The sequence below is a fragment of the Bradyrhizobium sp. genome (assembly GCF_047605465.1).
GTDB lineage: Bacteria > Pseudomonadota > Alphaproteobacteria > Rhizobiales > Xanthobacteraceae > Bradyrhizobium.
Genome location: NZ_JASGFS010000017.1, coordinates 57,672 through 106,445, shown reverse-complemented (window position 1 = coordinate 106,445; position 48,774 = coordinate 57,672). Strand labels below are relative to the sequence as shown.

The window sequence follows — 48,774 nt, the reverse complement described above, 5'->3', positions numbered from 1 at the left end:
AACGATTCCGGCGGCGGCCAGCCCGGCCGCATCCTGAAGTGCAAGGGCTGGGAGACCGATCCCAACGCCTACATCTACTTCATCACCCAGGCCCCGGTCTGGGAGAAGATCTGCGACGTCATCGGCGAGCCGACCTGGAAGACCGATGCGAACTACGCCAAGCCCGCGGCCCGCCTGCCGCGACTGAACGAGATCTTCGCCCGCATCGAGCAGTGGACGATGACGAAGACCAAGTTCGAGGCGATGGAGATCCTCAACAAGGACGACATCCCCTGCGGCCCGATCCTGTCGATGAAGGAGCTCGCCGAAGACGAGTCGCTGCGTGCCACCGGCACCGTGGTCGAGGTCGATCACCCCGCCCGCGGCAAGTATCTTTCGGTCGGCAACCCGATCAAGCTGTCGGACTCGCCGAGCGACGTGCAGCGCTCCCCGCTCCTCGGCGAGCACACCGACGAGATCCTGCGCACCGTGCTCGGCTTCAGCGATCACCAGGTCGCCGATATCCACAAGTCCGGCGCGCTCGATCCGCCGCAGAAGCAGGCCGCCGAGTAGGCGCAGCGCGCAGCAAACGACGAAAGGCCGCCGGATCCGGCGGCCTTTTTGTTGTCGGAACCCATGTGGTCGCGCCGATCCCTACTTCTTGACCAGCGAACACCGCGACTGGGCCAGCGGCTGGAACGCCTGCTCGGCCGGGATCGTGGCGAGCAGCTTGTAGTAATCCCAGCGTCCCTTGGACTCCTCGGGCTTCTTCACCTCGAACAGATACATGTCGTGAACCATGCGGCCGTCCTCGCGGATCTTGCCGTTCTTGTAGAAGATGTCGTTGACCGGCAGCTCGCGCATCTTCTGCATCACGTCTTCGGTGCGATCCGTGCCTGCGGCCTGAACGGCCTTGAGATAATGCAGGACCGATGAATATGTGCCGGTCTGAAGCATGTTCGGCATGGCGTTCATCGTTGCGTAGAAGCGCTCCGACCATTTGCGGGTGTCGTCGTTCATGTCCCAGTACGAGGCTTCGGTGATGGTCAGGCCCTTGGCCTCCTTCAGACCGAGCCCGTGGACATCGTTGATGAAGCCGGCTAGGGCCGCGAGCTTCTGGCCGCCGGAGGTCAGGCCGAACTCCGAGGCCTGCTTGATCGAGTTGATGGTATCACCGCCGGCATTGGCGAGCGCGACGACCTTCGCCTTCGAGCCCTGCGCCGTGAGCAGGACGGAGGCGAAGTCGGCCGTGCCGACCGGATGCTTGGTGCTGCCCACGACCTTGCCGCCGAGCGACGTGACGACCTCGCCCGTATCCTTTTCGAGACCCTGACCGAAGGCATAGTCGGCCGTCACGAAATACCAGGTGTCGAAGCCCTGGCTGACCAGTGCCTTGCCGGTGCTGTTGGCGATCGCGAAGGTGTCGTAGGCCCAGTGCACGACATAGGGTCCGCAGACCTCGTTGGTGATCCTGGTCGATCCCGGCGAGCTCAGCGTGATGATCTTCTTCTTTTCCTTTGCGATCTCGAGAACCGCCAGGGCCGGCGAGGACGAGGCGACGTCGAGGATCGCGTCGACCTTCTCGGTGTCGAACCATTTGCGCGCGACGTTGGCGCCGATGTCGGGCTTGTTCTGGTGGTCCGCCGACACGATCTCGATCGGCATGCCCAGAACCTTGCCGCCGAACTCGTCGACGGCCATCTGCGCCGCCGTGACCGCGCCCTTGCCGGTGATGTCGGCATAGACGCCCGACATGTCCTCGATCAGCCCGATGCGGACGACGCCGTCCGAAATCTTCTCGCTCTGTGCAGCGGCCGGAGCCGCACAAAGCAGCACACCGGCAGCCGCGCTTGCCAGCCAACGCAGGCCGAATTCCGATCGTCTCATATCCCTACCCCTTTCAAATGAAGTCTTCTTGTTGCCGCGGCCCACGAAACGGCCGAGGCATCATCGCTTTTCGTCAGCCCTGTTCGCGAAGGCGGCGAGGCCACGCTTGGCATCCGCGCTCGTGAAAGTGCGCTGACCGAGCCCGGCTTCGAGACGAAACGCCTCGGCGAGCGGGAGGTCCTGCAGCGTCAGCGCCGCTTCCTTGATGGTCTGGATCGCGACCGGACTGAGCGCTGCGATCTTCGCGGCGAACTCGAAGGCCAGCGGCTCGACCTTGTCAGCGTCGACGACGTGGTTGACGACGCCCTTCGCCAGCATGTCGCCCGCGGAGAAGCGCTGCGCCGTCAGCATAATCTCCATGGCATGCGCGTAGCCGATCTGCCGGACGAGGCGCACCAGCGTGCCGCCGGCCGGCACGAAGCCGTGTTTCGGCTCGGGCAACTGGAATACGGCATCGCGCGCCGCGATCCGGATATCAGTCGCCAGCATGATCTCGAAGCCGCCGCCCATGCACATGCCGCGGACGGCGCTGACGACCGGCTTGAAGAAGCCCGGAAACTTGATGTGGGCCGGGTCCCACTCCGAGATGTCGAACCTGTCGGAGGCAAGCGCGGGAATGGATTCGGTGAGATCGGCACCGACGCAGAAGGCCCGCTCCCCCGCGCCCGTCAGGACGACCGCGCGAATGGCGTCATCGTCCTTGATCTCGAAGAAGGCGCGGCCGAGATCGTCATACATGGCGAGCGTCAGCGCGTTGAGCTTGTCCGGGCGGTTGATGCGGATCGTCGCGATGTGGCCGTCCCGGGTGAAATCGATCGACATCAGACCGCTCCCGACGCCTTGAGGCGTTCCAGTTCCTCCGGCGTCACGTCCGCGAGGCGCGAGAGAACCTGCGCATTGTGCTCGCCCGGCAACGGAGCCTTCTCGAACGAGGTCTGCTCCGCCCCGGACAGCTTGATCGGCAGGCCGAACATGCCGATCAGCTTGCCCGCGATCGGGACGTTGACGATCATATTGCGCGCGGCGATGTGCGGATCCTCGACGACCTCGGCGATGGTCTTGATGGCGCTGAGCGGAATCTTGTCACCCGCCATCTCCTCGAGCTCGGCCTTGGTGTAGCGGCTGAACCAACGCTCCAGCAGCGGCTTGACCCTGGTCTCCGCCACGACCCGGTCGAACCGCTTCTCCATCGTGTCGATGTCGGGATCCTTGGCGCGCTCGGGTTCGCCGAACAGCGCGCAAGTGATCGCCCAGAATTTGTCGGTGTAGCCTCCGAAGAAGACGTAGCCGTCCTTGCACGGAAACTGCCCGTAGGGCCGCACGAAGGGATGATCGTTGCCGAGCGGCGATGCCACTTCCTTCTGGGCGGTGTAACGGACCACCGCGTTCTCCGTCAGCGTCAGGACGGAGTCCTGCTGCGAGACGTCGACCACCTGGCCGATACCGGTGGTCTCGGCCTCCCGCAGCGCCGCCAGCGTGCCGATGGCCGCATAGAGCGAGGCGGCGAGATCGCCGATGATGGTGCCGACGCGAACCGGCGGCATGTCGGCATAGCCGTTCATGGACCACAATCCGCCGGCCGCCTGCCCCGTATTGTCATAGGCGGGTTTGGACGAGTTGGGCCCGGTGCGGCCGAAGCCGCTGATGGCGGTGTAGATCAGCCTCGGATTCTCGGCGCGCAGCACCTCGTAGCCGAGCCCGAGCTTGTCCATCGTGCCCGGCCGGAAATTCTCGACGAGGATGTCGGCCTTGCGGACCAGCTTCTTCAGCAGGGCCTTGCCGTCGTCCGACTTGAGATTGAGCGTGACGCCGAGCTTGTTGCGGTTGAACTGCGTGAAGAAGGCGCTGAGCTGCTCGTCGTCCTCCCCGACGAAGGGCGGGAATGTCCGGGCATAATCGGGATCGCCCGGGTGCTCCACCTTGATCACGGTCGCGCCGAGATCGGCGAGCAGCATCGAGCAGAACGGGCCCGCGACGACACGCGTGATGTCGAGAACGGTCACGTTCGCGAGAGGGCCGCTGCGGGCGGCCAGTCCGCCCAAATTGTCTTTGTTCACGTCATCCTCCCATCCCCTCTTTCGAATGCGCGCCGGCATGGCATGCGATTGTCGCCGAAGGGTGTGAGCACCGAAGATACAGTTTCATGTCCGCTCGTCGAGGCGACGAAATGCCTGCACGGCATGCAGGCACCGACACCTCACGAACGCAGCTTTTCGAGAACCTCCTTGGCGCGATCGACGCGCACGTCGTGGTCGGCGGCGAGCGCCGCGGCGACCTTCTCGATCTCGTCGCCGGACGCCCCCGCGACGATCGCGATATTCCTGGCGTGAAGCGCCATGTGCCCCTTCTGGATTCCTTCCGTCGCGAGCGCCCGGAGCGCTCCCATGTTCTGGGCCAGCCCGACGGCGACGGTGACTTCCGCCAATTCCTGGGCACTCCGAACGTCCAGAATCTTCAATGCGGCGCGCGCGGCCGGATGAGTCTTGGTGGCGCCGCCGACGAGGCCGAGCGCCATCGGCATTTCGAGCGTGCCGACGAGATTGCCCTTGCCGTCGATCTCCCAGTTGGACAGCGACGTGTAGCGGCCGGACCGCGACGCCCAGACATGGGCACCGGCCTCGATCGCGCGCCAGTCGTTGCCCGTCGCCACGACGACGGGATCGACGCCGTTCATGATACCCTTGTTGTGGGTTGCGGCCCGATAAGGATCCACGATCGCGAACGCGCAGGCCTCGACGATGCCGCGCGCGACGCGTTCGCCGCCGTACTCGTCGGTGCTCAACGCCTCGGGCGTCACCGACACCATGGCGCGGGCAATGCGCAGGTCCGCGTAGTTCGAGAGGATGCGCAGGCGCACCGTGCCGCCGGTGATCCTTTCCACGATCGGCGCGACCGTCTCCGCCATCGTGTTGACGGTGTTGGCGCCCATCGCGTCGCGGACATCGACGATGAGGTGCACGGCGAGCATCGGCCCGACCGGCGTCTGCTCGAAGATGTGGACTTCGATGTCCCGGCATCCGCCGCCGAGCGAGATCAGCACCTTGTCCTTGGCGTTGGCGGCCTCGATGATGGCCGAGCGCTCCTTCAGCACCCGAGCGCGGGCGCCATGCACGTCGGTCACACCCAGCACCTGCACCTGCGCCCGCATGATGGGCCCGGTGCTCGAAGTGTGGAAGCCGCCGCATTTGCGGACGATGCGAGCCATGTAGGACGCCGCAGCGACGACCGAGGGCTCCTCGATCGCCATCGGGACCAGATAGTCGCGGCCGTTGACGGTGAAGTTGGTGGCGATGCCGACCGGCAGTTCGAAGGTGCCGATGACGTTCTCGATCATGCCGTTGGCAAGCTCGACCGGCAGCGTGCCGGCGCCGAAGGCCGACCGCTCGGCCTCGCCGAGCGATGTCGCATCGGCCACGCGCCCCATCCGCTCGGCGGGCGCAAGGTTGCGCAGGTTTTCCAAGCGCGAGTTGATGTTCTTGGGCTGTCGAGCCGACTCGGGTCCGGCCATTGCCGCGCCTCCCACAGAGAATTTTTCAATTGGCGGGACGTTAGGCGGCGGCGCCACACGATCAAAAGGGACAATTTCAAAATACTGTCCGCAACTGTACCCTTTGCTGCGGATAACAATTCATCCGAAGGTCAACGAAAAAGTTGCCGGAAGTGGCTGCCGGCATGCGCCCTCGCCGCCACATGGTTCCCATTGAGCCGCCGGCAGCCTTCCTGCTATCGTCAAACGAGGGTACGCTTTTGTGAATTGTCCGGAACTGTATCTCTCGAGGATCTTGCTTGCCGCCTGCCGATGACCAACGCGATCACGCAGTGACGCTGGCCGGCGGGCTGGCAAATCGATTGCGCACGCGCATTCTCTCCGGCGCCTTGCCGGAGGGTGGCCGCCTGCCCTCGATCCGGAAGGCCGCTGCGGAATTCGGCGTCTCGAAGAACACCGTCGTCGAGGCCTATGACCGGCTGGTGCTCGATAACCTCGTAACGGCGAAGGCCGGATCAGGCTTCGTCATTACATTTCGGGGCGACGAAGGCGGACGGCCACGGCATGTCACCGAAGCGGTCGACATCGCTTCGCTGCTGAATGCGCAGCTCTCGCAGAATTTCGAGATTCGCGTCGGCGACGGGCGGCCGCCTGCATCATGGACGGAGCACTCCGAGATCAAGCGCTATCTGAGCAGCAACGGACGGATGCTGCCGGCCGACGCCGACGCGTACGGATCCGCGCTCGGCTTCCTGCCGCTGAGGCAGCAGATCGCGCTGCGGCTGCAGGCCCAGCAGGTCGCCGTCAAGGAGGACAGCCTCCTGCTGACGTTCGGCGCCAATCACGCGCTCGATCTGATCATCCGGGCGATGCTCTCGCCGGGTGATACCGTTCTGGTCGACGAACCCGGCTACTATCCCCTGTTCGCGAAGCTGACGCTTGCCCAGGTCCGCATCGTGGGCGTCCGGCGCCTGCCCGACGGCCCCGATGTCGACGACCTCACGGCCAAGATTCAATCGGAACGCCCGAAACTGTTCTTCACGCAGTCGCTCGGGCACAATCCGACCGGAGGTTCGATCACCCTTCCGGTCGCGCACGCCGTCCTCAAGGCGGCGACGCGCTCCAACCTCGTCATCGTCGAGGACGATCCGTTCGCCGATCTTCCCATGACGGCCAACAACCGGCTGGCCACGCTCGACCAGCTCAACAACGTCATCTCGGTTGGAACATTCTCGAAGACGCTTTCGGCGAGTTTGAGATCCGGATTCATTGCGGCCCGCAGCGATCGAATCGCAACGCTTGCGGAGCTCAAGATGCTCACGACCGTCAACAGCTCCGGACATGTCGAGCGACTGCTCCATCGGTTGCTCGTGGACGGCCATTACGACAGGCATTTGAGGAAACTCGGGCAACGCACCGACGCCGCGTTGAAAAGAGTTCAGGCCGAGCTGACGCGAGCGGGTCACCAGATCTATTCCGCGACCATGGCCGGATACTACCTCTACCTTGTGCTTCCGGAGGGGCTGGACGACATGAAGCTGGCGCGGGAAGGCGCGAAGGAAAGCATCTTCATCGCACCCGGCAGCTTGTTCTGTCTCGACAAGACCAGCCCACTGGCCAGAGCGATCAGGATCAATGTTTCGCGCGCCGACGATCCGAAATTCTACGAGTTCCTGCTGCGCCGGACGCGATAGCCGCGTTCTTCGCTTTCAGGCAGTCGCCATCCATCACGCCCTGTTGCCCCAGGTGCCGACATTGCCGGCGTTCAGCAGCGGCGACGCGCTTCCCACCAGCGCGAGCTCGTCGGCAATCCGCAGCAGCCTCGGCCCGAATTTGAGCATCTGCGCCTCGGTGAATCGCGACGACGGCCCGGCGACGATGACGGCACCGGTCGCGGGCTCGCCCTTGCGCTTGATCACGGCGGCCATCGAACTCATGCCCGGCGCGTAGACGTCGTTGATCATGCTGAAGCCGCGCTTGCGATGCTCGGCGAGCATCTTCAGCAATCCTTTCACGGTCGTCGGCGCATGCGGACCATGATGGACGGGCTCGCCAAGTCCCTGCCGCATCACGGCGGCCGTCGCCTCCTCGTCGGACAATGTCGCGAGCCAGGCGTGTCCTGCGGCGCTGCATGACAGGCGCAGGTCGATTCCCATGTCAGGGTCGTAGAGCAGTCCGACCTTCGCGCCTTGTGCTTTCGCGACCAATGTCAGGCGATCGCCGTCGAGAATGGCGAGGCGCACCAGCTCTTCGGTTTCGCGCGCGAGCCGGTTCATCACGGGCTGGGCGATGTCGATGATGCCCGACTTGCTGAGAAAGCTCATCCCCATCGAGGCGAGTTTCGTCGTCAGCGCGTAATCGCCGCGCTGCGGCATGGCGCGCACATAGCCGTATTTGATGAGCTCGTTGAGCGTGCGGTGACAGCCGCTGCGGATCTGGTTGAGATCGGTCGAGATCGCGGCCAGCGAAGCACCGTTCGGGCGCACGGCCAGATATTCGAGGATGGCCAGCGCTTTCTCCATCGAGCCGCTCATGGGCCGAGTTCCTCCTTCAATCCGATTTTCGACCTTATCTTTCAAAATTTGAAAGATAAACAAAAAATGTGGATTCCCCCATTCACCGTTGTTAATGGCCGGATGTCGCCTGGGGCGGCCAACAGCGAGAGAACAGCGAGGGAGAGGATTGACGGCCATGAGGAAGACACTGGTTCAACGCAGACAAGTGCTCACCGCGCTCGCGGCCATGCCGCTGGTGACGGCGCCGTTCGTCCGCCGCGCGCATGCCGCCGAGTTCAACTTCAAGATCGCGCATCCCCTTGCCGCCACGCACCCGACCAATCTTCGGCTCCAGGAAGCGGCGGACAAGATCAGGAAGGACACCGACGGCAAGGTCGAGCTGCGCATCTTCCCGAACGGACAACTCGGCGGCGAGGTCGATCTTCTGAACCAGGTTCGCGCCGGCGCGGTCGAAGGCTACGTCATCGGCGGTCTCGTCGTCTCCAGCGTGGTTCCCGCTGCCGCGCTCGACGGGACCGGATTTGCCTTCAGCGACGCCTCGAAGGTGTGGCCCGCGGTCGACGGCAAGCTCGGCGATTACATCCGCAGCGCACTGATGAGCGCCAATCTCTACGCCACCCGCACCGTCTGGGATCTCGGCTTCCGGGAGATCACGACGTCGGTGAAGCCGATCAAGACCGTCGATGACGTCAGCGGGCTCAAGATCCGAGTCCCCGGGGCCGCCGCCTATACCGGCCTGTTCAAGGCCCTCGGCGCCGCGCCGACCAGCATCCAGTTCAACGAGGTCTATCCGGCGCTCCAGACCAAGGTCGTCGACGCGCAGGAAAATCCGCTCGGCTTGATCGTCACCTCGAAATTCTACGAGGTGCAGAAATACTGCTCGCTCAGCAACCACATCTGGCAGGGCAATTGGGTTCTGTTCAACGGCCGGGTCTGGAAGAGCCTGCCCGCGAACCTCCAGGAGATCGTCGAGACCCGGCTGAACGACGCCGGACGCGCGCAGCGCAAGGACCTCGCCGATCTTGACCAGAGCTTCCGCGACACCATGACCAAGGGCGGGATCCAGTTCAACGACAGCGACGCGGCCTCCTTCCGCTCCAAATTGAAGACGGCGGGATACTATGCCGACGTACGCAAGGCTTTCGGCGATCAGGCCTTTGCCCTGCTCGAAGACGCCGCCGGCAGCAGTCTCGGATAAGCGGTGTCGGACCTGATCGAAAACGCGCGCTGTCACCCGGTCGCCCTCGCCGACCGGGTGGAACGCATGATCGGGACAGCGGTCGAGGGCATCGCGGCCGCGCTGCTCGTCGCCGAGACCGGGCTGCTGTTTGCGGGCGTCGTCGCACGCTACGCCTTTCACAGCCCCATCGTCTGGTCCGACGAACTCGCCGGCGCGATCTTCCTGTGGCTCAGCATGCTCGGCGCGGTGGTCGCCCTGCGCCGCGGCGAACACATGTGCTTTGCGGCACTGGCCGAGCGCGCCGGCCCGCAGGTGCGCGCGACGGTGCAGGCGCTCGTGCTGACGGCGATCGGCGTCACGCTGGTCCTGCTGTTGCGGCCGGCCTTCGACTACGTCGAGGACGAATCCTTCGCGACCATGCCCAATCTCGGCGTTCCCTCGAGCTGGCGCGTGCTCGGCATCGCCGTTGGCCTGGCGCTCATGCTGGCCGTCACGACCGTGCAATTTCTCAGGAGAACCCGGCTTCCCCACGCCCTCATTGCCTTCGCGATCGCTGGCATCGTCGGCGCCGGGCTGATCCTTGCATCGCCATTCCTGCTTGCGATCGGCAATCTCAACCTCATCGTCTTCTTCGTGGTTCTGGTCGCCGTCTCGATCGCCGTCGGCATTCCCATCGCATTCGCGTTCGCGATCGCGACCGTCGCCTATCTCGGCCTGATGACGCATGTCCCGCTCAGCCTCGTCGTCAACCGGCTCGATCAGGGCATGTCGCAACCGCTGCTGCTCGCGATCCCCATGTTCATCTTCCTCGGCCTCCTGATCGAGCTGGCCGGGTTGGCGCGCGCCATGATCGCGCTGCTGTCGCTGCTGCTCGGCTCGGTGCGCGGCGGCATGTACTACGTGCTTCTCGCGGCGATGATCCTGATCTCCGGCATTTCAGGCTCCAAGGCCGCCGACATGGCCGCCGTCGCCCCCGGCCTGTTTCCCGAGATGAAGCGCCGCGGAGCCAACGATGGCGATCTCGTCGCCCTGCTCGCGGCATCCGCCGCCATGGCCGATACGATCCCGCCGAGCCTCGTGCTGATCACGCTTGGCTCGGTCACCGGCATCTCGATCGCGAGCTTGTTCACGGCCGGCCTGATTCCGGCGCTGGTTCTGGCAGCGGCGCTGGCGCTCCTCGTCTTCTTCCGCTCGCGCAACGACCGTCCCGTGCAAGCGGCGCCGCGCGAGAAGGGCGTGCTGGTGAAAGCCTTCGCCCTGGCGCTGCCCGCATTGATCCTGCCCTTCGTGATCCGCACCGCGGTCGTCGAGGGCGTCGCGACTGCGACCGAGGTCTCGACCATCGGCATCGTCTACACGCTGCTGGCCGGCATCACGATCTATCGTCCGTTCCGGTGGCGGCGCTGTTATCCGCTGCTGGTCGAAACCGCGGCGCTGTCGGCCTCGATCCTGTTCGTGATCGGCGCCGCCAACGGAATGGCCTGGGCGCTGACGCAATCCGGCTTCTCGTCGGGCCTGACCGCGACGATGCAGGAGATCGCCGGCGGCCGCTACGGCTTCCTCGCCATCACCATCGTCGTGTTCGTGCTGCTCGGCAACATCCTCGAGGGCATCCCGGCGATCCTGCTGTTCGCGCCGCTGCTGCTGCCGGTCTCGCACAGTTTCGGCATCGACGGCGTGCACTACGCGATGGTCGTGGTGATCGCCATGAGCATCGGCCTGTTCGCACCGCCCTTCGGCGTCGGGTTTTACGCCGCCTGCGCGATCGGTCGGGTGGCACCGAACGCGGCCGCGTCGCACGTCTGGCGCTACCTGGCCGTACTGATGCTGGCGTTGGTGCTGGTCGCGGCGGTTCCGTGGTTCTCGACGGCGCTACTCTGAGCAAACTGCCGAAGGAAGATTGAGGTCAGCATGGCATTGTTGGGCAAGGCCGCCGTCGCGATGTGGTGGAATGTCCGCTCCGAGCAGCGCGCGGAGTTCGGCGACTGGCATTCGCACGAGCATTTTCCGGAGCGCATGAGCATTCCGGGGTTCCGGCGCGGATCGCGCTGGACCGACGCCGCAAGCGCCGAAGGATTCTTCGTGCTCTACGAGCTGGAAGAATATGAGGTGCTCACGTCGAAGGGATACCTCGATCGGCTCAACGCGCCCACGCCATGGTCGACCAAGATGATGCCGCATCATCTCGGCATGGTCCGCAGCCAGTGCCGGGTTGCCGCGAGCTTCGGCGGCGGCGTGGCGGCGGCTCTCGCCACCTTCCGGCTTTCGCCGGAGACCGGGCGCGAGGCCGCGTTGCAGACGCATCTTGAGCGGACGCTCGGCGCGCTGGCATCGCTGCCGGGACTGACCGGCGCCCACCTCCTGCTGACCGACACGCCCAAGACCAGCGTGCCCACCACGGAGCAGCAGATCCGCGGCAAGGACGGCGCGGCCGACTGGATCGTGCTGCTCTGCGGTTACGATCCTGACGTGGTCGAGCGAGTCATCGGCGACCAGCTCTCGTCATCGGCGCTTCGCGGTGCCGGCGCCATGGACGATCCGGCCATCGGCCGTTACAGGATCGCGTTCACGATGACGCCGCAGGACGTGCCGGCGTCCTAGGCGGACGGGGTCCCGAGCCGTCGGCCCTGTTCTCAACAAGATGCGCCAGGAAAATCGCAGAGGCCGTGTCGGATCGACAATGCCTCGTTCGTCCTCGGGGCATGGATCGGCATAGACCCGTATGCCGGCATCATGGCCACCAGTTTACAGGGATTAACGAGCATGCCCAGCACCGTACGCCTGCACCGCGTTCTGACGACCAGCCCGGAGAAGATCTACCGCGCCTTCCTGGAAGCGGACGCGCTGGCGAAATGGCTTCCGCCGAATGGTTTCACCTGCACCGTCGACCACCTCGAACCCAAGGTCGGCGGCACCTTCAAGATGTCCTTCCGCAATTTCACGACGGGCCACAGCCACGCATTCGGCGGCGAATATCTCGAGCTCGTTCCCGGCGAACGGCTCCGCTACACCGACAAGTTCGACGATCCCAACCTGCCCGGCGAAATCCAGGTGACGGTGACATTGAAGAAGGTCTCGGTCGGCACCGAGCTGGACGTCACGCAGGCCGGCATTCCCGACGTCATCCCGCCCGAGGCCTGCTATCTCGGCTGGCAGGAATCGCTGCGCAACCTGGCAAAGCTCGTCGAGCCCGAGATCAAGCAGTAGCCGTTATCGCACTTCGCGGGTTGATCTGCCCGATCGACTGCGCCGATCTCGCCACCTCGTCGTTGCGCGCGCGGCGAAGCACTCCAGCGTCCCTCCGCGGAACGATCCTGGATTGCTTCGCGACGCTCGCAATGGCGGAAAACGGCGAAGTTCGACCCATCGCGAACGATGGCTACGCGCCCGCCTTCGACGTGACTCCCCCGGCCGCGGTCCAGCGGTCCGGATCGGGGCTGTGCCCGATCAGCGCGAGGCCGTAGGCGATCGACTCGAACTGGTCGCCCGACATCAGCCGTTCGTTGCCGAAGCGGTCGGCGAACAGCCGCCGGACGGCGGGCACGAACGACGTGCCGCCGGTCAGGAACACCTTCTCCACCTCGCGCGCGGTGATGCCGGCTTCGGCCAGCACCTTGTCGACGGTGGCGCCGAGCCGGGCGATGTCGTCGGCGATCCAGGCTTCGAAATTCTTCCGCGTGATGGTCGAGCCGATATCGACCCCGCCGCCCTTGAAGCGGAAGTCGACCTGATCCTGCCCGGACAGCGCGACCTTGGCGTCGGACACCGCGCGGTACAGCGAAAAGCCGAGATCGAGATCGACGATGGTGATGAAATCCTCGAGCTGGGACGGCTTCAGCGCGGTGCGCGCAAGCTCCCGCAGTTCGCGCAGGTCGCCGTTGCTCTTCATCATCGCGAGCTGATGCCAGCGCGCGAGGTTGGTGTAATGGCCGCTCGGGATCGGCAGGACCTTGTCGAACGAGCGGAAGCTCGAACCCTTGCCCAGCCGCGGCGAGACGACGTGGTCGACGATGCGATAGTCGAACGTGTCGCCCGCGATCCCGATACCGGCATGGCCGAGCGGCTCGGCGCGCAGATTGCCGCCCGAGCGCGAGAAGCGCATCACCGAGAAATCGCTGGTGCCGCCGCCGAAATCCGCGACCAGCACGGTGGCGTCCCGCTCCAGCCGCCGGGCGAAGGAGAAGGCGGCTCCGACGGGCTCGTAGACATAGCGCGCATGCCCGGCACCAAGGCGCTCGAACGCGGCCCGGTAGCGCTGCATCGCCAGGTCCTCGTCGGGATTGCCGCCGGCGAAGCGAACGGGACGGCCCACCGTGATGGTCGAGGTCTCGAAGCCGAATCTGTCGCCGCCATGGCGCGCCAGCGTGCGGAGGAACGCGGCCAGGATGTCCTCGAACTTATAGCGCTGCCGGAACACCTGGGTGGTGTTGAAGCTGCTGCTCGCGGCAAAGGTCTTGAACGACTGCAGGAACCGATAGACGTGACGTCCTTCGAGAAACTGCTCGATCGCCCAGGGGCCGCCTTCGGCCTGGGCCCCGGCGCCCGGCCGGTCTTCCCAGAAGCACAGGGCCGAGACGTAGACGCTATGCCGCTGTCCGCCGTGATCGAAGCGGATGGCTTCGACCCGGCGGTCGTCCGCCGCGAGCGCCACGACCGTGTTGCTGGTTCCAAAATCGATGCCGATCGAGACGGCGGGCGAGGCGCTCGACATGAACCACTCTGACAGTTGATGGAAAAAGGGGGCAGACCACTAACGGCTTTGCACTGCCGTGCCAAGACCCGCCCGGTTGAGCCAAGGTCGAGGTTAGCGCCCGCTTCTCGCCCGCTCGGGAGGGCTTTTTTGGCTCCAGACGCCCTCTTTCGCGGCCATTTGCCTGCATTGCACCGGATCCGGCGCCGACATCGCCATGCTGCAATGCGACAGAACGCATGCTGCCATGCAAACAAGTCAATTGTATTTGGCATCTGGTATACATACCTTGCCCTTCGAAATGAGACAGCAATACTGACCGTCTCAGAAAAGGGATTACCGATGTCCAAGACCGCTTCCGTCGCGCTCGCCCCTTCGGCCTCGCTGTTCGCCCGCTTCATGGCCGCGGTCGACCGTCTCCTGATGACGAGCGCGGAGATTTCCAATCGCAACGGCGACCTTCCCCGCTTCGGTCTGTAAGCGCACGGCGTCTCGCCTGGCGCGGCCTGCCGCGCAGATCGCAACCATCAACATGCGACTATTGATGAATGGCCCCGCACGACGGGGCCATTTCTATTTGTGCGTCCCGAGTCACGCCGCAGCCCGCGAAGGTTCTGCGACATTTGCGCACGGTGACCGGACCGGCGCTTGAACCTTGGCATATTGAATACAAGAATGCCGCCCCAGCGCTCGCATAAAAAAGAGAAGCGCGACGGGAGGCTTTATGACGGACATGGTGCAGGCAACGGCCCCTACAGCCGCGCGCGTCAGCGACACGTATCGCTGGACGCAACTGGCGATCGGTGTAGCGGCCATGGTGATGATCGCCAATTACCAATATGGCTGGACGTTCTTCGTCCCCGACATCCAGAAGAAGTTCGGTTGGGATCGCGCCTCGATCCAGTGGGCCTTCACCCTGTTTGTCTTGTTCGAGACCTGGCTGGTGCCGGTCGAAGGATGGTTCGTCGATAAATACGGCCCGCGTCTCGTCGTGCTGATCGGCGGCGTGCTGTGCGCGATCGGCTGGGCGATCAACGCGCAGGCCACGACGCTCAACGGTTACTACCTCGGCATGATCGTCGCGGGCATCGGCGCGGGTGGTGTTTACGGCACCTGCGTCGGCAACGCGCTGAAATGGTTTCCGGACAAGCGCGGTCTTGCCGCGGGCATCACGGCGGCAGGCTTCGGCGCAGGATCGGCACTCACCGTCGCCCCGATCCAGGCCATGATCAAGGACAGCGGTTTCCAGGCCACGTTCCTCTATTTCGGCCTCGGCCAGGGCATCATCATCTGCATCCTCGCCTTCTTCCTGCTCGCGCCGAAACCCGGCCAGGTGCCGAGCGTGGTGGCGAACGCGGCGCTGCTCCAGACCCGTCGCAACTACCAGCCGACCGAAGTGCTGCGCCAGCCGATCTTCTGGCTGATGTACTTCATGTTCGTGATCGTCGGCGCCGGCGGCCTGATGGTGACCGCGAACCTCAAGCCGATCGCGGTCGACTGGAAGGTCGATGCCATTCCGGTCACGCTGATCGGCATGACCATGACGGCGGTGACGTTCGCGGCGACGATCGACCGCGTGCTCAACGGCCTGACGCGTCCGTTCTTCGGCTGGATCTCCGACATGATCGGCCGCGAGAACACCATGTTCATCGCCTTCGGCATGGAAGGCTTCGGCATCTGGATGCTCTATCTCTGGGGCCACGATCCGATCTGGTTCGTGATCCTGTCGGGCTTCGTGTTCTTCGCCTGGGGCGAGATCTACTCGCTGTTTCCCTCGACCTGCACGGACACGTTCGGCGCGAAATTCGCGACCACCAATGCCGGCCTGCTCTACACCGCCAAGGGCACCGCCGCGCTGCTGGTGCCGCTCGCGAACTACGTGCAGCAGAGTTCCGGCCATTGGGACGCCGTGTTCATCATCGCGGCCGGCGCCAACATCCTGGCCTCGCTGCTCGCGCTCCTGGTGCTGAAACCCTGGCGCAAGACGGTGGTCGCGAAGTCGGCCGCCTGACAGCCTCCACCACCTCCCTCTCGCACGTGACGCCCGGCCCGACGGCCGGGCGTTTTCGTTTTATGCGAAGCCCCCTCGCTTCACGGAATCCGAACCGGGCCGTGCGTTTTTCCCTCATTGCGCTCGAAGATAGGGCTTGCATTCTGGAATATGGTATACCAATTTGCCCACTGCGCTTGCGACGATAAGCCACAATATTTGCGACATCAGGTCACCTTGGCTGCCGGTGTCGCGACAAGACAGGCGCGTTGGGAGGTTGTTGATGATTTCCAGCACGGACGGCGCCGTCACCGCTGCGCCCCTTCGAACCGGTTTCCGTTGGTTCCAGCTCGCCATGGGCATCGTCTGCATGGCGATGATCGCCAACCTTCAATATGGCTGGACGCTGTTCGTGGATCCAATCGATGCGGCGCATCATTGGGGACGCGCCGCGATCCAGCTCGCTTTCACCATCTTCGTCGTCACCGAGACCTGGCTGGTGCCGATCGAGGCCTGGTTCGTCGATAAATACGGTCCGCGCCTCGTCATCATGTTCGGCGGCGTGATGATCGCGCTGTCCTGGGTGCTCAACTCCTACGCCGACAGCCTTCCCGTGCTCTATGCGGCGGCGGTCATCGGCGGCATGGGCGCCGGCGCGGTGTACGGCACCTGCGTCGGCAACGCGCTGAAATGGTTTCCGGACCGCCGCGGCCTTGCCGCCGGCGCAACGGCCGCGGGCTTCGGCGCGGGTGCCGCCCTCACCGTCGTGCCGATCGCCAGCATGATCGCATCGAGCGGCTACCAGCACGCGTTCCTGACCTTCGGGATCGGCCAAGGCCTGATCGTGTTCGTGCTCGCCTTCTTCATTCAGCCGCCGCGGATCTCGATCCCGCCGAAGAAGAAGCAGCTCAACCTGCCGCAGACCAAGATCGACTTCACGCCTCCGCAGGTCCTGCGCAGCCCTATTTTCTGGGTGATGTATCTCGTCTTCGTCATGGTCGCCTCCGGCGGCCTGATGACCGCGGCGCAGATCGCGCCGATCGCCCACGACTTCAAGATCGCCAACACGCCCGTCGCTCTCGCCGGATTCCAGATGGCGGCGCTGACCTTCGCGATCTCGCTCGACCGCATCTTCGACGGCTTCGGCCGGCCCTTCTTCGGCTGGATCTCCGACACGATCGGGCGCGAACACACCATGTTCATCGCGTTCGGCACGGCGGCATTGATGCTGCTGACACTGTCGGCCTATGGACACGTTCCGATCGTGTTCGTGCTCGCGACGGCGGTCTATTTCGGCGTGTTCGGCGAGATTTACTCGCTATTCCCCGCGACCTGCGGCGACACCTTCGGCTCGAAATACGCAACGACCAACAACGGCATGCTCTACACCGCGAAGGGCACCGCCTCCCTCCTCGTCCCGCTCGCGAGCGTGATCTCGGCCTCCTATGGCTGGAAGGCCGTGTTCGTGGTCGCGGTGGCCCTGAACGCGACCGCCGCGCTGATGGCGCTGTTCGTGATCAAGCCGCTCCGTCGCTCCTTCATCCTCGGCAATGAAGCCGAACGCGCGAACACCGCGACCGGCAGCGCCAAGACCGAGACGGCGTAGCGACCAGTCACGTTTGGATCAGCCGAAAAGAGGGACGCAGCGCTGCGCCCCTTTTTTGTTGGCCGACAAACAAATGTCAGCATCCCTGCCGCAAGATTTTCGGGATCGCCCGAACCAGCGCTTGACAATTGGTATAATGTATACCAATCTCACTCCATCATTCACCCAGGGAGGTCGCCATGCTGGTCGGAGACATTCTGCGCAAGAAGACGCCGCGCGTTGTCACGGTGCGAATGAACGAGACGGTGAGCATTGCCGCCAAGCTGATGCGCGCCAACAACATCAGCGCATTGGTGGTCAAGGACGTGGTCCGCTCGGAAGGCAACACCGCGGTCGGCATGTTCACAGAGCGCGACGTGGTGCGCGCCGTCGCCGAACACGGCACCAACGCGGTCAACGTGAAAGTTTCGCAGCTCATCTCGGTGCAGCAACTCGTCTCCTGCACCTCGACCGACACGATCGCGCACGTCCGCCATCTGATGAACCGGCACCACATCCGGCACCTGCCGGTGATCGACAATTACAGCCTCGTCTCCGTCATCAGCATGCGTGACATCGCGGCCGCCGTCGACGAGGCGACCAACACCACGCCGCAAGCCGCCTAGCGCAGCGACGCTCGTCCCGCGACACACCGAGGCGAGGCCTGAGCTGCGCAGCCGTGCATCTCGGGCCCCTCGAACGGCAGTGCCGCAGGCGTGGACTCCCGGGCTCGACGCTTTCGCGCCGCCCGCAATGACGACTGTCGGTTACGCCGACTTCGGGAAAACCCGGCACCCCACGCAACGTCATCCGTCAGCCGGCCGGCGTCATCATCGGTGGATCGCGCGGTTGAACGCATCCGGCACACCGGACGCCCCTTGATCTCGGTTCCGCTCTCCAATAGCAACTATGGCGATATTGTGCCGGCGTGAGGAATTCACGATGTGGCTGCTTTTCCTGTTTGCCTGGTTTGCCCTGCTGGCCGCCGTCGCGATCCTCGCTCAGCAGGCGTTTGGTTTTGACATCGGCCACCTGCCCGCCCTGTTTGCGGGCCTGTCCGTGCCGCAACGCGTTGCCAGCGGTGCGATCGTCGTGGGTGGGCTGGCGCTTGTCGGCGCCTCCGCCTGGCGGCTCTCGCGCCAGGACCGGCGCCTCGACAAGCTGCGCGATCGCCTCAAGCGGACGCGTGAGGACGTGGTCGTCGCCCATGCCCTGCAAAACCATCTCGATGCGACCGTCCAGCATCTGATCGAGAGCGATCCCCGCGAGGCGGTCTCCGCGCTCCACGAGAAGCTGGGCGAGACCGAGCAGCGCGCGTTGCTTCAGCAGGGTCGCAACGAATCCACCGACATGCACGACCAGCTCGCCGAGATCCGCCGCCGCCAGCAGGGGCTGCGCGACATGGTCGGCAAGGTCGCCGAGCAGCGACGGGCGGTCGAGCCGGTCTTCACCGAGATCCGCGACCGCCAGAACCAGCTCGAGCGATCGTTGCTGGACCTCGAGACCGACGATCGCAAGAACAACCTCGCCGACCGCCTGAAGGATATCGCGCGCGACGTAGGGGTCCTGCTGTCGCGGGTCAATGCGGTGCAGGACACCTTCACCACCCTGAACCAGCACAAGGAGGATCTGGCGAAATCGCACGCCGAGCTGGCGCCGCTGCGCTCACCCGAGGCCGGCATCAATGCGCTGATCGGCGAACTCAGCCTCAGCCATGACCGTCTCGCCAAGACCATCGACGAGCTCGAGTCCGGCGGCGAGGCGCCGCTCGGCACCCGCGTCGAGACGCTCTCGAACAACAAGATCGAGATCGAGCAGCGCCTTGCCCGGATCGACGACAGCTTCAACATCCTGAAGACGATCCGGCTCGATTTCGAGGAGCTCGGTCATCGTCAGGCCCAGCTCGAACGCGCGCTCGCCGATGTCGAGACCGATGCCGACGGCAGAACGCTGGTCGACCGCCAGAACGCTCTGAACGATTTTGTCATCCAGTCGCGCCGCCGTCTCGGCGGCTTGCAGGAGACGCTGGCGACGCTGAATTCCTTCAAGGCCGAGCTGTCGAAGTCGCAGGCCGACCTCGTCCCGCTCAAGGCCCCCGTGTTCGGCATCGACGCCCTGATCGCCGATGTCGACACCACTCGCGACCTCCTTGCCAGGACCGTCAGCGAGATCGAGACCAATGGCGGCGTCACTCTCGCCGCGCGCGTCGATGCGCTGACGAGCAGCAAGCGCGAAGTCGAGGACCGGCTTGCCCGCATCTTCGACAATTTCAACGCGCTCGACGCGCTGCGCAAGGACATCGGCGGGATCTTCTCGACGATCCGGGGCAGCCTGAACCGGATTGGGTGAGGATACCTGTCGCAAATTGCCGGGATTTCGCGGCGAAATATCGCGAAACATCACTCTGCAGAGCGCCCGACATATGCCGCCAACATGTCCCGCGGCCGCCGTACTGTGGACGCATTCCGCCGCCCATCTGTGGGGCGTGTCTGGGGGCACGGCACTGCCGTGTTTGGACCAAACCTTCAGGGGTGAGACTGTGAAGAAGATTGTATTTGTTGTGGGTGCTACGCTTGCTCTGGTGACGGCTGCGAACGCTGCGGATCTGCCGCGCCGCCAGCCCGTGCCCGTCTATCCGGCCGAGCAGGCCCCGATCGGGAAGATGCCGATTGGCAAGAGCCCGGTTGGAAAGGCCCCGATCGGCAAGGCGCCCGGCCCGGTCGCGGCGCGCTACTGAGGCGCTCCGCAGAACCAGGGTCGCCGACAGTCGAGGGGCAAAGCGTGACAGACAGAACTGACCGATCGGGATCCCGCGCACTGGCGGGGTTCGCGCTTGCGGCCATGACCGCATGGACGATTGCCTCCGCCTCGGCCCACGAAACGAACAAGCGCATTGCCGATGCAAATGCGCTTGTCTCGGCCGATACCTCATCGCGACCGGCCGCGCCGTCGACGCGGCGCCCCGTCGCGCGTGCGGAGAAGGGCCCCTATTACGTCGACTTCCGGGCCCGAACCGCCGCGAGCTGGGGGCACGCCTTCGTCTGGTACGGCAAGACCAGCGAGCGTGCCGTCGAAGTTGCCGGACTGACGCCCGCCGGAGACACCTGGGCCTACGTGCTCGGTCATCTGACCTGGGTCCCGTCCGAAACCGGCGCGAGCTACGGCGATCTCGATCCGGAATACCTGACCGCGAGCTATCGCGTCTATTTGAACGAAGCCGACGCCAAGCGCGTGTTCGCCTACATCAAGAGGCTGCAGGCGAGTTCGCCGGTCTGGAACGCCGAGACCACCAACTGCACCGGCTTCATCGGCGACATCGCGGAGTTCATGGGACTGCGGGTCCCCTATCGCTGGCAGCGCCCGGAGAACTTCGTCAACCGCCTCAAGGAAATGAACGGCGGCCGACAAGTGGTGCGGCTGTCCGCGGAGTAGCGGTCCGCGCTGTACTCGCCGCGATTGCCGCGAAAGGCGGCCGATCCAGCATTCCAGCGCGGCGATACGCCGAGGCCGCAGCGCACTGCGTGCCTCAGTCAAGGCCTGGGCTTTTGTATATGACTGTCGAGAAGGCTCGGCCCGCATCGTTCGCGCGGCGATGCGAGGCATCGTCCGCTAAGCTCGCTTCGGCGGGCTCCTCACCATCAAGGTTCGATGTCTCGCCGCGAAACGCGACCGCATCCTGAGGCCCGCCGGAGGCGAGCGTCTCGAAGGATGGCCGCAGGCGGGCTTCCGCCACCTCTCCTACGCGATAGCCCTGCGGCCAAGCCGGGGCACGAGCCCTGAGCGCACTTGCCACCCGCCCCGTCGGGCAAAACACCCCAACCAGATCGGCCGCCCCTGCTGTCAATCCTCACCTCCGCAAATATTCCTCTTTACCGAAATTCGGATTTATCGTAGACAAACGGCACCCGGGCCCGAGACAAGGGGCGGATCGCGATCGTCACGAACCGCGGGCTGGGCAGCAATGGACGCGACGGCGTCGGGCGTGACAAGTATCGCAGGGCGGCCTTGCCGTGAGCGATGGCCATCGCGCCGACGACACGGCGCCGACAGCGTCTTCGCATGGCTTCGGGCGTGAGCACACGCCAGCTCCCGAAGTCCCAGCGAGGACGTGCGCGGACGGTCAAGTCGTGTGGTCCTGACGCCCGGAGTCTGTGCGTCAAGTCCTGTGGTGATGTCCGCCGCCCGACCGGGCGCGCGCATCAGCCATCCGCAGGGCGACGGGGGCAATAGTGCATCGCTCCCCGGGGAGAGCGCGAAGTACGCCGTAAACCATTGCGCAGGGAAGGCCGGGCGATTGGCTGACCTGTGGTCCACCCCGTGTGCATTCCTTCGCGCACGGACCTGCGGGCGCCAGCCGCGCCCGGCCTTTCCTGCGCCCTTGTTCATGAGGGTGATGCGATCCGGCAGACCTCGGGTGGAACGCACCGCGAGAGGGCGAAGGTGTGCCTCAAAGCCAAACCATCTCCAACGCCATCCCGCGAAGGTCAGCGCCCATGATCCCGCTCAGCGTTGTCGAAGCGCGCCGTGGCCGCCGTCACGCAATCGCCGCAAGCCGCCGATTATCCGCCTCACGGAATCCCCTCGCTCCCCGCATGCCACCCCGCCCTCACCGCACGCCCGCGCTGATAGACATTTCCCGACCCCGGCGGCATCCTCCGGCCATCAATCGACAACAGAGCGCCACCTAGGCGGGGGAAACAGATCATGCTGCAGACACGGTTCACCAGGCTCGTCGGCGTCGAGCACCCGATCGTCCAGGGCGGCATGCAGTGGGTCGGGCGCGCCGAGCTGGTCGCGGCCGTGGCCAATGCCGGCGCGCTCGGCTTCATCACGGCATTGACCCAGCCGACGCCCGAGGACCTGACCAGGGAGATCGCACGCTGCCGCGATCTCACCGACAAGCCCTTTGGCGTCAACCTCACCATCCTGCCCGCGATCAAGCCGCCGCCTTATGCCGAATACCGTGCCGCCATCATCGAGAGCGGCATCAAGGTGGTCGAGACCGCCGGCAACAAGCCGCAGGAGCATGTCGACGAGTTCAGGAAGCACGGCGTCAAGGTCGTCCACAAATGCACCAGCGTCCGCCATGCCCTCTCGGCCGAGCGCATGGGGGTCGACGCCATCTCGATCGACGGCTTCGAATGCGCCGGCCATCCCGGCGAGGACGACACTCCCGGCCTGATCCTGATCCCGGCCGCGGCCAACAAGATCAAGATCCCGATGATCGCCTCCGGCGGCTTTGCCGATGCGCGCGGTCTTGTCGCCGCGCTGGCGCTGGGCGCCGACGGCATCAACATGGGCACGCGCTTCATGGCGACCAAAGAGAGCCCGATCCACCAGCTCATCAAGGAGAAGATCGTCGCCAATGACGAGCGCGAGACCGAGCTGATCTTCCGCACCATGCGCAATACCTCCCGCGTCGCCAAGAACGCCATCTCGACCAAGGTCGTGGCGATGGAGAAGGAAGGCGCCAGGTTCGAGGACATCCGCGAACTCGTCGCGGGCGCCCGTGGCAAGATGGTCTATGCCACCGGCGATTCCGACGAGGGCATCTGGTCGGCCGGCCAGGTCCAGGGCCTGATCCAGGACATTCCGAGCTGCGCCGAACTGGTCTCCCGCATCGTGCGAGAGGCCGAGGCCATCATCAGAAGCCGGCTCGAGGGCATGATCGTTCATCCGAGCGCGCAGGCCGCGGAATAATCACTGCAAGAAGCGAGAGTAATTCATGAAGGCTTACGTCTACGGCCCTGATGGCGCTACGATTTCGGACGCCGCTCAACCAAAACCTAAAGGCACGCAGGTGCTGGTTCGCGTCCGCGCCTGCGGGCTCAACCGTGCCGACACCGGCATGCGCAAGGGCCACGCCCATGGCGCGGCCGGCGGCGTCGGCACCGTGCTCGGCATGGAATGGGCCGGCGAAGTCGCCGAGCTCGGGCCTGATGCCAAAGGCGTCAAGGTCGGCGATCGCGTCATGGGTTCGGGCAGCGCCGCGTTTGCGGAGTACACGCTGGCCGACCACGGCCGTCTGTTCCATGCCCCCTCGAACATGAACTTCGAGGAAGCGGCCACCCTGACTGTCGCGCTCACGACCATGCACAACGCCGTCGTCACCGTCGGCGGCGTGCAGCCCGGCCAGAGCGTCCTGATCCAGGGCGCGAGCTCCGGCGTCGGCCTGATGGCCATGCAGATCGCGAAGCTCAAGGGCGCGAAACTCGTCATCGGCTCTTCGACCGACGCCTCCCGGCGCGGACGGCTGAAGGAGTACGGCGCCGACCTCGCGGTCGACTCGTCCGATCCCAAATGGGTGGAGGAGGTGCTCGGGGCGACCGGCGGCGAAGGCGTCGATCTCATCGTCGACCAGGTCTCCGGCAAGGTCGCCAACCAGAACCTCGCCGCGACCCGGATCAAGGGCCGCATCGTCAATGTCGGCCGGCTCGGCGGCACCCATGCCGATTTCAACTTCGACCTGCACGCGGCCCGTCGCATCGACTATGTCGGCGTCACCTTCCGTACCCGCACCATCGAGGAGGTCCGCGAGATCTTCGCGGAGGTCCGCAAGGACATCTGGGGCGCGGTCGAGTCGCGAAAGCTGCAGTTGCCGATCGACAAGGTGTTTTCGTTCGCCGACATCGACAAGGCGTTCGAGCACATGGAAGCGAACAAGCATCTCGGCAAGATCGTCGTGACGTTGTGAGCAACGCTGTGGGGCGGGAGCGGCAAGCCGCCTCTCTCCCCGCATCATGGCCGGGCCCGACGGAGCCGATCTCGTAAGGCGGGCAAAGCGCAGGCGTGCCCAAAGTGCGCCCGCGCACGGAAGAATGCCCGGAAGAATAGCGGGCACGGCGGTGCGGCTTTGCCGACCCGGCACGCGCCGACCAATCGTCGGGCCGGAGATTGCCGCGATTCAATTCGGAAGCATTCGCAACAGGTTGCTCCTGCAAATCAATCGCGACTAACGCTGTGGATCGTCGCTTGATGTTCGCCCATGGGCTGCTAAATCCCCCGCCATGACAGCCCAGCACAGCAAGACATCGGTCGCGGCGATCTCGATCTTCGCCAGCGGCGGCATGGCGGCGGCCAAGTTCGCGGTCGGCATCGCGATCGGCTCGCTCGCGCTGATCTCCGAAGCCCTGCACTCCTCCGTCGATCTGGTCGCGACCATCATCACCTGGGCGGTGGTGCGGGTCTCGGACAAGCCGGCGGATGACGAGCATCATTACGGTCACGGCAAGCTGGAGAGCATCTCCGCGCTCGGCGTGACCGCCCTGCTCTATGTCCTGGCCGGCGGCATCCTGGTCGAGGCCTACAGCCGCCTGCGCGAGGGAACCCCGCCGCCGACGATTTCCGCCGTGCCGTTCGTCGTGCTGGTGATCGACATCGTCGTCAATCTGTGGCGCGCACGGGCGCTGCACCGGGCGGCGCGTGCGACCCGCAGCCAGGCGCTCGCCGCCGACGCCCTGCACTTCGCATCCGACGTCATGGGCTCGTTCGCCGTGATCGCGGGCCTGATCCTCGCCGCTCTCGGCTATTGGTGGGGCGACGCCGCGGCCGCTGCGGCCGTCGCGGTGATGATCGCGCTGCTCGGCCTGCGCATGGCCGGCTCGACGGTGCAGACGCTGGTCGACCGCGCCCCCGAGGGCGCCCAGGACAAGGCCACCGACGCGATCCGCGGCGTGCCCGGCGTGCTCGACGTCGAGCGGCTGCGGGTGCGCATGGTGGGGGCGACGTATTTCATCGACGCCATCGCGAAAGTGCCGCGCACCTACCCGATCGACCGCGTCGAGGACATCAAGCGCAAGGCGCAGGCCGCCGTCGCCGGCGCGTTCGACGATGCCGACCTCACCTTCACCGCCGTCCCCGTCGCGCGCGACAACGAGACCGTCCGCGATCGCATCATGGTGATCGCGCGCAATTCAGGCCTCGCCATCCACCATATCACCGTGCACGACCTCGGCGCCAAGCTGATCGTCAGCATCGACCTCGAGGTCGACGCCGAGATGCAGCTCGACGCAGCCCACGACGTCGCCAACACGCTCGAGCGCAACATCCAGGAGGAGTTCGGCGAGGACGTCGAGGTCGACGTCCATATCGAGCCGCTGGAACCGGAACTGCCGTTCGGCGTCGACGCTGCACCCGAACGCGTGCGAATCATCGCCGCTGCGCTGACGGAGTACGCCGCCGCCGGCGGCGAGATCCACGACATCCATAACGTGCGCGTGCGCAACACCGACGCCGGCGAGATCGTGAACTTCCACTGCCGCGCGATTCCGTCGATGAGCGTGATCAAGGTCCATGAACACGTCGACGCGATCGAGCGCGCGTTGCGTCGCGCGTTCCCGAGCGTGAAGCGCGTCATCAGTCACGCCGAACCACCGCGCGCGTGACGCAACGTGCGCGAAGCGCCATACGTTCTCGTTTCGGACTCGCAAAGTCTCCTTTGGATAAGAATTATTTCGCGTTAACGATTCGTTGACTCTCGACAGCCCGGGAAAACTGGATTCAAATCCAGTGTGATTCGGAATGCACTCTGGGGGCGCTTCCGAACCAGGTTGGCAGCAGGTTTTTGAGGGGGCCGAAGGCATGGCGCGCGCAGACGCGGCGAACGCGTGTGTCCAATCCGATTCGATCAAGGGATTGGCACAGTCGATCGCGAAACCTGCCTACCACCGGCTTCTGATCGCCGAGCCGGCCCTGCGCCGCGCGGTGCCCACGCTCATCATCGCCTTTCTCATCACGATCTGCCTCGGCGCGTTCGTTCAGGTCGTCGACCAGACGCGCCAGAAGCGGCTGGTGATCCGGCGCGACATCTCCGCCCTTGCCGACCTGCTCGCCGAGCGCATCGATCGCCTCGCCTCGCCGCGGCTCGAGCACCAGAAGAACATCGAGCAGCTGTCGGCATTGCTGCCCGACCTCATCCCGTCCTGGGGCATGGCCTCCGGCCGGCACGTGCTCGTCACGTCGGCCGGCGTCGACCGCCACATCCTCGCCCGCATCCCGATCGACAGCGATCCGCCCGGCAATGACGGCCTGCTCGATGCGATCACCACCGCACAGCTGCTCGCAACGCCGCCGCGCGATGCCAACGTTTCCGACATGACGCTGCCGGACGGCAACGCGGCGATGGCCACCTCGCGGCCGATCAAATCGTTTCCCGGCCTCGTCACCGTGATCCAGGAGCGCAACGAGCCGATCTGGGGCTCGGATGCGGCGCTCTCCGTCACGCTGTCGGCGACCACCGGCTTCGTCGTCCTGATCCTCGGCTTCGCTTTCCACTGGCAGTCGACCCGCGCCCGTGAGGGCGATCTCATCAACGACGCCGTGCGCGGCCGAATCGACACCGCCCTCAATCGCGGCCGCTGCGGCCTGTGGGACTGGGACCTGTCGCGCGGCCGGATCTTCTGGTCGCAGTCGATGTTCTCCATGCTCGGCCTCGACGGCCGCAACGAGCTCCTCACCTTCGGCGAGGTCAACGCCCTGGTGAAGTCCGACGACATCGACCTGTTCGAGATCGCCGACCAGCTCATTTCCGAGAAGATCGACCACATCGACCAGACCTTCCGCATGCAGCATGTCGACGGCCACTGGATCTGGCTCCGCGTTCGCTGCGAGCGGACGCGCGGGCCGAGCGATTCCGGAATCCATCTGATCGGCATCGCCGTCGACATCACCGAGCAGAAGAGCCTCGCGGAAAAGACCGTCGAAGCCGACCTGCGGCTGCGCGATGCGATCGAGACCATTCCCGAGGCCTTCGTGCTGTGGGACGCCAGCGACCGCCTGGTGCTCTGCAACTCGCACTTCCAGCGCCTGCACAAGCTGCCCGACACCGCCGTCATCCCCGGCACGTCCTACGAGACCGTGCTCGAAGTCGGCCGCATGCCGGAGGTCCGCACCCGCCACAACGAGACCGCGAGCAAGGGCCCGGGCGCCCGCACCTTCGAGGCGCAGCTCGACGACGGAAGCTGGCTGCACATCAGCGAGCGCCGCACCAAGGACGGCGGCTACGTCTCGGTCGGCACCGACATCACCCGCATCAAGGAACACGAGCAGAAGCTGGTCGACAACGACCTGCGCCTCCGCGCCACCGTGATCGATCTCAAGCGCTCGCAGGCCGCGCTCGAGCGTCAGACCATCGAGCTCGCCGACCTCGCCGAGAAGTACCAGCGCGAGAAGACCCGCGCCGAGGAAGCCAACCAGACCAAGTCGAAATTCCTCGCCAATATGAGCCACGAGCTGCGCACGCCGCTCAACGCCATCATCGGCTTCTCCGAGATCATGGGCTCGGGCATGTTCGGCGAACTCGGCTCCGAAAAGTACCAGGAATATTGCGAGGACATCCTGACCAGCGGGCACTACCTGCTCGAAGTCATCAACGACATCCTCGACATGTCCAAGATCGAGGCCGGTCGCATGAAGCTCGACATGGAAGAGCTCGACCTGTCGCGAACGCTGGCCGAATCCCTGCGGGTGGTCACCGGCCGGGCGCAGGACAAGCACCTGACGCTCGATGCCGACATCGAGAAGTCGATCTCGGTCGTGGCCGACCGGCGCGCCACCAAGCAGATCATCGTCAACCTGCTCTCCAACGCCGTGAAGTTCACGCCCGACGGCGGACGCGTCGTGGTCCGCAGCCGCCAGCTCGAGGACAGGATCGTGCTGATGATCGCCGACACCGGCATCGGGATCGCGCCGCATTCGCTGGCGCGGCTGGGCCGTCCCTTCGAGCAGGTCGAGAGCCAGCTGACCAAGACCTATCACGGCTCGGGACTGGGACTTGCGATCGCCCGCTCGCTGGCGCAATTGCACGGCGGCTCGATGCGGCTGCGCTCGCGGCTTGATGTCGGCACGGTGGTGCGCGTCACCCTGCCGCGCAAGGCCGTCAAGACGGTGCCCGGGATATCGGCGGCCGCTTAGGCTAGGACTGCAGCGTCGGCGCCACTTCTCGCGCCACATTGACCAGCGCCGCGATCAGCGGCGTCATCGGGTCGCGCTGCGGGATCACCATGCCGATGCTGTAATTGACGTCGGGATCGCTGATCGGGATCGAGCGAACCGTGTCGGACAGACCAAGCGTCTCGGCGAGCTTGGCCGGCATGACGCTCGCCCACCGCCCGGTCTTGACGTGGGTAAAGAGCACGAGCAGCGAGTTCGAGGTCAGCGTCGGGGTCGCCTCCGCGCCGACCGAGCGCAGCGCGCGATCGATGATGCGGCGGTTCTGCATGTCGGGCGTCAGGAGGCACAACGGCACCTGCCCGACCTCTTTCCAGGTCACCGTCTCCCGATCGCCGAACATCGCGTCGGGCGCGGTCAACAGGCGATAGCTCTCGTTGTAGAGCGGGATCGTGCGTACCTTGCCGATCGGCTCGTTCTCGATATAGGTCAGCCCCGCGTCGACCTCGAGATTTTCGAGCAACCCCAGCACCTCCGACGACGTGGTGGACTGGATGCGGAAACGCACCTCGGGATGCTTGGCGCGGAATGGCGTCGTCAGCGCGGCGACCATGCCCAGCACGGTCGGGATCGCCGCGATGCGGATCTCGCCGGACAGCTTGTCCTTCAGCGAATTGATCTCCTGGCGCATCGCGCGGGCGTCGCCGACGATCCGCCGCGCCCAGTCCAGCGCCCGCTCGCCCTCGGGGGTAAATCCCTGGAACCGCGACCCTCGCTGGACCAGCATGACGCCCAGGATCTCCTCGAGCTGCTTGAGCCCGGTCGACATGGTCGGCTGCGTCACGCCGCAGGCTTCCGCCGCGCGTCCGAAATGCCGCTCCTTCGCCAAGGCCAGCAGCAGTTCAAGCTTGTCGATCAACCGGTCGTCCCCTCGGATCTCGTCGTGGCATACAAGCTAGCACGCCCCACCCCCTCCAACACGCAAAAACCGCCCGGCGGAACCGCCTCGATCGCATTTTCGTATCGATCGATCGCTTCCGTCAATCGATCTGGATTCCTGATCGCAGCATGAGACTGCTTTATTGATCTTCGAATGATTCCAAATAGCTTAGGGGGTGGGACGCTCTGTTTGAGAACGAAGAATGACAGCGGTTTACGAGCCTTGGGACGAGACGCGCGGTGCCGAGATCATCGCCGAGCATGCCGGACAGGAAGGGGCGACACTCGTCATCCTGCACGCCCTCCAGGAAGCGTTCGGCCATGTGCCCGAGGCGGCCATCCCGATGGTGGCGCAGGCACTCAACCTGTCGCGTGCCGAGGTCCACGGCGTCTTCACTTTCTACCATGATTTCCGGCACAAGCCGGCCGGCCGCCATGTCCTGAAGCTCTGCCGCGCGGAAGCCTGTCAGGCCGCCGGAGGCGATGCGCTGGCTGCCCGCGCGGAAGCCAGGCTTGGCGTTTCCCTGGGCCACACGACGGCCGACGATCGCGTCACGCTGGAGCCGATCTACTGCCTCGGTCTATGCGCGACCGCCCCGTCCGCGATGCTCGATGGCCGCCTCGTCGGTCGCCTCGACGAGAAGCGCCTCGACGCCCTGGTGGCGGAGGCGCAACGATGAGCATGCGTCTATTCGTCTCACGCGATGCCGCCGCGGTCGCCGTGGGTGCCGACGACGTCACGTTGGCGCTGCAACAAGCCGCCGCGGCGCGGGGCCTGCCCGTCGAGATCATCCGGACCGGGTCACGCGGACTTTGCTGGCTGGAGCCGATGGTCGAAGCCGCGACGGCACGCGGCCGGATCGCATTCGGCCCGGTCAATGAAGCCGACGCAGCATCACTGCTCGACGCACTGGCGGCCGACGCTCCCCACCCGCTGCAGCTCGGTGCCACCGAGGAAATTCCCTGGCTGAAGCGCCAGACTCGCCTCACCTTCGCCCGCTGCGGCGTCATCGATCCGCGCTCACTCGACGATTACCGCGCCCATGGCGGCTACAAGGGCCTGGAGCGCGCGCTGTCCCTCGGCCCGGATGCGATCCTCGCCGAAGTCACCGCGTCCGGCTTGCGCGGCCGGGGCGGCGCGGGCTTTCCGACCGGCATCAAGTGGAAGACGGTGGCGCAGGCGAAGGCCGACCGCAAATTCATCGTCTGCAACGCCGACGAAGGCGACAGCGGCACGTTTGCCGACCGCATGATCATGGAAGGCGATCCGTTCCTCGTCATCGAGGGGATGACGACCGCCGGCATCACCGTCGGCGCGACCAAGGGTTACATCTATATCCGCAGCGAATATCCGCATGCGGTGGAAGCCATGAACGCCGCCATCACCGCGGCGAAGCACGGCGGCTACCTCGGCGACAAGATCGCCGGTTCCGCACACAGCTTCGACCTCGAGGTGCGGGTCGGCGCCGGCGCCTACGTCTGCGGCGAGGAAACCTCGCTGCTGGAGAGCCTCGAAGGCCGACGCGGCATCGTGCGCGCCAAGCCACCGCTGCCGGCGCACCACGGCCTGTTCGGCAAACCGACGGTCATCAACAACGTGTTGTCGTTCGCTGCCATTCCCTTCATCCTTGCCGAAGGTGCCAAGGCCTACGCCGATTTCGGCATGGGCCGCTCGCGCGGCACGATGCCGATCCAACTCGCCGGCAACATCCGCCATGGCGGACTGTTCGAAACCGCGTTCGGCGTGACGCTCGGCGAGCTGGTCGACGTCATCGGCGGCGGCACGTTGACCGGCCGTCCGGTTCGCGCGGTTCAGGTGGGCGGCCCGCTCGGCGCATATTTCCCGCGCGCGCTGTTCGACACGCCGTTCGACTACGAGGCTTTCGCCGCTCGCGACGGCCTGATCGGCCACGGCGGCATCGTCGTGTTCGATGACACCGTCGACATGCGCAGGCAGGCGCGGTTCGCCATGGAGTTCTGCGCCATCGAATCCTGCGGCAAGTGCACGCCATGCCGCATCGGCTCGACCAGGGGAGTCGAGACCATCGAGAAGATCATCAACGGCGAGCGCGTGAACGAAAACCTCGCGCTGGTCGAGGACCTCTGCAACACCATGAAGTTCGGCTCGCTCTGCGCGCTCGGCGGCTTCACGCCCTACCCGGTGCTCAGCGCATTGAAGCATTTCCGGGAAGACTTCGCCCCGGCACCGACCACGCTCCAGGCCGCGGAATAGGACAACGACCATGTCTCTGATCGAAGAAATCGACTTCGGCACGCCGCCCTCGAAATCGGAAACGATGGTGACGCTGACCATCGACGGCAAGCAGATATCCGTGCCCGAGGGCACCTCGATCATGCGCGCCGCGATGGAAGCAGGCCACCAGATCCCCAAGCTCTGCGCGACCGACATGGTGGACGCGTACGGCTCTTGTCGCCTCTGCCTCGTCGAGATCGAGGGCCGCGCCGGCACGCCGGCCTCCTGCACCACGCCGGTGATGCCGGGCCTTGTCGTGCATACGCAGACCGACCGGCTGAAGAAGCTGCGCAAGGGCGTGATGGAGCTCTACATCTCCGACCACCCGCTGGACTGCCTCACCTGCGGTGCCAACGGCGATTGCGAGCTGCAGGACATGGCGGGCGCGGTGGGCCTGCGCGACGTACGCTACGGCTATGAAGGTGAGAACCACGTCTTCGCGAAATCCAACGGCGATGTGAATGCCGCCTGGATGCCGAAGGACGAATCCAACCCCTACTTCACCTACGATCCCTCCAAGTGCATCGTCTGCTCGCGCTGCGTCCGCGCCTGCGAGGAAGTGCAAGGCACTTTCGCGCTGACCATCTCCGGCCGCGGCTTCGACAGCCGCGTCTCGCCGGGCATGAACGAGAGCTTCCTGGGCTCCGAATGCGTCTCCTGCGGCGCCTGTGTTCAGGCCTGCCCGACCGCGACGCTGACGGAGAAATCCGTGATCGAGATCGGCCAGCCCGAGCATTCGGTCGTGACCACCTGCGCCTATTGCGGCGTCGGCTGCGCCTTCAAGGCCGAGATGCGCGGCGAGGAAGTTGTGCGCATGGTGCCGTGGAAGGACGGCAAGGCCAATCGCGGTCATTCCTGCGTCAAGGGCCGCTTCGCCTGGGGCTACACCAACCACAAGGAACGCATCCTCAACCCGATGATCCGCGATCGGATCGAGGATCCCTGGCGTGAAGTCTCCTGGGACGAAGCATTCACCTTCGCCGCCGCGAAGATGCGCGGCATCCAGGAGAAATACGGCCGCGATGCGATCGGCGGCATCACCTCGTCCCGCTGCACCAACGAGGAAACCTATCTGGTGCAGAAGCTGATACGGGCCGGCTTCGGCAACAACAACGTCGACACCTGCGCCCGCGTCTGCCACTCGCCGACCGGCTATGGCCTCTCCACCACGTTCGGCACGTCCGCCGGCACCCAGGATTTCGACTCGGTCGAGCATACCGACGTCGTCGTGGTGATCGGCGCCAATCCCGCCTCGGCCCATCCCGTCTTCGCCTCGCGGCTGAAGAAGAGGCTGCGTCAGGGAGCGAAGCTGATCGTGATTGATCCGCGTCGCACCGAGATGGTGGAATCGCCGCATGTGAAGGCGCTGCATCTGCCCCTGATGCCGGGCACCAACGTCGCCGTCATGACCGCGCTGGCGCATGTCATCGTCACCGAGGGCCTCGTCAACGAGGCCTTCGTCCGCGAGCGCTGCGACTGGAGCGAGTTCGAGGAATGGGCCGCCTTCGTCGCCCAGCCGAACAACAGCCCGGAAGCAACCGCCATCCTCACCGGCGTCGATCCCAAGGCGCTGCGCGAGGCGGCTCGCACCTACGCTACCGGCGGTAACGGCGCGATCTATTACGGCCTGGGCGTCACCGAGCACAGCCAGGGTTCGACCACGGTGATCGCGATCGCCAACCTCGCGATGGCCACCGGCAATATCGGTCGCCCCGGCGTCGGCGTGAACCCGCTGCGCGGCCAGAACAACGTGCAGGGATCGTGCGACATGGGTTCATTCCCGCACGAGCTCCCCGGCTATCGCCACATCTCGGGCGACGCCGTCCGAGACCAGTTCGAGGCGCTCTGGGACGTCAAGCTCAACCCCGAGCCGGGCCTGCGCATCCCCAACATGTTCGATGCCGCGATCGAAGGCACATTCATGGGGATCTACGTGCAGGGCGAGGACATCCTCCAGTCCGATCCCAACACCTCCCATGTGGTGGCGGCGCTGTCGGCGATGGAATGCGTCATCGTCCACGATCTCTTCCTGAACGAGACCGCGAACTACGCCCACGTGTTCCTGCCCGGATCGAGCTTCCTCGAGAAGGACGGGACCTTCACCAACGCCGAGCGCCGCATCCAGCGCGTGCGCAAGGTGATGACGCCAAAGAACGGCTTGGCGGATTGGGAGGTCACGATCGCGCTCGCCAAGGCCATGGGCTTCGAGATGAAATACAATCATCCCTCCGAGATCATGGACGAGATCGCCGCGCTGACCCCGACCTTCACCGGCGTCTCCTACGCCAAGCTCGATGAGCTCGGCTCGGTGCAGTGGCCGTGCAACGAGAAAGCACCCGAAGGCACACCGGTGATGCATATCGACGGCTTCGTCCGCGGCAAGGGCAAATTCGTCATCACCGAATATATCGCGACCGACGAGCGCACCGGCCCGCGCTATCCGCTGCTGCTGACCACCGGCCGCATCCTCAGCCAGTACAATGTCGGCGCGCAGACGCGACGTACCGAGAACGTGGTCTGGCATGCCGAGGATCGTCTGGAGATCCACCCGCACGACGCAGAGCAACGCGGCGTGCGCGACGGCGACTGGGTGCGGCTGAAGAGCCGCGCCGGCGAGACCACCCTGCGCGCGGAGATCACCGACCGTGTCGCGCCCGGCGTCGTCTACACCACCTTCCACCATCCGGACACGCAGGCCAACGTCATCACGACCGACTATTCGGACTGGGCGACCAACTGCCCGGAATACAAGGTCACGGCCGTCCAGGTCTCGCCGTCGAACGGTCCCTCCGACTGGCAGAAATCCTACGACGCGCAGGCGCGGCATTCGCGCCGCATCGCGCCGGCCGAAGCCGCGGAGTAGCAGCATGCACGTCCCGGTCCAGGCCATCGACCGTACCATCTGGCGCGACGGTGTCGTGTCCGACGGGGCGCGGCTGATCCCGGAGGAGACGCCGCTGGCGCTGACCTACAATGGCGGCACCTATGCCGTGATGATGGGAACGCCGCAGAACCTGGAGGATTTCGCCGTCGGTTTCAGCCTGAGCGAAGGCATCGTGAAATCGGCCGACTCCATCCAATCGGTCGAAATCGTCCGCCTGGACGACGGGATCGAGCTGCGCATGTGGCTCGCGTCCGACGATGCCGGGCGCATCAGCGAGCGACGGCGTCACATCGCGGGCCCGACCGGATGCGGCATCTGCGGCGTCGATTCGATCGCGGAGGCCGTGCGGCCCGCAGCCGTCGTGCCGCAGGGGCAGACCTTCACGCCCGAGCAGATCATGACGGCGATGCAGGCCATCGCCCCGCTGCAATCGATCAACATGCAGACCCGCGCCGTTCACGCCGCCGCCTTCTGGTCCCCTACCGACGGTATCGTCGCGCTGCGCGAGGATGTCGGCCGCCATAATGCGCTCGACAAGCTCGCAGGCTCCCTGGCGCGCAGCCGCACGGCTGCGGACGGCGGCATGGTGCTGCTGACGAGCCGTGTCTCGGTCGAGATGGTGCAGAAGACGGCCGCGATCGGCGCCCCGGTGATCGTCGCGGTCTCCGCGCCCACCGCGCTTGCGGTGCGCACGGCGGAAACCGCCGGCATCACCTTGATCGCCATTGCCCGGCAGGACGGATTCGAAGTGTTTACGCATGGCGGCAGGATCGTCGCACGCCATGCCACGGAGGTTGCCGATGTCGCCTGACCGCTTGATCTACATGGCCAACCAGATCGGCATGTTCTTCAGGAGCCAGGGCCATGACAAGGCGGTGCCGGGGATTGCCGAGCACATCAAGAAATTCTGGGATCCCAGAATGAAGCGCGCGATCTTCGCGCATCTCGATGCCGGCGGCGACGGCCTGGAGCCGAACGTGCGCGAGGCACTCGCCTCGCTGAAGCAGACTACGTCCCTTCCAACAGCGCCCTGAACACGCGCCGCACCTCGCCCTGCGTCTCCTTCACGCGTGCCTCCAGCGAGGAGAAGTCCGGCGCATCGCCGGCACGCGCCATGACGCGCTGGAGGTCGACGCCGGCAGTTTCCGGCTTGAAACGATCGCTGACGCACAGTCTCAGGATCTGCGTTAGGTCGTGATAGAGCCGCGCAGCCGCGCGCAGGATCTCCGCCTCCGACTGCGGAAGTACGCCGAGTTTCGCGGCGTCCTCCAGCACCTGCATCGTGCTGACGTCGAGAATCTCGAGCTTGGCGTGCGCGTGCACGAGTTGGAGATACTGCGCGATGAAGTCGATATCGACCATGCCGCCGGCGGCATATTTGAGGTCCCAATGGTCGGTCTCGCCCTTCTCCTGCGCAATCGCGCGACGCATGTCGGCAACGTCGTTGGCGATGGCAACGGGATCGCGCCGGCGGGTCAGGACCTCTCGGATGACGCGCTCGATCCGCGCGCCGAATTCGGGCGACGCCGACACGACGCGCGCGCGCGTCAGGGCCATATGCTCCCAGGTCCAGGCCTCGTTGGCCTGGTAGTCCGCGAAGGAGACGAGGCTGGAGGCCACCGGGCCGGCGCGCCCTGACGGCCGCAGCCGCATATCGATCTCGTACAGCACGCCGTAATTGGTGCGCGTCGTGAAGGCGCTGATCAGGCGCTGGGTGAAACGCGCAAAATAATGCGCGCCCTGAAGCGACTTCGGCCCGTCGGAGTCAGGCGCCTCGCTGTCGAAATCATACAACAGGATCAGGTCGAGATCGGACGACGCGGTCATCTCGCGACCGCCGAGCCGCCCCATGGCGATGATAGCGGTCTCCTGTCCCTTGATCCGGCCGTGCTGGGCGGCAAAGCGCTCAGCGACGAGGCCATGCACGGTATGGACGATGCCTTCGGCGACGTCGGCAAAGGCCGTGCTTGCTTGTTGCGCCGAGACGGTGCCGGACAGGATGCGTGTACCGATCAGGAACAGGCTTTCCTGCCCGAACAGACGCAGGCGATCGAGAAACTCCTCGTATGAGCCGGCGTCCTGCACCGTGGCCGCAAGCCTCGCCGACAGCTCGCGCTTGTCGGGCATCGCGCCGAAGAAGCGCGGATCGATCAACCCGTCCATGAGCTGCGGCTGGCGCGCCAGCATCTCGCCGAGCCGCGGAGCGGCTCCGAGCACCAGCGCCACGAGCGCGACGAGATCGCGGTTCTGGCCGAGCAACGCGATCAGCCGCCCGCCACGCTGCAGCGCCTGGAGAAAATGATCGAACGCCACCACCGCGCGATCCGGCTCCTCGGCATGCGCAAGGCCATCGATCAGGGCCGGCACGAACTCGACGAAGGCATTTCGCGTCTGATCATTGCGGAAGACGCGGTAGTCGCCGGTGATCCAGTCACGCACCGTCTGCGCGACGGCGGCGGGCTTCTTGAAGCCAAGCGTCGCCAAGTGCTGGAGCAGGCGCGGATCTTCGGGCCCAGCGCTGTAGTCGAGAGCCGGGAGCTTGGCCGTGCCGGTCGGATCGTCGCCTTCGAACAGCTTTTCGTAGTGCCCCTGGACGATCTCGAGCTGGCGCAGCAAATCGCGCGCGAAGGCTGCACGATTGTCGTAGCCGAAAAACCAGGCGAAGCGCTCGACCGCCTCCTTGTCGTCGGGCAGCGCATGGGTCTGCTCGTCGGCGATCATCTGGAGGCGATGCTCGACGCGGCGCAGGAATTCATACGCCCTGGTCAGTTCATCGCGCGCCGTGAAGGTGATCCAGTTGCTGGAGGCGAGCACATCGAGCGCGACGAGCGTCGGCCGCACCCGCAATTCCGGATGGCGGCCACCTGCAATCAATTGCTGCGTTTGCGCGAAGAATTCGATTTCGCGGATGCCGCCGCGACCGACCTTGACGTTGTGGCCCTCGACCGCGATCTCGCTCTGGCCGCGATAGGTCTGCATCTGCCGCTTCATGTCGTGAACGTCGGCAAGAGCGGCAAAGTCGAGATGCTTGCGCCAGACGAAGGGCGCGATCTCGGCGAGAAGCGCATCGCCTGCCCTGGGATCGCCCGCGCAGGCACGCGCCTTGATCATCGCGGCGCGCTCCCAGGTGCGCCCTTCCCGCTCGTAATAATTCAGCGCCGCGTCACGCGAGATCGCGACCTGCGTCGAGGACGGATCGGGGCGCAGGCGCAGGTCGACCCGGAAGACGTAGCCGTCGTAGGTGCGCTGCTGCAGGATGCGCGCCATGCCCTGCGTCACCCGCACGAAAAACGGTTGCGGCTCGATATCGGGCGCAAGCGTCGTGGACTCCGGATCGAAGAACACGATGAGATCGATATCGCTGGAATAGTTCAGCTCGCCTGCGCCCATCTTTCCCATCGCAAGCACGATCAGGCCGCAGCCTTCCTCGGGAGCTTCGGGATTGGGCGGGAGGAGCTTGCCGCGTGCGGCTTCCTGCCGCAGGAGAAACTGGAGCGCCGCCTGCACCGATGAGACTGCGAGATCGGTGAGCGCCGCCGTGACCCGCATCACCGGCCAGACACCGCCGATGTCGCAGAGCGCGATCAGCAGCGCTGCTTCCGATTTCATGCGGCGAAGCACCCGCATCACCTCGGCCTCGTCCGCGGCGGCGAGCACCGCGCCCCTCGCCTCGGCGATCAGTGCCGGCAGATGCGCATCCGGATCGCATCCGAGCAGCCGGATCAGGCGTTGCGGATCGGCGCGCACCAGTTCGAACAGATAGGGTGAAAACTCCGCGATGCCGGCGAGGATGTCCCGGGCGAACGGGTTGACCAGCAATGCTTCGACACTGGCCGATTGTGCCGGCTCGAGCTCGGCCAGCCAATTCCCAAAACGTTGTTCGTCGGTTGTGGAAGCGGCAATACGGGGAGCTTCCGCGAAGCGCGCGGCCAGGCTCTCACCATGCTTGTCCGCGTTTCCCGGCGCGGGGTGGTTCATGCCACCTTCTGTGGCACATCCTGCATTGGAGGAGCAACCCTGTCGCCGGCGCCCGCGCGCGCCGGAAGCACCAGCGTGGCGACGAGACCGGGCCGGGCATCGCCGAGCCGCAATTCCCCGCCATGCAAGGTGGCGACGGCCGAGGCAAGGCTCAGGCCGAGGCCGGAGCCCGGAAGCGTCCGGCTCGCCTCCAGCCGCACGAATCGTTCGACGACATGCTTGCGGTCGGCTTCGGGGATGCCGGGGCCATGATCGGTGACGCTGAGCAGCACGTGGTCGCCCTCGCGCCTGGCCTCGATCATGATCTGGCGGCTGTCGAGGCTGACGACGGTTCCGGGGGGCTGGGCCGCGGGTTCGCCATATTTGATCGCATTCTCGACCAGATTGGCGAGCGCCTGGCTGATCAGTTCGCGGTTGGCGTGAACCGGCGTCGGCTCCGCTTTGACCTTCAGCGTCATGCCGTCGTCTTCGGCGAGCGGCTCGTAGAGCTCGTGGATGCCGTTGGCGACCTCGGCCGCGTCGAAATCGTCCATGTTGCCGCGCGCCTGCCCGGACTCGGCGCGGGCGATCATCAGCAGCGCGTTGAAGGTGCGGATCAGCCCGTCGGATTCCTCGATCGTTCGCTCCAGCGCCGCCCGGTAGTCGGCCTCGCAGCCCGATTTCGCCAAAGCCTCCTCGGCGCGGTTGCGCAGCCGTGTCAGCGGCGTCTTGAGGTCGTGGGCGATGTTGTCGGAGACCTCCTTCAGCCCCGCCATCAGCGCCTCGATGCGCTCCAGCATGGCGTTGAGGTTCTCGGCGAGACGGTCGAGCTCGTCGCCGCTGCGCCCCACGGGCAAGCGCTCGCTGAGATCGCCGGTCATGATGCGTTGGGCGGTGCCGGTCATCGCGTCGATGCGCGTCAGCACCCTGCGCGCCACGAAGATGCCGCCGCCGAGGCCCAGCACCACGACGATCAGGATCGACCATTGCGCCGCCTTCGCCACGATGCCGAACAGCCGGCGCCGCTCGTCGAGATCGCGCCCGATCAGGAGCCGGAAGCCGTTGGTCAGTTCGGTCACGCGCACCAGCGCGCGATGATCGCGATCGTCCGCATCCTCGATCCGGCGGTAGGCGGTCTCCGTCCAGCCGCGCGTCGCCATCACGCCGGGCGCCAGCGAGCCGACATTGCCGGCGATCGCCTGCCCGGTGGGCGTTGTCACGAGATAGAGGTTCGCGCCCGGCCGCAGCGCGCGATACTCGATCGCCAGCACGAGCCCGCGCAAGCCGCGGCGGCCGTAGATCTCGTTGATCTCCGAAGTCTCGGCATTCACCGTCTGGGTGATCTCTTCGGTGATCAGCCGGCGCGTATTCCAGGCGAAATAGCCGAGCAGCGAGGCCGCGAACACCGCGAACAGCAGCAGATAGACCAGCGTCAGCCGGAAGGCCGTGGTGCGGACGAGTTTACCGAATGCCGTCACGGATCATGTACCCGGCGCCGCGGATCGTGTGCAGCAGCGGTCGCTCGAAGCCCTTGTCGATCTTGGAGCGCAGCCGCGAAATGTGCACGTCGATCACGTTGGTCTGAGGATCGAAATGGTAGTCCCAGACGTTCTCCAGCAGCATGGTGCGCGTCACCACCTGGCCGGCATGCTTCATCAGGTATTCGAGAAGGCGGAATTCGCGCGGCTGGAGCGTGAGCTCGTCCTTGCCGCGGGCAACGCGATGGGACAGCCGGTCCAGCTCGAGATCGCCGACGCGGTAGACGGTGTCCTCGGCCGGCCCGCCGCGACGGCGCGACAGCACCTCGACGCGGGCGAGCAGTTCGGCGAAGGAATAGGGCTTGGGCAGATAGTCGTCGCCGCCGGCACGCAGACCCTTGATACGGTCGTCGACCTGCCCGAGCGCGGACAGAATCAGCACCGGCGCGCTCTCGCCCTTCTCGCGGAGGGCACCAATCACGGAGAGGCCGTCGCGCTTGGGCAGCATGCGGTCGACCACCAGCACATCGTAATCGCCGTTCTCGGCCATGGACAGGCCCTCCTCGCCATCGCTGGCGTGGTCGGCAATGTGGCCGACCTCGCGAAACGCCTTCACGAGGTAGTCGGCGGATTCGCGGTCGTCTTCAATGATGAGGAGGCGCATCGTGCGGTCGGCGGCGGTCAAGGAGGTCAACCTTCTCTGAACATGGCGCGAGCGGCAATCGCATGCAAGCCGAGTGAAAGAGACTTGGGTCGAGAAAAAGGCGGGCGGTGAAGCTGGGGGGACCTCACCGCCCTAGACCCTTCCGACGGAGGGGGGCGTATTCCACCGGAAGGTAGGCCGGGGAAGCGAGCATTGCACCGCTCCCCCGAAGGGCGCCGGCGGCGGGGGCGACTGATGCCGGCGACACCCTTCATTTCGTGAGCCTCCTGGGCCCTAGCCCTTGGCGAGGGGCACTGCGACGAAGCGCGACTGGCCGCCGCTCTTCACCCGCATCAGGACGCTGTTCTTGTTGTCGGTCCGCGCCGCATTGATGGCCTCGCGGACATCGCCGGCGGTGGTCACGGTCTTGCCGCCGACTTCGAGAATCACGTCGCCTTCCTTGAAGCCGCGTTCGGCCGCGGCGCTCTTCGGATCGACTTCGGTGACGACGACGCCTTCCTTGCCGGCGCCGGCCACGGAATTCGCGGGAGCGACCGTCATGCCGAGCTTCGGGACGTCCGTGCCGCGGCTCGCACCCTTGCCGCTGTCATTGTCGGTATCGGCCTTGGCTTCGACCGTGTTCGGCAACTGGCCGAGCGTGAGGTTCAGGACCTTGTCCTGTCCCTTGTGCAGCACGTTGAGCTTCACGGTCGCGCCGGGCGCCATGCCGCCGATGGTGCGGGCAAGCTCGCGGGCGTCCTTGACGGCTTCGCCGTTGACCGCCGTGATGACGTCGCCGGATTCGACGCCGGCCTTGGCCGCCGGGCCGTTCGCCTGCGGCTCCGCCACCAGCGCGCCTTCGGCCTTCTTCATGCCGAGGCTGTCGGCGATGTCGGGCGTGACGGGCTGGATCTGCACACCGATCCAGCCGCGGCTGACCGAGCCCTTGTCCTTGAGCTGCGCGACAACGCTCTTCACGGTGTTGGCGGGAATCGAGAACGCGATGCCGACGCTGCCGCCCGAGGGCGAGTAGATCGCGGTGTTGACGCCCATCACTTCGCCATCGGTGTTGAAGGCGGGACCGCCGGAATTGCCCTTGTTCACGGGCGCGTCGATCTGGATGAAATCGTCATACGGACCGTTGCCGATGTCGCGGCCGCTCGCCGACACGATGCCGGCCGTCACGGTGCCACCGAGGCCGAAGGGATTGCCGACCGCGAGCACCCAGTCGCCGATCCGCGGCTTGCCGTCGGCCAGCTTGGCGAACGGGAAGTTCGAGCCGCCCTCGACCTTGATCAGGGCAAGGTCGGTGCGCTGGTCGGTACCGATCACCTTGGCGCTGTAAGTCTTGCCGTCGTCCGTCGTCACCTCGACCTTGTCGGCGCCGTCGACCACGTGGTTGTTGGTCACGGCAAAGCCGTCGGCGGAGATGAAGAAGCCGGAGCCCTGGCCCTGCACGACGCGGCCGCGACCGCCCTTCAGACCCGGGAAACCATCCGGACCACCGAAGCGGCGGAAGAAGCGCTCCATCGGCGAACCCGGCTGGAACGGCGAGGAATCGTCATCGCCGTCGTTGCTGGCGGCCTTCTCCTTGATGTTGACCTTCACCGAGATCACCGACGGCTTCACGCGCTCGACGATATCGGCGAAACCGATGGGACGCTCGACCTTGCGGACCTCGTTGTTGACCTGCGCATGCGCCGGGCTCGAGAACAGATCGGCCGGCGACACCGACGGATTCAAGCCGTAAACGGCCACGCCAAACCCGGCGACGACCGAGGCCATCAGCGCGATCTTGCGGGCGGAGAAGACCGACCGGCGAGGCTGTCGGTAGGACGGGAGGTTGGAAAGATCGGGACGGTCGGTCATGCAGAGATCTCCAGGGCCTTGAATTCCTTTTGGTGCCTGGGGGCAGCACCTTACGCCCCTGAAGATGGGGTGTTCCGCCTTACCGTGCGCTGGCGGCGGGGTTAAACTTTCGTAATGAAGGGCGACGCCGATGCGGCAGTTTATCGCAGGCCGAAAGTCGTGGTCCCACAGGAACTTAATGGGACTTTCGCGACGGACGCCGAAGCGCCCTCACCGCTCCATCAGCTGGCCCTGACGCTGGCGATGAATTCGTCGACTTCGTGCTTCAGGGTCTCGGCCTGTTGCGACAGGTCGACGGCGGAATCTCGCGCTTCGGCCGCCATCCGTCCGGTCTCGGCGGACGTCGAGGTGATCTGGACGATGTGATTGGAGACGTCGAGCGTGCCGCGCGCGGCATCCTGGACGCTGCGCGTGATGTCCTGGGTGGCGTTGCGCTGCTGCGCGGTGTCGACCTCGATGCCCGACATGATCGACGAGATCTCCGACAGTGTCCTGGCGATGCCGTCGATCGCACCACGCGTCTCCGCGGTGATGCCCTGGATGCTGGCGACATGGGATGTGATCTCCTCCGTCGCCTTGCTGGTCTGGTGCGCGAGGTTCTTCACCTCCGAAGCGACCACCGCGAAGCCCTTGCCGCTCTCGCCGGCGCGCGCCGCCTCGATCGTGGCGTTCAGCGCCAGAAGGTTGGTCTGCGATGCGACCGCCTGCACGAGCTGCACGACCTCGCCGATCTTGTCGGCGGCATCCGACAGCGTGTGGATGGTGTCGCGGCTCTTCTCCGCCTGGGCCGCCGCGCCCTCGGCGCGCTGGGTCGCATCCGTGACGCGGCGGCTGATCGTCCCGATCGAATTCGTCATCTCCTCGGCCGAGCCTGCGACCGTCTGAACGCTGGCGCTGGCCTGGCTCGCAGCGCTCGCCACCGCATTGGCCTTGCTGTTGGTGTCGTTGGCGGCCCGCGACAGCGTCTCGGCGTTGCTCTTCAGATGCACCGCGGAAGATGCCACGCTGTCGACAACGTTGGCGACGAGCTCATTGAAGCTCTTGATCCGGGCATCGAGATAGGTGGACCGCTCGGCCTGGTGCTGCGCCTCGTGGAGCTGCTGCTCGGTGAGCCGCCGCCGCTCGATCCCGTTGGTCTTGAACACCTCCAGCGCGCCCGCGAGCAAGCCGATCTCGTTGGAGCCGCCGAGCCCCGGAACGGGCGTCTCGAATTTCTGGTCGGCGACCTCACGCATGGCATGCACGATCGCGGCCAGCGGGCTGAGGATGCCGTTGCGCACGGCGAACCACGTCATGAGGCAGATCGCGCAGGCGACGACCGCTATGACGGCGCAGGCGACCAGGAAATAGGAGAACGCGCCCTGAGCCTGCTGGTAGACCTGCATCGCGTGGTCGCGCGCGGGCCCGCTCAACGCCGCGACGTCCGAGGACAGGCTCGTGATCTCGTTGTTGAGATAGAGCACCGCCACGAACCCGGTGCCGCCGCCGATGCCGAGCAGGAACAATAATGCAGCGACGACAGCTCCGACCAGGAATCGGATCGTCAGATTGCTGTTGGCGAACATCGGAAAGGCCCAAAGATCTGGAATCGAATCTCGCGCCAAAGTTCCAGACAAAGGTCAACAGAGCATGAACCGTGCTCCGCACTAAAGCCTACGGATGTTTACGTAGCTAGCGCGACTTCGCGTCCTCGGACATCAGCGCGGCAAGTCGCGCCTCCTCGTCGGCCGTGAGCGGCGGAGCCTGGACATCCGCACCATTCTGCGCGCGGCGACGAATTTGCAGCCACAACGCCAGGCCGCCGCCGGCGAGCAGCAGCGGCGCCAGCAGCCACAGCAACAAGGTCTGGCGCTCGAAGCGCGGCTTGAGCAGCACGAACTCGCCGTAACGCGCGACGAGGAAATCGAGCACCTGCGAATTGCTGTCGCCGGCCGCGATCCGCTCGCGGACCAGGAGCCGCAGATCACGCGCGAGCGGCGCCTCGGAATCGTCGATCGACTGGTTCTGACAGACCATGCAGCGGAGCTCGCGCGACAATTCGCGTGCACGCGCTTCGTTGGCGGGATTCGCCATGATCTCGTCGGGTTGCACGGCGCGGACCGCCGGCGCGGCCAGCAGCATCAGAGCGACGATCACGAGCCACATCCGACGCATCAGATCACTCCGCCGGCTGCAGGCGCTGCTTGGCCCGCGCCGGCTTCGGCGCACCGACCCGCAAGCGCCGGTCGGAGAGCGACAGCATGCCGCCGAACGCCATCAGCACCGGCCCCCACCAGATCAGGAGCACCAGGGGCTTGTGGTAGATGCGCACCGCGACCGAACCTTCGTTGCTGACATCGCCGAGCGAGATGTAGAGCTGGCTCGCGCCCCGGGTCAGCAGCGCCGCCTCGGTGGTCGAGGCGCCGCGCGTGGTGAAGCTGCGCTTCGACGGCGTCATGACGCTGAGGCGCTCGCCGTCCTGACTGACATTGAACTCCGCGATCATCTCCCGGTAGTTCGGGCCCTGACGCTGAAACAACCCGTCGAGCTTGAGATCGTAGCCGGCGACATGGGCGACATCGTTCGGCTTCATCGTCGCGATGTATTCGCTGTTCCAGGTGGTCTCGCAGACGATACCGATCAGCGCGACACCCAGGCCGGCATGCGCAAACGCGGTGCCCCAGGCCGAACGCGGCAGGCCGCGTGCCCGGTGCAGCGCCGTCGCGAACGGCAGGCGCACGAGGCCGGTCCGCTCGACGATGTCGGTGACGGCACCGGCGATGACGAAGATCCCGAGCCCGATCGCGAGCGGCGCCAGCGAACTGCCGCCCGTTGCCCAGCCCCAGGCGATGGCGACCGCGACGAGCCCGGCGACGCCGGCCGCGAGCAGGCGCTGCGTCACCCCCAGCAGGTCGCCCCGCTTCCACGCCAGCATCGGCCCGAACGGCACCGCGAGCAGCAGCAGGACGAACAGCGGAACGAAGCTCAGATTGTAGAAGGGCGCGCCGACCGACATCTTGAAATCGGCCAGCACTTCCATCGCCAGCGGATAGAGCGTGCCGAACAGCACGACCGCGCAGGCCACCGTCAACAACAGATTGTTCAGGACCAGCGCGCCCTCGCGCGAGATCGGCGCGAACAGCCCGCCCTGCTTCAACGAAGCCGCCCTTCCCGCGAACAGCGAGAGGCTGCCGCCGATGAACAAGCAGAGGATCAGGAGGATGAACACGCCGCGGGTCGGGTCGGTGGCAAAGGCATGCACCGACGTGATGACGCCCGAGCGCACCAGGAAGGTGCCGAGCAGCGACAGCGAGAACGTCAGGATCGACAGCAGGATGGTCCAGACTTTCAGCGCGTTGCGCTTCTCCATGACCAGGGCCGAATGCAGCAGTGCAGTTCCCGCGAGCCACGGCATCAGCGAGGCATTCTCGACCGGATCCCAGAACCACCAGCCGCCCCAGCCGAGTTCGTAATAGGCCCAATAGGAGCCCATCGCGATGCCGAGCGTGAGGAAGATCCAGGCGACCAGCGTCCAGGGCCGCACCCAGCGGGCCCACGCGGCGTCGATCCTGCCCTCGATCAGCGCCGCGATCGCAAATGAAAACGAGATCGAGAAGCCGACATAGCCGAGATAGAGCATCGGCGGATGCACGGCGAGACCGATATCCTGCAGCACCGGATTGAGATCGCGTCCCTCGATCGGCGGGTTGGCGATGCGCAGGAACGGGTTCGAGGTCATCAGGATGAAGAGATAGAAGGCGCTGGCGATCCAGGCCTGCACCGCGAGCACATGCGCGCGCAACGACAGCGGCAGGTTGTTGCCGAAGGCAGCGACCAGCCCGCCGAACAGCGCCAGGATCGATACCCAGAGCAGCATCGAGCCTTCATGGTTTCCCCACACGCCGGTGACCTTGTAGATCAGCGGCTTCAGGGAGTGCGAGTTCTCGTAGACGTTGGCGACGGAGAAATCCGACGTCACGTGCAACGTCACGAGGGCCGCGAACGATGCGCCGACGAACAGGAGCTGCGCCAGGGCGGCGGAGCGTGCCACGTTCATCAGCGCCGTATCGCGCAGGCGCGCGCCGATCAGCGGCACGACGGATTGGATCAGCGCCAGTCCGAGCGCCAGCACCAGCGCGTAATGTCCGGATTCCGCGATCAACGCACTGCTCCCTGCGGGTTACCCTGCGCCGTCGTTGCCGCAGGCTTGGCACCGTAATCGTCCTTCCAGTGCCCCTGCTTCTTCAGGGCATCGGCGACGTCCTTGGGCATGTAGGTCTCGTCGTGCTTGGCGAGCACGGTGTCGGCCTTGAAGACGCCGTCGGCGTCGAGCGCGCCTTCGGCAACGACGCCCTGCCCTTCACGGAACAGGTCGGGCAGGATGCCCTTGTAGGCGACCGGCAGCCTGGCGTTGCCGTCGGCGACCTCGAACGTCACCGCGAGATTGTCGCCACGCTGCAGCGAGCCCGGCTGCACCAGCCCTCCGAGGCGAAACCGCTTGCCGGGCTGGACGTGCTTCTCGGCGACCATGGTCGGGGTCGAGAAGAACACGATGGAATCGCGCAACGCGTTGAGCACGAGCGCAGCAGCGAGCGCGAGCACGGCCAGGGAGCCGCCGATGATGGTCATACGTCGCTGCTTGCGCGTCATGGCGTATCCGTTCTCCGCTCGTCTCGTCCCGCTTGCATCATCCGTCGAAGCCGAGATTCTTGAGGCCTTCGTTGAGCTGGCGCAGCCTTTCGGCGTTGTTGGCCACAGCCTGACGGGCGTCTGTCGACGCGCCCGCCGCCTTGTCGCGGTCGCCCATCACCAGATAGGCGCGCACCAGACGCAGCCAGCCATCGACGTCGTCACCGTTCTGCTTCAACCGCGTGGCGAGGCGCTCGACCATGCCGCGGACCATCGCGCCGCGATCGCCTTCGCTCATGTCTTTCGCCGCCGCCATGGTCTCGTCCGACAGCGCCGGCACCGCTGCGCCGCCGACCCTCGCGAGCGAGGACTGCACCAGCGGACGCCACGGCGCATCCGCCGGCGCCTTGGCGAGCAGCGCGCGCCAGATGCCGGCCGCATCGTCCTTGCGGCCGTCCTGTTCAGCCGCAAGCCCGAGAAAATAGTTCGCCTTGGGATCGTCGGCATTGAGCGCCTGCGCGCGCTCGAATTCCGTCTTGGCTTCGGCAGTCACCACGCCGCCGGCGGCGGCCGCGAGCGCTTCGCCGAGATCGGACCTGCGCTCTGCGCTCTCGCCGTTGTAGGTCAGCGAATTGCGATAGGCGCGCGCCGCTTCGTCGAACCGGCCGAGCCGCTCGAGCACCGGCGCAAGCACGTTCCAGCCGCGCCCGTCGGTCGGATTTTTTTCCAGATGTTGCTCGACCTGCGCGACGAGGTTCTCGAGCGATTGCGCCATGGCGGGCGCGCGTTGGCGCTCCGCCAGCGGAAAGTCCTGAAGCCTGGGTGAACCGAGCGGAATGTAGACACAGATCGCAACAAGCGGCAGGCCGACGAGCGCCAGCACGGCCGCCGCGCGGCGCCATTTGAGACTGGACGCCGGCTCGGCCGCCCGCTCGCTGTCGGCCGCACCGAGCAGCCGGCGGCTGATCTCGATGCGCGCGGCCTCGGCTTCCGGTGCGGCAATCAGACCCGCGGCGAGATCGCGCTCGATCTCGGCCAACTGGTCCTTGTAGACCGCGACCTCGCTGCCTTCGCCCTGCGCGCGCGCGCCACGGCCGAGCGGCCAGAGCACGGCGAACACCGCCGCGACCGTCATCAGCGCGAACACGAACCATAGCGTCATCTGGCAAGCTTCCGGCGGCGCGCGAACTGCGCCCATGGGTGGCTTTACACCACGGCCGGACAAGGCGGCAATTGACAATTGTCAATTCGACGCGACCGGTTTCGTCCCGAAACGGTGGAAATCCAACGGCTTAGCCGATCTCGAAGTCCACGCTTTGAGCGGCGTCCTGGCCGTGCCCGTTGAAGGCCTTCAGGAAATACGTGCCCGGCTTGATCGTCTCGGGCAAGCGGATGCGCAACGCGCCCACAGGAACCGGCGATGCGATCATGATGGCCGTCTCCGGCAACTGACGGCCGCTCGTCTTCTCGACCAGCACCACCTTCGCCCTGACCATCAACCTCTGGTATTTCGCAACGATGACGCGATTTTCGATTTCAACGAAGCTGATAACGGGTTTCATGCGCCCACAGATAGCAGGTCCCAAAAAGTGCACGGACCGTAGGGCTCACCGCGGACGTGGTCAACCATAAATTGTGACTAGAAAAAATTTCGCCTGGATCAGCCGGCGCGCGACGATTTGCGCTCGCCGGTCGCCGCGTTTTCCGCCGCCCGGCTCATCAGCGACGCGTAATCGTCGCCGAATAATACCTCGCAGAAGCGGATCGCGGCCTGGACCTGCTGCTGGCGATAGGTGCGGACCTTGTGATCGGCGGCGCGCAGCGACTGCACCAGGGATTCGGTCGACCGTTCGACGTATTGCTGCAGATCGGAATAGGTGCGCAGCGTCACCTCGTTGATCGCAAGCTCGCTGGCAAAGTTGCGGCAGGTTGCGACGAAAT

40 protein-coding genes (1 of these 40 cut by a window edge) are annotated in these 48,774 nt (G+C 65.6%); 22 read left to right on the top strand and 18 right to left on the bottom strand.

All coding sequences use genetic code 11. The features are described 5' to 3' along the window. Positions 1–552, top strand: a 552-nt coding sequence (locus tag QM712_RS16305) for a CoA transferase (protein WP_415024137.1), incomplete at its 5' end; no start/stop codon positions are given. 81 nt (positions 553–633) lie between these two features. Here QM712_RS16305 and QM712_RS16300 read toward each other — a convergent pair. From QM712_RS16300 to QM712_RS16285, 4 genes are all read right to left on the bottom strand, one after another. After that, positions 634–1,866 carry an ABC transporter substrate-binding protein gene (locus QM712_RS16300; protein WP_415024136.1) on the bottom strand — a complete coding sequence of 411 codons (1,233 nt, stop codon included), beginning with the start codon at positions 1,864–1,866 and terminating at the stop codon, positions 634–636. Positions 1,867–1,926: 60 nt separating this feature from the next. Next, positions 1,927–2,688 carry an enoyl-CoA hydratase/isomerase family protein gene (locus QM712_RS16295; protein ID WP_415024135.1) on the bottom strand — a complete coding sequence of 254 codons (762 nt, stop codon included), beginning with the start codon at positions 2,686–2,688 and terminating at the stop codon, positions 1,927–1,929. Next, positions 2,688–3,923: a CaiB/BaiF CoA transferase family protein gene (locus QM712_RS16290; RefSeq protein ID WP_415024134.1), complete on the bottom strand. Its 1,236-nt coding sequence runs from the start codon at positions 3,921–3,923 to the stop codon at positions 2,688–2,690. Before QM712_RS16290 ends, QM712_RS16295 begins: the two co-directional genes overlap by 1 nt. A gap of 140 nt (positions 3,924–4,063) precedes the next feature. Beyond that, positions 4,064–5,374 (bottom strand): hydroxymethylglutaryl-CoA reductase, degradative, encoded by a 1,311-nt coding sequence (locus QM712_RS16285; RefSeq protein ID WP_415024133.1) that lies wholly within the window; start codon positions 5,372–5,374, stop codon positions 4,064–4,066. A gap of 278 nt (positions 5,375–5,652) precedes the next feature. Here QM712_RS16285 and QM712_RS16280 point away from each other — a divergent pair, with 278 nt between their 5' ends. Next, positions 5,653–7,047, top strand: a complete 1,395-nt coding sequence (locus QM712_RS16280) for a PLP-dependent aminotransferase family protein (protein ID WP_415024132.1) — start codon at positions 5,653–5,655, stop codon at positions 7,045–7,047. Positions 7,048–7,080: 33 nt separating this feature from the next. Here the strand turns inward: QM712_RS16280 and QM712_RS16275 are convergent, their stop codons facing one another. Further along, complete coding sequence (locus QM712_RS16275; protein WP_415024131.1) at positions 7,081–7,887, bottom strand: IclR family transcriptional regulator; 807 nt, start codon at positions 7,885–7,887, stop codon at positions 7,081–7,083. Between the two features lie 157 nt (positions 7,888–8,044). Between QM712_RS16275 and QM712_RS16270 the strand changes: the two genes are divergently transcribed. The 4 genes from QM712_RS16270 (at position 8,045) to QM712_RS16255 (ending at position 12,256) form a co-directional block, all read left to right on the top strand. Further along, a complete protein-coding gene (locus QM712_RS16270; RefSeq protein WP_415024130.1) occupies positions 8,045–9,067 on the top strand; it encodes a TRAP transporter substrate-binding protein in 1,023 nt (340 codons plus the stop codon). A 3-nt stretch (positions 9,068–9,070) separates the two neighbouring features. Next, on the top strand, positions 9,071–10,930 hold the full coding sequence (locus QM712_RS16265) for a TRAP transporter large permease subunit (RefSeq protein WP_415024129.1): 1,860 nt from the start codon (positions 9,071–9,073) through the stop codon (positions 10,928–10,930). Positions 10,931–10,960: 30 nt separating this feature from the next. After that, the gene (locus tag QM712_RS16260) at positions 10,961–11,650 is read left to right on the top strand and encodes a hypothetical protein (RefSeq protein ID WP_415024128.1); all 690 of its coding nucleotides are present in this window, start codon (positions 10,961–10,963) and stop codon (positions 11,648–11,650) included. Between the two features lie 162 nt (positions 11,651–11,812). Continuing rightward, positions 11,813–12,256, top strand: coding sequence for an SRPBCC family protein (locus QM712_RS16255; protein ID WP_415024127.1), 444 nt, complete (start codon positions 11,813–11,815; stop codon positions 12,254–12,256). A gap of 172 nt (positions 12,257–12,428) precedes the next feature. Here the strand turns inward: QM712_RS16255 and QM712_RS16250 are convergent, their stop codons facing one another. Then, on the bottom strand, positions 12,429–13,760 hold the full coding sequence (locus QM712_RS16250; RefSeq protein ID WP_415024126.1) for an Hsp70 family protein: 1,332 nt from the start codon (positions 13,758–13,760) through the stop codon (positions 12,429–12,431). Between the two features lie 321 nt (positions 13,761–14,081). On the opposite strand from QM712_RS16250, the gene QM712_RS16245 reads away from it, so the two are divergent. The 11 genes from QM712_RS16245 to QM712_RS16195 all read left to right on the top strand — a co-directional run bounded on the left by QM712_RS16245 (position 14,082) and on the right by QM712_RS16195 (position 28,225). After that, a complete protein-coding gene (locus QM712_RS16245) occupies positions 14,082–14,219 on the top strand; it encodes a hypothetical protein (protein ID WP_415024125.1) in 138 nt (45 codons plus the stop codon). Positions 14,220–14,463: 244 nt separating this feature from the next. Then, positions 14,464–15,750: an oxalate/formate MFS antiporter gene (gene oxlT, locus QM712_RS16240; RefSeq protein ID WP_415024124.1), complete on the top strand. Its 1,287-nt coding sequence runs from the start codon at positions 14,464–14,466 to the stop codon at positions 15,748–15,750. 262 nt (positions 15,751–16,012) lie between these two features. After that, positions 16,013–17,335, top strand: coding sequence for an oxalate/formate MFS antiporter (gene oxlT / locus QM712_RS16235; RefSeq protein ID WP_415024123.1), 1,323 nt, complete (start codon positions 16,013–16,015; stop codon positions 17,333–17,335). 179 nt (positions 17,336–17,514) lie between these two features. Continuing rightward, on the top strand, positions 17,515–17,940 hold the full coding sequence (locus QM712_RS16230; RefSeq protein WP_415024122.1) for a CBS domain-containing protein: 426 nt from the start codon (positions 17,515–17,517) through the stop codon (positions 17,938–17,940). 316 nt (positions 17,941–18,256) lie between these two features. Beyond that, complete coding sequence (locus QM712_RS16225) at positions 18,257–19,663, top strand: hypothetical protein (RefSeq protein ID WP_415024121.1); 1,407 nt, start codon at positions 18,257–18,259, stop codon at positions 19,661–19,663. 190 nt (positions 19,664–19,853) lie between these two features. Next, the gene (locus tag QM712_RS16220) at positions 19,854–20,051 is read left to right on the top strand and encodes a hypothetical protein (protein ID WP_415024120.1); all 198 of its coding nucleotides are present in this window, start codon (positions 19,854–19,856) and stop codon (positions 20,049–20,051) included. 44 nt (positions 20,052–20,095) lie between these two features. Beyond that, the gene (locus QM712_RS16215; protein WP_415024119.1) at positions 20,096–20,746 is read left to right on the top strand and encodes a hypothetical protein; all 651 of its coding nucleotides are present in this window, start codon (positions 20,096–20,098) and stop codon (positions 20,744–20,746) included. A gap of 1,272 nt (positions 20,747–22,018) precedes the next feature. Then, complete coding sequence (locus QM712_RS16210) at positions 22,019–23,014, top strand: NAD(P)H-dependent flavin oxidoreductase (RefSeq protein ID WP_415024118.1); 996 nt, start codon at positions 22,019–22,021, stop codon at positions 23,012–23,014. 25 nt (positions 23,015–23,039) lie between these two features. Further along, positions 23,040–24,008 carry a zinc-binding dehydrogenase gene (locus QM712_RS16205; protein ID WP_415024117.1) on the top strand — a complete coding sequence of 323 codons (969 nt, stop codon included), beginning with the start codon at positions 23,040–23,042 and terminating at the stop codon, positions 24,006–24,008. Between the two features lie 313 nt (positions 24,009–24,321). Next, the gene (locus QM712_RS16200) at positions 24,322–25,698 is read left to right on the top strand and encodes a cation-efflux pump (protein WP_415024116.1); all 1,377 of its coding nucleotides are present in this window, start codon (positions 24,322–24,324) and stop codon (positions 25,696–25,698) included. A gap of 196 nt (positions 25,699–25,894) precedes the next feature. Continuing rightward, positions 25,895–28,225, top strand: a complete 2,331-nt coding sequence (locus QM712_RS16195) for a PAS domain-containing sensor histidine kinase (RefSeq protein WP_415024115.1) — start codon at positions 25,895–25,897, stop codon at positions 28,223–28,225. A 1-nt stretch (position 28,226) separates the two neighbouring features. Here QM712_RS16195 and QM712_RS16190 read toward each other — a convergent pair whose 3' ends face one another. Then, positions 28,227–29,120: a LysR family transcriptional regulator gene (locus QM712_RS16190; RefSeq protein ID WP_415024114.1), complete on the bottom strand. Its 894-nt coding sequence runs from the start codon at positions 29,118–29,120 to the stop codon at positions 28,227–28,229. Positions 29,121–29,343: 223 nt separating this feature from the next. On the opposite strand from QM712_RS16190, the gene QM712_RS16185 reads away from it, so the two are divergent. The 5 genes from QM712_RS16185 to QM712_RS16165 are packed head-to-tail and all read left to right on the top strand — an operon-like array spanning position 29,344 to position 35,312. Continuing rightward, complete coding sequence (locus QM712_RS16185) at positions 29,344–29,820, top strand: formate dehydrogenase subunit gamma (RefSeq protein ID WP_415024113.1); 477 nt, start codon at positions 29,344–29,346, stop codon at positions 29,818–29,820. Then, on the top strand, positions 29,817–31,373 hold the full coding sequence (locus tag QM712_RS16180) for an NADH-ubiquinone oxidoreductase-F iron-sulfur binding region domain-containing protein (RefSeq protein ID WP_415024112.1): 1,557 nt from the start codon (positions 29,817–29,819) through the stop codon (positions 31,371–31,373). The genes QM712_RS16185 and QM712_RS16180 overlap by 4 nt, the downstream gene beginning before the upstream one ends. Positions 31,374–31,383: 10 nt before the next feature. Continuing rightward, positions 31,384–34,257, top strand: a complete 2,874-nt coding sequence (gene fdhF, locus QM712_RS16175; RefSeq protein WP_415024111.1) for a formate dehydrogenase subunit alpha — start codon at positions 31,384–31,386, stop codon at positions 34,255–34,257. A 4-nt stretch (positions 34,258–34,261) separates the two neighbouring features. Beyond that, entirely contained in the window at positions 34,262–35,089 is an 828-nt protein-coding gene (gene fdhD, locus QM712_RS16170; RefSeq protein ID WP_415024110.1) for a formate dehydrogenase accessory sulfurtransferase FdhD, read from the top strand. Further along, entirely contained in the window at positions 35,079–35,312 is a 234-nt protein-coding gene (locus QM712_RS16165; RefSeq protein ID WP_415024109.1) for a formate dehydrogenase subunit delta, read from the top strand. Before fdhD ends, QM712_RS16165 begins: the two co-directional genes overlap by 11 nt. Here QM712_RS16165 and QM712_RS16160 read toward each other — a convergent pair. The 11 genes from QM712_RS16160 to QM712_RS16110 form a co-directional block, all read right to left on the bottom strand. After that, on the bottom strand, positions 35,287–38,256 hold the full coding sequence (locus QM712_RS16160) for a bifunctional [glutamine synthetase] adenylyltransferase/[glutamine synthetase]-adenylyl-L-tyrosine phosphorylase (RefSeq protein WP_415024108.1): 2,970 nt from the start codon (positions 38,254–38,256) through the stop codon (positions 35,287–35,289). The two genes, QM712_RS16165 and QM712_RS16160, sit on opposite strands and share 26 nt — an antisense overlap. Further along, on the bottom strand, positions 38,253–39,713 hold the full coding sequence (locus QM712_RS16155; RefSeq protein WP_415024107.1) for an ATP-binding protein: 1,461 nt from the start codon (positions 39,711–39,713) through the stop codon (positions 38,253–38,255). The genes QM712_RS16160 and QM712_RS16155 overlap by 4 nt, the downstream gene beginning before the upstream one ends. Then, positions 39,697–40,377 carry a winged helix-turn-helix domain-containing protein gene (locus tag QM712_RS16150; protein WP_415024142.1) on the bottom strand — a complete coding sequence of 227 codons (681 nt, stop codon included), beginning with the start codon at positions 40,375–40,377 and terminating at the stop codon, positions 39,697–39,699. Before QM712_RS16150 ends, QM712_RS16155 begins: the two co-directional genes overlap by 17 nt. A gap of 273 nt (positions 40,378–40,650) precedes the next feature. After that, complete coding sequence (locus tag QM712_RS16145; RefSeq protein ID WP_415024106.1) at positions 40,651–42,225, bottom strand: Do family serine endopeptidase; 1,575 nt, start codon at positions 42,223–42,225, stop codon at positions 40,651–40,653. Positions 42,226–42,446: 221 nt separating this feature from the next. Next, positions 42,447–43,790, bottom strand: a complete 1,344-nt coding sequence (locus QM712_RS16140; RefSeq protein WP_415024105.1) for a methyl-accepting chemotaxis protein — start codon at positions 43,788–43,790, stop codon at positions 42,447–42,449. Between the two features lie 106 nt (positions 43,791–43,896). Beyond that, positions 43,897–44,379, bottom strand: coding sequence for a cytochrome c-type biogenesis protein (locus QM712_RS16135; protein WP_415024104.1), 483 nt, complete (start codon positions 44,377–44,379; stop codon positions 43,897–43,899). A gap of 4 nt (positions 44,380–44,383) precedes the next feature. Further along, positions 44,384–46,366: a heme lyase CcmF/NrfE family subunit gene (locus tag QM712_RS16130; protein WP_415024103.1), complete on the bottom strand. Its 1,983-nt coding sequence runs from the start codon at positions 46,364–46,366 to the stop codon at positions 44,384–44,386. After that, complete coding sequence (gene ccmE / locus QM712_RS16125; protein ID WP_415024102.1) at positions 46,363–46,854, bottom strand: cytochrome c maturation protein CcmE; 492 nt, start codon at positions 46,852–46,854, stop codon at positions 46,363–46,365. The genes QM712_RS16130 and ccmE overlap by 4 nt, the downstream gene beginning before the upstream one ends. A 37-nt stretch (positions 46,855–46,891) precedes the next feature. Further along, positions 46,892–47,995, bottom strand: a complete 1,104-nt coding sequence (gene ccmI, locus QM712_RS16120; RefSeq protein ID WP_415024101.1) for a c-type cytochrome biogenesis protein CcmI — start codon at positions 47,993–47,995, stop codon at positions 46,892–46,894. A gap of 130 nt (positions 47,996–48,125) precedes the next feature. Beyond that, positions 48,126–48,395 (bottom strand): hypothetical protein, encoded by a 270-nt coding sequence (locus tag QM712_RS16115; protein WP_415024141.1) that lies wholly within the window; start codon positions 48,393–48,395, stop codon positions 48,126–48,128. A 98-nt stretch (positions 48,396–48,493) separates the two neighbouring features. Next, positions 48,494–48,774 carry the 3' end of a hypothetical protein gene (locus QM712_RS16110; protein ID WP_415024100.1) on the bottom strand. It continues 1,120 nt past the right edge of the window, so 281 of the gene's 1,401 nt are visible here — the last part of the coding sequence; its start codon lies beyond the right edge, outside the window; its stop codon occupies positions 48,494–48,496.

Excerpts from the sequence above, each read along its gene's own strand:
- QM712_RS16205 (WP_415024117.1), top strand. The coding sequence starts at position 23,040 with ATGAAGGCTTACGTCTACGGCCCTGATGGCGCTACGATTTCGGACGCC.
- QM712_RS16295 (WP_415024135.1), bottom strand. The coding sequence starts at position 2,688 with ATGTCGATCGATTTCACCCGGGACGGCCACATCGCGACGATCCGCATC.
- oxlT (WP_415024124.1), top strand. The coding sequence starts at position 14,464 with ATGACGGACATGGTGCAGGCAACGGCCCCTACAGCCGCGCGCGTCAGC.
- fdhF (WP_415024111.1), top strand. The coding sequence starts at position 31,384 with ATGTCTCTGATCGAAGAAATCGACTTCGGCACGCCGCCCTCGAAATCG.
- QM712_RS16135 (WP_415024104.1), bottom strand. The coding sequence starts at position 44,379 with ATGCGTCGGATGTGGCTCGTGATCGTCGCTCTGATGCTGCTGGCCGCG.
- QM712_RS16185 (WP_415024113.1), top strand. The coding sequence starts at position 29,344 with ATGACAGCGGTTTACGAGCCTTGGGACGAGACGCGCGGTGCCGAGATC.
- ccmE (WP_415024102.1), bottom strand. The coding sequence starts at position 46,854 with ATGACGCGCAAGCAGCGACGTATGACCATCATCGGCGGCTCCCTGGCC.
- QM712_RS16300 (WP_415024136.1), bottom strand. The coding sequence starts at position 1,866 with ATGAGACGATCGGAATTCGGCCTGCGTTGGCTGGCAAGCGCGGCTGCC.
- QM712_RS16255 (WP_415024127.1), top strand. The coding sequence starts at position 11,813 with ATGCCCAGCACCGTACGCCTGCACCGCGTTCTGACGACCAGCCCGGAG.
- QM712_RS16260 (WP_415024128.1), top strand. The coding sequence starts at position 10,961 with ATGGCATTGTTGGGCAAGGCCGCCGTCGCGATGTGGTGGAATGTCCGC.
- QM712_RS16250 (WP_415024126.1), bottom strand. The coding sequence starts at position 13,760 with ATGTCGAGCGCCTCGCCCGCCGTCTCGATCGGCATCGATTTTGGAACC.
- QM712_RS16200 (WP_415024116.1), top strand. The coding sequence starts at position 24,322 with ATGACAGCCCAGCACAGCAAGACATCGGTCGCGGCGATCTCGATCTTC.
- QM712_RS16145 (WP_415024106.1), bottom strand. The coding sequence starts at position 42,225 with ATGACCGACCGTCCCGATCTTTCCAACCTCCCGTCCTACCGACAGCCT.
- QM712_RS16285 (WP_415024133.1), bottom strand. The coding sequence starts at position 5,374 with ATGGCCGGACCCGAGTCGGCTCGACAGCCCAAGAACATCAACTCGCGC.
- QM712_RS16275 (WP_415024131.1), bottom strand. The coding sequence starts at position 7,887 with ATGAGCGGCTCGATGGAGAAAGCGCTGGCCATCCTCGAATATCTGGCC.
- QM712_RS16210 (WP_415024118.1), top strand. The coding sequence starts at position 22,019 with ATGCTGCAGACACGGTTCACCAGGCTCGTCGGCGTCGAGCACCCGATC.
- QM712_RS16270 (WP_415024130.1), top strand. The coding sequence starts at position 8,045 with ATGAGGAAGACACTGGTTCAACGCAGACAAGTGCTCACCGCGCTCGCG.
- QM712_RS16150 (WP_415024142.1), bottom strand. The coding sequence starts at position 40,377 with ATGCGCCTCCTCATCATTGAAGACGACCGCGAATCCGCCGACTACCTC.
- QM712_RS16245 (WP_415024125.1), top strand. The coding sequence starts at position 14,082 with ATGTCCAAGACCGCTTCCGTCGCGCTCGCCCCTTCGGCCTCGCTGTTC.
- fdhD (WP_415024110.1), top strand. The coding sequence starts at position 34,262 with ATGCACGTCCCGGTCCAGGCCATCGACCGTACCATCTGGCGCGACGGT.
- QM712_RS16140 (WP_415024105.1), bottom strand. The coding sequence starts at position 43,790 with ATGTTCGCCAACAGCAATCTGACGATCCGATTCCTGGTCGGAGCTGTC.
- QM712_RS16115 (WP_415024141.1), bottom strand. The coding sequence starts at position 48,395 with ATGAAACCCGTTATCAGCTTCGTTGAAATCGAAAATCGCGTCATCGTT.
- QM712_RS16225 (WP_415024121.1), top strand. The coding sequence starts at position 18,257 with ATGTGGCTGCTTTTCCTGTTTGCCTGGTTTGCCCTGCTGGCCGCCGTC.
- QM712_RS16180 (WP_415024112.1), top strand. The coding sequence starts at position 29,817 with ATGAGCATGCGTCTATTCGTCTCACGCGATGCCGCCGCGGTCGCCGTG.
- QM712_RS16195 (WP_415024115.1), top strand. The coding sequence starts at position 25,895 with ATGGCGCGCGCAGACGCGGCGAACGCGTGTGTCCAATCCGATTCGATC.
- QM712_RS16230 (WP_415024122.1), top strand. The coding sequence starts at position 17,515 with ATGCTGGTCGGAGACATTCTGCGCAAGAAGACGCCGCGCGTTGTCACG.
- oxlT (WP_415024123.1), top strand. The coding sequence starts at position 16,013 with ATGATTTCCAGCACGGACGGCGCCGTCACCGCTGCGCCCCTTCGAACC.
- QM712_RS16165 (WP_415024109.1), top strand. The coding sequence starts at position 35,079 with ATGTCGCCTGACCGCTTGATCTACATGGCCAACCAGATCGGCATGTTC.
- ccmI (WP_415024101.1), bottom strand. The coding sequence starts at position 47,995 with ATGACGCTATGGTTCGTGTTCGCGCTGATGACGGTCGCGGCGGTGTTC.
- QM712_RS16160 (WP_415024108.1), bottom strand. The coding sequence starts at position 38,256 with ATGAACCACCCCGCGCCGGGAAACGCGGACAAGCATGGTGAGAGCCTG.